At 62.1% G+C, this 57,671-nt stretch carries 39 protein-coding genes and 1 tRNA gene (2 of these 40 only partly in view); 16 read left to right on the top strand and 24 right to left on the bottom strand.

Annotated features, from left to right (window positions below; translation table 11 throughout):
• The 4 genes from ACYVM5_RS06875 to ACYVM5_RS06890 all read left to right on the top strand — a co-directional run.
• A protein-coding gene (locus ACYVM5_RS06875; RefSeq protein ID WP_460617382.1) for an alpha/beta fold hydrolase crosses the window boundary here: on the top strand, positions 1-270 show its end. It extends 513 nt beyond the left edge of the window; the window shows 270 of its 783 coding nt (coding positions 514-783); its start codon lies beyond the left edge, outside the window; it ends in the stop codon at positions 268-270.
• Positions 271-1,791: 1,521 nt separating this feature from the next.
• Positions 1,792-4,494 (top strand): collagen-like domain-containing protein, encoded by a 2,703-nt coding sequence (locus tag ACYVM5_RS06880; protein ID WP_460617383.1) that lies wholly within the window; start codon positions 1,792-1,794, stop codon positions 4,492-4,494.
• A gap of 13 nt (positions 4,495-4,507) precedes the next feature.
• On the top strand, positions 4,508-6,028 hold the full coding sequence (locus ACYVM5_RS06885; RefSeq protein WP_460617384.1) for a T9SS type A sorting domain-containing protein: 1,521 nt from the start codon (positions 4,508-4,510) through the stop codon (positions 6,026-6,028).
• 181 nt (positions 6,029-6,209) lie between these two features.
• Positions 6,210-6,920, top strand: coding sequence for an SAM-dependent methyltransferase (locus ACYVM5_RS06890; protein ID WP_460617385.1), 711 nt, complete (start codon positions 6,210-6,212; stop codon positions 6,918-6,920).
• A 116-nt stretch (positions 6,921-7,036) separates the two neighbouring features.
• Here the strand turns inward: ACYVM5_RS06890 and ACYVM5_RS06895 are convergent, their stop codons facing one another.
• The 9 genes from ACYVM5_RS06895 to ACYVM5_RS06935 form a co-directional block, all read right to left on the bottom strand.
• Complete coding sequence (locus tag ACYVM5_RS06895; protein WP_460617386.1) at positions 7,037-8,404, bottom strand: ammonium transporter; 1,368 nt, start codon at positions 8,402-8,404, stop codon at positions 7,037-7,039.
• Positions 8,405-8,533: 129 nt separating this feature from the next.
• On the bottom strand, positions 8,534-9,832 hold the full coding sequence (locus tag ACYVM5_RS06900; RefSeq protein ID WP_460617387.1) for a sensor histidine kinase: 1,299 nt from the start codon (positions 9,830-9,832) through the stop codon (positions 8,534-8,536).
• Positions 9,833-9,972: 140 nt separating this feature from the next.
• Positions 9,973-11,367, bottom strand: a complete 1,395-nt coding sequence (locus ACYVM5_RS06905; RefSeq protein ID WP_460617388.1) for a sigma-54-dependent transcriptional regulator — start codon at positions 11,365-11,367, stop codon at positions 9,973-9,975.
• Between the two features lie 173 nt (positions 11,368-11,540).
• Positions 11,541-12,239 carry a head GIN domain-containing protein gene (locus ACYVM5_RS06910; protein ID WP_460617389.1) on the bottom strand — a complete coding sequence of 233 codons (699 nt, stop codon included), beginning with the start codon at positions 12,237-12,239 and terminating at the stop codon, positions 11,541-11,543.
• Positions 12,240-12,502: 263 nt separating this feature from the next.
• Complete coding sequence (locus ACYVM5_RS06915; RefSeq protein ID WP_460617390.1) at positions 12,503-13,705, bottom strand: ABC transporter permease; 1,203 nt, start codon at positions 13,703-13,705, stop codon at positions 12,503-12,505.
• Positions 13,706-13,854: 149 nt separating this feature from the next.
• Entirely contained in the window at positions 13,855-15,117 is a 1,263-nt protein-coding gene (locus ACYVM5_RS06920) for an ABC transporter permease (RefSeq protein WP_460617391.1), read from the bottom strand.
• Positions 15,118-15,193: 76 nt separating this feature from the next.
• Positions 15,194-15,922 carry an ABC transporter ATP-binding protein gene (locus tag ACYVM5_RS06925; RefSeq protein WP_460617392.1) on the bottom strand — a complete coding sequence of 243 codons (729 nt, stop codon included), beginning with the start codon at positions 15,920-15,922 and terminating at the stop codon, positions 15,194-15,196.
• Positions 15,919-17,367: a TolC family protein gene (locus ACYVM5_RS06930; protein WP_460617393.1), complete on the bottom strand. Its 1,449-nt coding sequence runs from the start codon at positions 17,365-17,367 to the stop codon at positions 15,919-15,921. The genes ACYVM5_RS06925 and ACYVM5_RS06930 overlap by 4 nt, the downstream gene beginning before the upstream one ends.
• A gap of 39 nt (positions 17,368-17,406) precedes the next feature.
• A complete protein-coding gene (locus tag ACYVM5_RS06935; RefSeq protein WP_460617394.1) occupies positions 17,407-18,657 on the bottom strand; it encodes an efflux RND transporter periplasmic adaptor subunit in 1,251 nt (416 codons plus the stop codon).
• Positions 18,658-18,946: 289 nt separating this feature from the next.
• Here ACYVM5_RS06935 and ACYVM5_RS06940 point away from each other — a divergent pair, with 289 nt between their 5' ends.
• Entirely contained in the window at positions 18,947-19,273 is a 327-nt protein-coding gene (locus tag ACYVM5_RS06940) for a YybH family protein (protein ID WP_460617395.1), read from the top strand.
• A 74-nt stretch (positions 19,274-19,347) separates the two neighbouring features.
• Here ACYVM5_RS06940 and feoB read toward each other — a convergent pair whose 3' ends face one another.
• Together feoB and ACYVM5_RS06950 are read right to left on the bottom strand one after the other, a co-directional pair.
• Positions 19,348-21,438 carry a ferrous iron transporter B gene (gene feoB / locus ACYVM5_RS06945; protein WP_460617396.1) on the bottom strand — a complete coding sequence of 697 codons (2,091 nt, stop codon included), beginning with the start codon at positions 21,436-21,438 and terminating at the stop codon, positions 19,348-19,350.
• Between the two features lie 88 nt (positions 21,439-21,526).
• Positions 21,527-21,805: a FeoA family protein gene (locus ACYVM5_RS06950; RefSeq protein ID WP_460617397.1), complete on the bottom strand. Its 279-nt coding sequence runs from the start codon at positions 21,803-21,805 to the stop codon at positions 21,527-21,529.
• Positions 21,806-22,028: 223 nt separating this feature from the next.
• Here ACYVM5_RS06950 and ACYVM5_RS06955 point away from each other — a divergent pair, with 223 nt between their 5' ends.
• Positions 22,029-22,928, top strand: a complete 900-nt coding sequence (locus tag ACYVM5_RS06955; protein ID WP_460617398.1) for a peptidase associated/transthyretin-like domain-containing protein — start codon at positions 22,029-22,031, stop codon at positions 22,926-22,928.
• 201 nt (positions 22,929-23,129) lie between these two features.
• Here ACYVM5_RS06955 and ACYVM5_RS06960 read toward each other — a convergent pair whose 3' ends face one another.
• Complete coding sequence (locus ACYVM5_RS06960) at positions 23,130-24,380, bottom strand: alpha/beta hydrolase family protein (protein ID WP_460617399.1); 1,251 nt, start codon at positions 24,378-24,380, stop codon at positions 23,130-23,132.
• Between the two features lie 477 nt (positions 24,381-24,857).
• Positions 24,858-25,475 carry an OmpA family protein gene (locus ACYVM5_RS06965; RefSeq protein ID WP_460617400.1) on the bottom strand — a complete coding sequence of 206 codons (618 nt, stop codon included), beginning with the start codon at positions 25,473-25,475 and terminating at the stop codon, positions 24,858-24,860.
• A gap of 302 nt (positions 25,476-25,777) precedes the next feature.
• On the opposite strand from ACYVM5_RS06965, the gene ACYVM5_RS06970 reads away from it, so the two are divergent.
• Positions 25,778-26,674, top strand: coding sequence for a carboxypeptidase-like regulatory domain-containing protein (locus ACYVM5_RS06970; protein ID WP_460617401.1), 897 nt, complete (start codon positions 25,778-25,780; stop codon positions 26,672-26,674).
• 177 nt (positions 26,675-26,851) lie between these two features.
• Here ACYVM5_RS06970 and ACYVM5_RS06975 read toward each other — a convergent pair whose 3' ends face one another.
• The 3 genes from ACYVM5_RS06975 to ACYVM5_RS06985 form a co-directional block, all read right to left on the bottom strand.
• On the bottom strand, positions 26,852-28,276 hold the full coding sequence (locus tag ACYVM5_RS06975; protein WP_460617402.1) for an alpha/beta hydrolase family protein: 1,425 nt from the start codon (positions 28,274-28,276) through the stop codon (positions 26,852-26,854).
• Between the two features lie 175 nt (positions 28,277-28,451).
• Positions 28,452-31,214: a TonB-dependent receptor gene (locus ACYVM5_RS06980; protein WP_460617403.1), complete on the bottom strand. Its 2,763-nt coding sequence runs from the start codon at positions 31,212-31,214 to the stop codon at positions 28,452-28,454.
• Between the two features lie 277 nt (positions 31,215-31,491).
• Positions 31,492-34,083 (bottom strand): type III PLP-dependent enzyme domain-containing protein, encoded by a 2,592-nt coding sequence (locus tag ACYVM5_RS06985; protein ID WP_460617404.1) that lies wholly within the window; start codon positions 34,081-34,083, stop codon positions 31,492-31,494.
• Positions 34,084-34,273: 190 nt separating this feature from the next.
• Here ACYVM5_RS06985 and ACYVM5_RS06990 point away from each other — a divergent pair, with 190 nt between their 5' ends.
• The 4 genes from ACYVM5_RS06990 (at position 34,274) to ACYVM5_RS07005 (ending at position 41,020) form a co-directional block, all read left to right on the top strand.
• Positions 34,274-35,722 carry a M16 family metallopeptidase gene (locus ACYVM5_RS06990; RefSeq protein ID WP_460617405.1) on the top strand — a complete coding sequence of 483 codons (1,449 nt, stop codon included), beginning with the start codon at positions 34,274-34,276 and terminating at the stop codon, positions 35,720-35,722.
• 17 nt (positions 35,723-35,739) lie between these two features.
• Positions 35,740-37,236 (top strand): M16 family metallopeptidase, encoded by a 1,497-nt coding sequence (locus ACYVM5_RS06995; protein ID WP_460617406.1) that lies wholly within the window; start codon positions 35,740-35,742, stop codon positions 37,234-37,236.
• A gap of 316 nt (positions 37,237-37,552) precedes the next feature.
• Positions 37,553-39,550 carry a tetratricopeptide repeat protein gene (locus ACYVM5_RS07000; RefSeq protein WP_460617407.1) on the top strand — a complete coding sequence of 666 codons (1,998 nt, stop codon included), beginning with the start codon at positions 37,553-37,555 and terminating at the stop codon, positions 39,548-39,550.
• Positions 39,551-39,580: 30 nt separating this feature from the next.
• A complete protein-coding gene (locus tag ACYVM5_RS07005; RefSeq protein ID WP_460617408.1) occupies positions 39,581-41,020 on the top strand; it encodes an amidohydrolase family protein in 1,440 nt (479 codons plus the stop codon).
• Here ACYVM5_RS07005 and ACYVM5_RS07010 read toward each other — a convergent pair.
• Positions 41,017-43,662, bottom strand: coding sequence for a DUF5686 and carboxypeptidase regulatory-like domain-containing protein (locus ACYVM5_RS07010; RefSeq protein WP_460617409.1), 2,646 nt, complete (start codon positions 43,660-43,662; stop codon positions 41,017-41,019). The genes ACYVM5_RS07005 and ACYVM5_RS07010 overlap by 4 nt on opposite strands.
• Before the next feature lie 189 nt (positions 43,663-43,851).
• Between ACYVM5_RS07010 and ACYVM5_RS07015 the strand changes: the two genes are divergently transcribed.
• Positions 43,852-44,358: a regulatory protein RecX gene (locus tag ACYVM5_RS07015; protein WP_460617410.1), complete on the top strand. Its 507-nt coding sequence runs from the start codon at positions 43,852-43,854 to the stop codon at positions 44,356-44,358.
• Positions 44,359-44,487: 129 nt separating this feature from the next.
• On the opposite strand, the gene ACYVM5_RS07020 is transcribed toward ACYVM5_RS07015, so the two are convergent.
• A complete protein-coding gene (locus ACYVM5_RS07020; RefSeq protein WP_460617411.1) occupies positions 44,488-45,123 on the bottom strand; it encodes a DUF4230 domain-containing protein in 636 nt (211 codons plus the stop codon).
• A gap of 89 nt (positions 45,124-45,212) precedes the next feature.
• Here ACYVM5_RS07020 and ACYVM5_RS07025 point away from each other — a divergent pair, with 89 nt between their 5' ends.
• Complete coding sequence (locus ACYVM5_RS07025; RefSeq protein WP_460617412.1) at positions 45,213-46,358, top strand: glycosyltransferase family protein; 1,146 nt, start codon at positions 45,213-45,215, stop codon at positions 46,356-46,358.
• Here ACYVM5_RS07025 and ACYVM5_RS07030 read toward each other — a convergent pair.
• The 4 genes from ACYVM5_RS07030 to ACYVM5_RS07045 all read right to left on the bottom strand — a co-directional run bounded on the left by ACYVM5_RS07030 (position 46,355) and on the right by ACYVM5_RS07045 (position 50,853).
• Complete coding sequence (locus ACYVM5_RS07030) at positions 46,355-47,275, bottom strand: 1-aminocyclopropane-1-carboxylate deaminase/D-cysteine desulfhydrase (protein WP_460617413.1); 921 nt, start codon at positions 47,273-47,275, stop codon at positions 46,355-46,357. The genes ACYVM5_RS07025 and ACYVM5_RS07030 overlap by 4 nt on opposite strands.
• An 83-nt stretch (positions 47,276-47,358) precedes the next feature.
• The gene (locus tag ACYVM5_RS07035) at positions 47,359-49,896 is read right to left on the bottom strand and encodes a YfhO family protein (RefSeq protein ID WP_460617414.1); all 2,538 of its coding nucleotides are present in this window, start codon (positions 49,894-49,896) and stop codon (positions 47,359-47,361) included.
• Positions 49,897-50,055: 159 nt separating this feature from the next.
• Positions 50,056-50,322 carry a DUF4834 family protein gene (locus tag ACYVM5_RS07040; protein ID WP_460617415.1) on the bottom strand — a complete coding sequence of 89 codons (267 nt, stop codon included), beginning with the start codon at positions 50,320-50,322 and terminating at the stop codon, positions 50,056-50,058.
• Between the two features lie 93 nt (positions 50,323-50,415).
• A complete protein-coding gene (locus ACYVM5_RS07045; protein ID WP_460617416.1) occupies positions 50,416-50,853 on the bottom strand; it encodes a hypothetical protein in 438 nt (145 codons plus the stop codon).
• A gap of 136 nt (positions 50,854-50,989) precedes the next feature.
• Between ACYVM5_RS07045 and ACYVM5_RS07050 the strand changes: the two genes are divergently transcribed.
• Together ACYVM5_RS07050 and ACYVM5_RS07055 are read left to right on the top strand one after the other, a co-directional pair.
• Positions 50,990-51,062: transfer RNA gene (locus ACYVM5_RS07050), tRNA-Thr, on the top strand.
• A gap of 150 nt (positions 51,063-51,212) precedes the next feature.
• Positions 51,213-52,523, top strand: a complete 1,311-nt coding sequence (locus ACYVM5_RS07055) for a site-specific integrase (RefSeq protein ID WP_460617417.1) — start codon at positions 51,213-51,215, stop codon at positions 52,521-52,523.
• A 293-nt stretch (positions 52,524-52,816) separates the two neighbouring features.
• On the opposite strand, the gene ACYVM5_RS07060 is transcribed toward ACYVM5_RS07055, so the two are convergent.
• Both ACYVM5_RS07060 and ACYVM5_RS07065 read right to left on the bottom strand, forming a co-directional pair.
• On the bottom strand, positions 52,817-55,387 hold the full coding sequence (locus tag ACYVM5_RS07060; RefSeq protein WP_460617418.1) for a T9SS type A sorting domain-containing protein: 2,571 nt from the start codon (positions 55,385-55,387) through the stop codon (positions 52,817-52,819).
• 180 nt (positions 55,388-55,567) lie between these two features.
• Positions 55,568-56,710, bottom strand: coding sequence for a DUF7151 family protein (locus ACYVM5_RS07065; RefSeq protein WP_460617419.1), 1,143 nt, complete (start codon positions 56,708-56,710; stop codon positions 55,568-55,570).
• 184 nt (positions 56,711-56,894) lie between these two features.
• Between ACYVM5_RS07065 and ACYVM5_RS07070 the strand changes: the two genes are divergently transcribed.
• Positions 56,895-57,671: the 5' portion of a sensor histidine kinase gene (locus ACYVM5_RS07070; RefSeq protein ID WP_460617420.1), read on the top strand. The gene runs 909 nt beyond the window's last position; only the first 777 of its 1,686 coding nucleotides appear in the window; it begins with the start codon at positions 56,895-56,897; its stop codon lies off the right edge, out of view.

The raw sequence follows: 57,671 nt of genomic DNA on the forward strand, positions 1-57,671 counted from the left end.
TCCTTTGCCTGGCGCATCAACCTCGATGTGCTGGCCGCGCAGTTGCCCGCCGTAGGCGAGGAAACCACTGGCCCGGCACCGTTCATGAAACCCACCCTGTTCATTCGCGGCGGCAAGTCGGATTACATCACCACCGAGGATAAGCTGCACGGTATTCCGGCGTTGTTTCCGCACTCGCAGGTGGCCACCGTGGTCGATGCCGGCCACTGGGTACACGCCGAGAAGCCAGAGGAAGTGTTTGGGCTGGTGAAGGCGTTTGCGCAGCAGTAAAGGCTGGGCAGCTAATTAGTGTGCTGACATTTCCAGATGAATTTCTATCGCGGTTTTGACAAGATACACCTCTTGTCTGGATATACATATTCATAATTTCAAGCATGAATATTTTATGAAAAATATTAACTATAATTAAATCGTTTTTATTCAGGGTTAATTAACGAGCACACTAGGACAACTGTACTATTTATAACAGCTTGAAATATATATCTAACTAAATTTTTAAACATCATCAGAAGTTGCTTCAATAATATTATTTAATAAATATATAATAAGTAATATTTTTATATGTAAAAATATTTTTAGCAGATTTAATTGAATAAAAGAAATAATATTGTGCACTGCATTTGGCAAGGCTTCTATTAAATCTTCTTTTAACCTTTTAAATTCTGCTTAGTGAAAACTCAATTACCTCTCGGAGTCGTACTGAGATTAGCGTCGTTAGGACTGCTTTTTTCGGTACCAATGCTGGGCAATGCCCAAACTGGAATCGGCACACGTACGCCTGACCCATCTGCTGCACTCGATATCTCGAGTAGTACCCGTGGCTTGCTTATCCCACGAGTAGCCCTTAAGTCGGCTACTGACAACACTACGGTTGTAAATCCAGCCAATGGCCTGCTGATTTTCAACACCAGCAGTGACCTGCTAGGTGGACCGGGCCTGTATTACAACGCTGGTGGCACGGGCACCAAAGGCAACAACCCCACCAACTGGGTGCGAATAGCCACCAGCGGTGCGCCAACAACCGAGGACTCCTGGCGGATTATTCCCAAAAACGGGCCCGTGAAACCAGGGGTGAATGGCACAAACGGTCTCGTGGCGGCTGCTTCGGGGTACATCGATAATCAAAATGCACTGGACCAGCTTGCTGACTTTCGCATTTCGGGAACTGGTAAAATCGGTAGTGACCTAACCATTGGTGGAAACGCAACAATTTCTTCGCTGGGCACTGGCGCTACTAGCAAAGTGGTTGCAGATGCCAATGGCATGCTTATAGCCCAACCCCTCGATGCGCTGGTATTGAATGGGCAGCAGCTAAGCTTAGGTGCCAGTTCTGTCACTTTGCCTTCAGGACCTGCCGGACCCACTGGGCCTACCGGCCCTACAGGACCACGAGGCCTCCAAGGCGCGCAGGGAGTGCAGGGCGTACCTGGCGTGCAGGGCAATGCAGGAGCCGAAGGAGCAACCGGCCCCACTGGCCCGCAGGGCATTGATGGCCCCCAAGGTCCACAGGGGCTAATGGGTGCTACAGGCGCCACAGGTGCTCCAGGTCCCATGGGCCCACAAGGAGCTACTGGGGCAACCGGTGCCACAGGCCCACAGGGGGTGGCAGGCCCGGCAGGTGCCCAAGGTGCCACTGGGGCTACTGGCTCGCAGGGTGAAACCGGCGCAACGGGTGCCACTGGCCCCCAAGGTAGCGCCGGGCCAGCCGGTGAAACCGGCGCAACGGGTGCTCAAGGACCACAAGGAGAAACCGGTGCTACTGGTGCCCAAGGTCCACAGGGCGCTACAGGCTTGCAGGGTCCGCAAGGAGAGATTGGTGCTACTGGCCCACAGGGAGAAACCGGTGCTGCTGGTGCCCAGGGACCACAGGGTGTCGCCGGGCCAACTGGTGCAACGGGCGCTCAAGGCCCGCAAGGGGAAATTGGAGCAACCGGAGCACAAGGTCCTCAGGGTATTGCTGGCCCTACTGGCGAGACTGGTGCTACCGGTTTACAGGGCCCCAAAGGCGACAAAGGTGATAATGGCTTTGATGGTGCAGCCGGGCCCAAAGGCGACCAAGGTGAGCAGGGCATTGCCGGCCCCATTGGCCCCAAAGGCGACCGCGGCTTTGACGGCGCGGCCGGGCCCAAGGGCGACCAGGGCGACCAGGGCATTGCCGGCCCCATTGGCCCCAAAGGTGACACCGGGGCCTCGGGCGCGGATGGGGCCAAAGGCGACCAGGGTATTCAAGGCGTGGCCGGCCCCGTCGGCCCGAAAGGCGACACCGGTTTCGACGGCGCGGCCGGCCCCAAGGGTGACACCGGTGCACAAGGCATTGCCGGTCCTACTGGCCCGAAAGGCGATACTGGCTTTGATGGTGCCAAAGGGGAAAAAGGCGACCAAGGTGAGCAGGGCATTGCTGGACCGGTAGGCCCGAAAGGCGACACCGGCTTCGACGGCGCGGCCGGCCCGAAGGGCGACCAAGGTGAGCAGGGCATTGCCGGTCCGGTAGGCCCGAAAGGCGACACCGGGACCTCGGGCGCGGATGGGGCCAAAGGCGACCAAGGTGAGCAGGGCATTGCCGGCCCCATTGGCCCCAAAGGCGACCGCGGCTTTGACGGCGCGGCCGGCCCGAAGGGCGACCAAGGTGAGCAGGGCATTGCCGGCCCCATTGGCCCCAAAGGCGACCGCGGCTTTGACGGCGCGGCCGGGCCCAAGGGCGACCAGGGCGACCAGGGCATTGCCGGCCCCATTGGCCCCAAAGGTGACACCGGGGCCTCGGGCGCGGATGGGGCCAAAGGCGACCAGGGTATTCAAGGCGTGGCCGGCCCCGTCGGCCCGAAAGGCGACACCGGCTTTGATGGTGCAGCCGGGCCCAAAGGCGACCAAGGTGAGCAGGGCATTGCCGGCCCCATTGGCCCCAAAGGCGACCGCGGCTTTGACGGCGCGGCCGGCCCGAAGGGCGACCAGGGCGACCAGGGCCCGGTTGGTCCACAAGGCCCAAAGGGCGATACTGGCCTGGCCGGAGCCAACGGTGCTAAAGGCGATACTGGCGAACAAGGCGTCGCCGGTCCGGTAGGCCCGAAAGGCGACACCGGCTTTGATGGTGCCAAAGGGGAAAAAGGTGATACTGGCGCAACTGGAGCCAACGGCGCCAAAGGCGACCAGGGCGACCAAGGCATTGCGGGCCCCGTTGGCCCCAAAGGCGACACAGGTATGGCAGGCACCAATGGTGCCAAAGGCGACCAGGGTGACCAAGGTCCGGTTGGTCCTCAAGGGCTGAAAGGTGATACTGGCCTACAAGGTGCCACTGGCCCCCAAGGCGTTGCCGGCCCTAAAGGCGATACCGGGGCAACGGGTGCTCAGGGTGTGGCCGGTGCTGTTGGGCCCCAAGGTGCTACCGGCGCGACGGGTGCTACTGGCGAAACTGGTGCCGTAGGCCCCCAAGGCGTTGCTGGCCCCATTGGTCCGCAAGGCTTGAAAGGTGATACGGGCGAGACGGGTGCCACCGGTGCCCAAGGCGCAACTGGTCCCCAAGGCGAAGTGGGACCGGCGGGTCCACAAGGTGCTACCGGCCCTGCCAGCACGGTAGCCGGTCCTCAAGGCTTGAAAGGTGACAAAGGCGATACCGGCGATACCGGCGCTCAAGGTGCTGCTGGCCCCCAAGGCGCTACCGGCGCTACCGGTGCCGCAGGTCCGCAGGGCGTTGCTGGCCCCATTGGCCCGCAGGGATTGAAAGGTGATACTGGAAATACCGGTGCTCAAGGTGCTACTGGTGCCACTGGCCCTCAGGGCGCAACGGGTCCTCAGGGCGCAACGGGTCCTCAAGGCGCAACGGGTGCCACAGGTGCTGCTGCTACTGTGACTTTAGGTGCCACCACGACCGGCGCGGCGGGTTCGAGCGCATCCGTTACTAATACCGGAACTACTTCGGCAGCCGTATTCCGGTTTACAATTCCAAGAGGCGACACTGGCGCTCAAGGTGCGACCGGTGCCACTGGTGCCACTGGCGCGCAAGGCCCCATTGGCCCCACCGGTCCGCAGGGCCCGGCTGGTCCTACCGGTGCCACCGGTGCCAATGGCGCTGCCACTGTAACGATAGGTACTACAACGACAGGTCCCGCTGGTTCGAGTGCCTCAGTAACCAATAGCGGAAGTAACACGGCGGCGGTGCTGAACTTCACGGTTCCGGCTGGGCCGGCAGCTACTGTTGGCGTTCTTGCTACAATGGCGGGGAATAATAGCGGTGGTAGCAATGCGGCTAGAATTACCCTCAATTTCGGCGGCAGCGCCAGCGCGAACTACATAAAAGTAACCACCAGCAGCACCACTGATAATGTTTCGTTATCGATTGGTGACGGTGCTTCGGTTGCCGGGCGCGTTGTGCATATAAAAGCCTCTGGCAACAGCGCTCTGACCGTCTACATTGTGAACGGCACTACTACCGTATCAAGTGTTACTATTCCGGCTAACACCATGGGCACTTTTGTTTCTGATGGAACAAACTGGAATTAATCCGCGCGCGACCATGAACCGATACCTCAAACGTTTCGAACCTCCCAAAGGCGTGCTTGCGCTGCTGCTGGTGTGTGGTGCTACGGCACTGCACACCAGCCAGGCGCAAGGCCTCTACAACGGTGCCGGTGGCCTCGTCGCCCTCACCGATTCGGTGCGCTATGTGCGCGGCGATGTAGAGAATGCCGGCGAGTTCGACCTGACCTCCGCAGCCGGTAGCTCCTCCAACCGGCTCTTCATTGATGAAGGAAACCTGCTGAACACCGCCGCTGGCACCTGGGTGGCCAGCAAAAGCACGGTGGTACTGATGGGCATGACGCCCCACGTGCTCAGCATGAACGGCGCCACGCTCTACAACCTGCGCCTCGACAACCCGGCCGGCACCACGCTCGGCTCCGATGCCACGGTGGCCAACGGCTTGCGGCTGGCCACCGGCAACCTGCTCACCACGGCGGCTTACAGCCTGCACCTGGCATCGGGCGGCACCCTGGTGGGCCCCGGCCCAGCCGGCACCGAAGACGACAGCCACTACGTGCAGGGCAGCCTGACGCAGCAGAAAGCCGTGCGCGGCCCCGAACCCGTCAACTTCGGCAACATGGGCTTTGTGCTGAACCCACAAGGCCAGGCCCTGACGCTGACCGTGGACCGCCGCACCGGCCTAAACCAGCCCAACTACTCCTACGCCCAAAGCCCGGCGTTTGCGGGCAAGCAGGGCATCGACCGCATCTGGCGGCTCAGCACCGCCGATGAGCGCAACCCGGCCAAAGCAGTTAAACTGTCGCTGAGCTGGCTGGCCGATAATGACCACGGCCTGGACTTTGGCGGGGCCCTGGCCCAGGTATGGTACTCCACCAACCAGGGCCAAACCTGGGTGAAAGCCGGCGAGGCACAGCCCGCCCTGGCGCGCACCGTGGCCGTGGCCACCACCGAGCTCAACGCCTGGTACACCGTGAGCCTGAACAGCGCCCCAGTTGTTGCGCCGCTGGCCCAAACGCTGTTTTCGGGCACGGCCCGCAGCACCGATGCCGTGCTGACCTGGTCGACGACCACGAAGCCGAGCAACGGCTGGTACGTCATCGAACGCTCCACGGACCAGCAAAAGTGGCAGGAAATCAGCCGGCAGGTGGTCGCCAGCCAGCGGTGGTCGCCAGCCGCCTCCACGGCTATCGACAAAGACGCGAGCCAGTTGGGCGCTACGCTGTTCTACCGCTTGCGGCAGCTCGACACCGACGGCAACAGCCAGCTGAGCAAGGTGCTGGCCGTGCGTTTTGCCAGCTCCATGGTCTTCAAGCTCGAAGCCTACCCGGTGCCGTTGCAGGAATACCTGACCCTGGACTTGATGAGTTCGGGCACGGGGCCGGTTCAGCTTGACCTCTACGACATGGCCGGGCGCGTGCTCATCCACCGCGAGGAAACGGCGGAGGCCGGCGCCAGTCGCTTCCAGCTCGATGTTCGGGCACTGGCCAGCGGCGTTTACACCCTGCAAGCCCGCCAGGGCGACCAGCGCGTTACCCGCCTGCTGAAGCGCGACTAGCGCCAACAGCTGCTGACCGTCAGCAAATCGCCCCGCTTTCCTTGTGGAAGCGGGGCGATTTTTGTTTCACTAGCCTGCTGGCAGCCGCTCGTTTAAGCAGCGCGAAAACCTTTATCAGGAAGCGGCATGGAGAATTGTCGGGCCGTGGTACCGTTCCTTTGCAGCTCATTAATTGTGCCCAATGTCCGGAACCCTATTCCTCATCCCCACGCCGCTGGCCGATGATACGGCCCCGCAGGTGCTGCCGCCGCAGGTGGTGGCCGCCGTGGCGTCCCTCCCCTATTTCCTGGTGGAGAATGCCCGCACCGCCCGCCGCTTCGTGAAGAGTGTGGCGCCGCACCGCGTGATTGAGGATATCCGCTTCGTGGTCATCGACAAGGACAGCACCGACGCGGAAGTAAAAGCCGCCCTTGCGCCGCTGGTGAAAGAAAGCATTAATGCCGGCATTCTGAGCGAAGCGGGCTGCCCCGGCATCGCGGACCCCGGCGCGGCGCTGGCCCGCGAGGCGCACCGGCAGGGCCTGCGGGTGCGGCCGCTGGTGGGGCCATCGTCGCTGCTGCTGGCACTCATGGCCTCGGGGTTGAACGGGCAGCAGTTTGCGTTCCACGGGTATTTGCCCATTGAGAAAGCGCCGCGCGTGGCCGCGATAAAACAACTGGAGAAGGAGGCGCAACAGCGGCAGCAGTCACAGCTATTTATCGAAACACCTTATCGCAATGGGGCATTGTTCAGCGATTTGCTGGCGCATCTGCAGCCCGGCACCCGCCTGTGCGTGGCGGCTGATGTGACGGGGGCAGGCGAGTTTATTAAGACGCTAACCGTCTCGGACTGGAAGCGGCTGCCGGCTCCGGAGCTGCACAAGATTCCGACGGTGTTCGTGATTGGGACATAACATAAAAGCGCCTGTCATCCTGAGCGCAGCGAAGGACCTAATCTCGTGTGAACAAGTCGTTCTTACATGATTAGGTCCTTCGCTGCGCTCAGGATGACAGGCATTTGTAGTAGCTGCTACGAAGCCCGTACCACGAAGCGCAACTCCTTGACAGCTTCCAGCTCTTGCGGCGCGGGCAATACCGTTTCGCCGTGCTGACTGAGGTCGAGGCCATCGGCTTCGTGCGTAGCATTTACCCGAATGGGGATGAGGACGTTGGTTACCTTATAGAGCAGATAGGAGCCGCCGAAGGTGTAGACCGAGATGAAGGCCAGCGCGCCGAGGTGGTGCAGGAGGAGGGTCCAGGAACCGGTGGGAACCAGGCCGCCGTCTTTGGCGAAAATAGCGGTCAGAATCATGCCCACGATGCCGCCCACGCCGTGGCAGGGAAATACGTCGAGCGTGTCATCAAGGGTAGTGCGGTTCTTCAAATCGACCGCGCCGGCGCTGATGGCGGCCGACACTACCCCAATGAACAAGGCCGGGCCGTAGCTCACGTAGCCCGCCGCCGGGGTGATGGCTACCAGGCCCACCACCGCGCCAATGGCCGCGCCCGCCGCCGAGGGCCGCTGCCCGCGCACGGCCTCAATCATCATCCAGGTGAGCATGGCAGCGGCCGAAGCCATGTGCGTGGTGAAGAAGGCCTGCACCGCCGTAGCATTGGCCGCCAGCGCCGAACCGGCATTAAAACCAAACCAGCCAAACCACAGCAAGCCCGTGCCGATGAGGATGAACGGCACATTGGGCGGCACGTGGGTGTGGCCTTCGAGGTGGCTGTGGCGGCGGCCCAAGGCCAGCGCACCCGCCAGCGCTGCGAAACCGGCCGAGATGTGCACCACCGTGCCGCCGGCAAAGTCGAGCACGCCCCATTTAAACAGGAAACCGTCGGGGTGCCAGGTCCAGTGGGCCAGCGGGCAGTAAATGAGCAGGCTAAACAGGCACATAAACAGCAGGTAGCCCCAGAACCGGATGCGCTCGGCAAAGGCCCCGCTGATGAGGGCGGGCGTGATGATGGCGAATTTCAGCTGGAAGGCGGCGTAGAGCACCAGCGGCAGGTTGGGGGCCAGGCGCGGGTGCGGGGCGGTGCCCACGTTATTGAACATGAAAAACGTGAGCGGATTGCCAATTACGCCGCCAATGCTGTCGCCAAAGGCCAGCGAAAAGCCCACCACGTACCACAGCACCGAAATCACGCCCAGTGCGATAAAGCTCTGCAGCATGGTGGAAATGACGTTGCGCTTGCTCACCATGCCCCCGTAGAAGAAGGCCAGGCCGGGCGTCATCAGCAGCACGAGGCCGGAGGCGGAAAGCATCCAGGCCAAATCGGCAGGGTTGAAGGCGTTGGGGAGGGCGTCGGGGTGATTTTGGGGTAAAAAGGCAGCCAACCCAGCTAATAATAAGATGGCCCCAAGGCAAGCGGTAGCTAAATATCTTTTCCGAGTCATAGTTGGGTAAATTTAGAGGCACCTGACCGAATATATCAAATAATTTTCACTTACCCCCTTTCATATTCACGCTCACAAACGTTAGTTATTACTTAATTCGTCCCAATACCCCATCAAAAACAATCCTCGTTAGAAATCAATGCTGAATGCCGTGCGGCCGGCTTCATTCGTTTCGAGGCGGAAGCGGAACCCGTGGGCCAGCAGCACGTCGCGCACCAGCGTGAGGCCGATGCCCTGGCCGTCGCGCTTGGTGCTGAAGAAGGGCGTGAAGAGCCGCTGCCGCACTTTGGGGGTGAGGCCGGGACCGTCGTTTTCGATGGTGAGGGCGGGCGGGCTGAGCGTGGTGCGCATCCACACGTTGCCGTCGCGGCCAATGGCTTCGAGGGCATTTTTGGCCACGTTTAGCAGAGCCTGCTCCAGCTGCTGGGCGTCGAGGGCAAGCATGAGCGGAGCAGCGGGCAATTCCAGGTGCCAGGCAATGTTGCGCTCCTCACTCAGGGGCTGAAGCAATCGGCAGATGCCGCGCAGCAGGGCGTGCACATCGGTGGGATGCGGCACGGGCGGGGGCAGGCGCACCAAGTGGGCGAAGTTGGCAATAAAGTTGGCGAGCTGGGTGTTGCGGGTAATACTTACATCAAGGGCCTGGGTGAAGTCGGGCTGGTCGGTGGGGTCGAGCTGGGGGGCGTAGTGCTGGAAGCTGTGCAGGATGGAGTTGATGGCCCCAATGGAGTTGTTGATTTCGTGCGACATCATGCGGATGAGCTGCCCGTAGGCCTGCTTTTCCTGCTTTATGAGCTCCTGGGTTAATTCTTCCAACACGATGAAGCGGCGCGTGAAGCCCCGGTCCAGGAAGTGGGCGGCGTGGGCGCGGTAGGTGGCCAGGCCCGATAGGCGCAGGGCCTGCGGCTGGTCTTCGGCGAGGGTGGCCAGGGCCGGTCCCCAGGGCCCGGGCAAATCAGCAATAGCTTGGCCGGCCAGCGCGGCGGCCGGCTGGCCGATGAAGCGGGCGGCGGCGGCGTTGGCGCTTTCAATCCGGCCTTCAAAATCGAGGATGAGGATGCCGGCGGGCGAGGCCTGGATGAGGCGTTCGAGGAGGAAGCTTTTTTCGTGCTGGCTCACGCGCTCGTGGCGCAGGGCGTCAATCATCTGGTTATAAACGAGGATGAGCTGGTCCATCTCGCGCTGGCCCACGGGCACGAACTTCATACTGAAATCCTGCGCCTGAATGGCCGCCGTGCCCGCCGCAATGAGCTGAAACGGCCGCACAAACCCCCGGTACAGCTGCGCGGTGACGGCAATGCTGATGAGCAACAGCACCTCGCTCCCGATGAATAGGTACACGTTGGTGGTGCGCAGCTGGGCCGCCAGCGCAATGAGCACGACGTGGATGAGGGTGGTAAAAAGAAGGAACTGGAGGCGGAGGGACATGAACTATAGCTGTAAGAAAAAGTCATGCAGAGCGCAGCGAAGCATCTTGCCCGCCACAACTAATCCTTTCGATGAGTTAGTAATGAGGTAAAGATGCTTCGCTGCGCTCTGCATGACGTTCTTTTTGTTCACCAAAGCCCCTACTCGTCGTACGGGATGCCGTGCTTTTCGAACCTTCTATACAATGCGCCCCTACTCAGCCCCAACGCCTTGGCTACGCGGCTGATGTTGCCCTCGTAGTGCGTCAGGCTTTGCCGAATCATCTGCGCCTCCAGCTCGTCCAAAGTCATGGTGCCGGGGGCGGGCAAGGGCGACTGCGTGACGGAGTGGCCGAGTGATTTCATGGCGTTGGCCTGGAAATCTTCGGGGCCAAGCTCTTCTTTGCCGCTGACGAGGACGGCGCGCTCCACCAGGTTTTTGAGCTCGCGGATATTGCCGGGCAGGGCTTGCTCGCGGAGCCAGTGCAGGGCGCGGGTGCTCACGCGCAGGGCCGGGCGCTGGTAAGTGGCGCGGAGCTGGTCGAGGAAGTGCTGGGCGAGCAGGGGAATGTCGGCCGCGCGCTCGCGCAGGGCGGGCAGGCGCACCGATATCAGGTTGATGCGGTAGAACAGGTCTTCGCGGAAGCGGCCCTGCTGCACCATTTCGGCCAGGTTGCGGTTGGTGGCGGCGATGACGCGGATATCGAGCCGGCGGGGCTTCGAGTCGCCGAGGACTTCGTAGGTGCGGTCTTGCAGCACCCGCAGCAACTTCACCTGCGATGCCAGCTCCAGCTCGCCGATTTCATCAAGGAAAATGGTACCCCCGTTGGCCAGCTCGAAGCGGCCCACACGGTCGGTTTTGGCATCGGTGAACGCGCCCCGGCGGTGGCCGAACATCTCGCTTTCAAACAAGCTGCTGGAAATGCCGCCCAGGTTCACCTTCACAAAAGACTGATTGCGGCGCGGGCTGTTGCGGTGAATGGCTTCGGCAATGAGCTCCTTGCCGGTGCCGCTTTCGCCCTCGATGAGCACGGCGGCATCGGTGGCGGCCACCTGGCCCACCTGGCGGAGGACGTGCAGGAGCTGGGCATCGTGCCCCACAATGTCGCGAAAGGCAAACTGCTGGTCGAGCTGGCGGCGCTGGCGGGCGGGGGCTTCGGTGGGCTCGGTTTCGGGCTCGGCGGGGTTTTCGCGCACGGCCAGCACCGTGCGGATGGTCTGGAGCAGGCCGTCGTTGTGCCAGGGCTTGGTCACGAATTCGGCCGCGCCGGCCTTCATGCCCTCCACGGCCAGCGCGATGCTGCCCCAGCCGGTGATGAGGATAACGGGCACCTGCGGGGCCACGGCCTTCACCTGGGCCAGCAGGGCCAGGCCGTCGTGGCCGCTGGTATCGAGGGAGAAATTCATGTCCATGAGCACCAGCCGGGGCGGGGCGTCGCGCACCACGGCCAGGGCCTCGGCGGGCGTGGCCACGGCCTGCGCGGGGTAGCCGGCCTGCTTCAGCAGCAGCTTCAGCGAGGTGCGGATGGCCAGGTCGTCGTCGACAATGAGAAACATGGTTGCAGAAAATAAAGGACCGCGCCCCAAGTTTGGGGCGAAGGATTTAAGACCCAAACCATCCACCCCAAACTTGGGGCGAGGTTTTTGAGGCCAAATGGAGCCACCCCCAAACTTGAGGAGGTGGTTTTGGGACCAAATGCGACCACCCCAGGTTTGGGGTGGCACCGTTTCTACCGCTGCTTCACGCTGCCGCCGCTGCTGGTGCGCTTGCTCACGCGGGGCGAGCCGGAGTAGCGCACGTCGCCGCCACTACTGGCATCGGCGGTGAGGGCTTCCTGCACGGTCACGCTCAGGTTGCCGCCGCTGCTGGCCGAGGCATCACAGACGCGGGCCACCAGGCCATCGCCTTTGAACACGCCGCCGCTGCTGGCCCCCACGTCGAGGCGCTGGGCGGTGCCGGCCAGGGTGGCCACGCCGCCGCTGCTCACGTGCGCGTTGACATCGGTGCTGATGAAGGTGGCCTTGACGGTGCCGCCCGACGACGCGGCCACGTCCAGGCCCTGGGTGGTGAAGGCGCCCACCACTTCGGCGTGCGCGCCGCTGCTGGCGTGCAGGGCCGTGAGGCTGGTGGCGGTGACGTCCACGCGCATGTGGCGCACATTTTTCAGGCCCAGCGTCTCGGCCCACTCGCGGTCGAAGCTGATTTTGAGCACACCGTCGCGCACTTCCGTCAGGATGCGGTCGAGCTGGTCGGCTTCTTCGGCGCTGGCTACCACGCGCTGGGTGGTGCCGGAAGTCAGGCGCAACTCGATGCCATTGCCCACCTCCACGGCGTGGAAGCTGGCCACGTTGCGCACCTGGGGCCCGGCCTGGGCAAAGGCGGCCGTGCTCAGGAGGCAGAAAAAGGCGGTGGCGGTGATGTTTTTCATAACTGATACAGAAAAAAGGTGAGGATGTGAAGCAGCGTTGCTGGAGCGACAGATGCGGCGGGCGGCCCGGGAGTTGCCCAGAGTGTCGGCCAAGTTAGGAATTTGGCCTCAGTCAGCTGAAAAAAAGTCTGTCATCCTGAGCGCAGCGAAGGACCTTCTCACCGCTGAACAGTTTGCAGTGATTGTAAGCGAAGCAGGCGTGAGAAGGTCCTTCGCTGCGCTCAGGATGACAGACGACTTCACACTCCCCCGCCTCGCCGCCCCTACTCCTCGCGCAGGGCTACCGCCGGGTGAATGCGCGCCGCCAGCCGGCTGGGCTGCCACGCACACAGCGCCGTGATGGCATACACCGCACCGGCCGCCGCCGCAATGGCCAGCAGGTAGGGCTGGGCCGGGAGGTCGAAGGCATTGAGCAGCGGGAACTGGGCCGCCAGCAGCGCCCCCAGCAGCACTCCAAAGGTGGTGACCACCATCATCTCGCCGAGGAATTGCCAGCCGATGCCCGCGCCCGTGGCCCCCATGGCCCGGCGCAGCCCAATCTCGGCCCGGCGCTGGCTGATGTTGTACCACAGCACCCCAAACAGCCCCAGCGCCACGTTGATGATGAGAAACAGGCCCATGATGCACAGGCCCACCACGGGCACCAGCGTGTAGCGGCGGCGGTGCAGGCGCTCGTCGTCCATCACGCGCACCTGGCTGGTCCACTGGCGCGTCACGCCGGCCACGGTGCGGGCTATTTTCTCCTGCAGCTCGCCGCCCGAGCCGGGGGCCACGCGCACCAGCACGTTGGCCGTTTCCCAGTGGGTGGTGTCGTAGGGAATAAGGCGCTTCCACACCGAGGGAATGGGGGCCGAAAAGTCGCTTTCCATGCGCACGGGGTCCACCACGCCCGTCACCAGGAACTCGTCTTCGGGCTTGGTGGCTTCCTTGCCGGGGTTTTCCCAGGTGAAGATTTTGCCCAGGGCCGGGCCCTTGCCAAACAGGCTTTCGCGCAGGTCCTGGCTGATGACCACGGGGCGGTGGTGGCTGCCATCGTCGGCGGGCGCAAACCAGCGGCCCTCGCGCAGGTGCAGCTGCATGGCCTCCCGGTAATGGTCGTCGGCGTCGTAAACGTTGGTTACCGGCGATTTCTTACCCTGGTACTCATACACCGAGTTGTTGGTGTTGAACGTGAACGGCACGTTGCCGCTGGTGAGGGCCACGGTCTGCACCCCCGGCAGGGCCTGCACCTGGCGCAACACGTCGTCGAGCTCGGCGCGGGGCATTTTCAGGTTCTGGCCGGCGCGCACTTCCAGCCGCCACATCTGCTCGTAGTTGAAGCCGTGCGGGGCCAGGTAGTTTTTGGCGGTGGTGATGAGCACCGCGCCCACCCCGAACAGCACCACGAAGGAGAAAAAGATTTCGGAAATCAGCAGCAGGTTGGCCCGCTTGCGGTTCCAAATGAGGGTGAAGAGATGGCGGAGCATGGGTTTTGGAGGAGGAAAGTCTTGAGGAGAATCGGCTGTCATCCTGAGCGCAGCGAAGGACCTTATCGCCGCTGAACAGTTGGCAGTAATATCAATTGGCGCAGGCGTGATAAGGTCCTTCGCTGCGCTTAAGATGACAGATGGCGCGTTTACTTCTGTTCGCCGCTGCCGCGCAGGGCGGCCACGGGGTTCAGGCGCGACATTTTCCAGGCCGGGTACACGCCGCTCATCAGCCCGAAAATCAGGGTGAGCAGCATCCCCCAGCCAAACACCGACCAGCTCAGGGCGAAGTGCGCGTAGGCCACGGGGTGCGCCTCGTTCACCAGGGCCAGGGCCCCGGCGGCCAGGGCCAGCCCCAGCAGCCCGCCCACCAGGGCCAGCACCACGTTCTCGACCAGAAACTGCCCCACCAGGTTGCTACCCGTGGCCCCGAAGGCCTTGCGCACCCCAATCTCGCCCGAGCGCTCCAAAATACGCGTCACGTTCAGGTTCACCAGGTTTAGGGCCGGCAGCAGCATAAACAGCAGCGCCAGCCCGCCCACTATCAGAAAGAAGGCGCCGATGTTGTCGTCGTCCACGGTCTGGTCGCGGTGGTTAAGCAAGACGCGCGTGAAGCCCGCCAGCATGGGGTCGGCATAAGAAAACAAGGCCTTCACCTCCTTCGGATTCGGGATTTCCACCCGCCGCATCATCTGGCGGTATTCTTCGCGCATGGCCGGCACCGCCGCCGCCGAAGGGGCCAGCAGCACCGGCACAAAGGGGCCGCCGAGGCGGTTGTCCTTGTAGTAGTCCGCGCTCAGGGTGTAGGGCATCCACACGTCGGCGTAAGTGTACACGCGCGCGGCCGATACGTTGCGCACCACGCCCGCCACGCGGTAGCGCTTCAGGTCGATTTCGATGGTGCGCCCCACCACGTTGGTGCTGCCGAAGTAGGCGCGGGCCGTGGCTTCGTTAATCACGCACACCGGCTGGGCCTGCTGCACTTCGGCATTGGTGAAGGCCCGCCCGCCCAGGAAGTCAAAGTCCATGATGCGCCAGAGATTGCCGTCGGTGTAGGCCACGTCCAGCGGCAGCAGCTTGCTCTTGGTGAAGGCCGTGGAGTTGGAAGTGCCCGTGCAAATGCCCACCAGCTCGGGGGTTTTCATCTTCCGCACGTAATCGTCCACGAAATGAATGCTGGCCGCCATGTTCATCCAGCCGTGGTTGTCCTGCATCTGCTGCCGGATAACGTTCACAAACAGCATGCGGTCCACTCGCTTCACCGGCGTGCCCGGCCCCACCAGGTGGTCGAACATGGCCATCACCACCAGCAATATCATCAGCGTGAAGCTCACGCCAAACAGGCTAATGAAGGTGAAGAACTTGCGGCGCATGAGCACCTTCCAGGCAATTTTTAAGTAAGAGAGAAACATGGCTTTTAAGGTTAGTAGCCCGTCATGCTTCGCTGCGTTCTGCATGACGGGCTGATAGAATTTCATATGCTGACCCTCAGCCCACCTGGCTGCCATCAAAAAACCGAATCACGCGCTGCGTTTTCAGGGCCTGCTGCAGGTCGTGGGTCACCATCACGATGGTCACGCCCTGCTCGCGGTTCAGCTCCAACAGCAGGTCGATAATCTCCTCCCCCATCACCGAATCGAGGTTGCCCGTCGGCTCATCGGCCAGGATGATTTCCGGCCCGCCGGCCAGCGCCCGCGCAATGGCCACCCGCTGCCGCTGCCCGCCACTCAACTGGGCCGGGAAGTGGCTGGTGCGGGCATTCAGCCCCACTTTGTCCAGCGCGGCGAGGGCGCGCTGGCGGCGCTCCTTGCCGCCCATGCCGGGCCGGTACAGCAGCGGCAGCTCCACGTTGTCCACCACCGAGAGGTCGTTTATCAAGTGGTAGCTCTGGAACACGAAGCCGATTTTCAGGTTGCGCAGCCCCGCCAGCTCCTTGTCGGAGTAGGAAGTCACGGCGCGGCCGTCTACCTCAATTGTACCGCTGGTGGGCTCATCCAGCAGGCCCATCAGGCTCAACAGCGTCGATTTACCGCAGCCGCTCGGCCCCATGATGGACACGAATTCGCCACGGTTCACGGTCAGATTCACGCTATTCAGGGCCACCGTTTCGATGGTCTTGGTCTGGTAAACTTTCTCAATATCGCGGAGGCGAAGGACGGGCGCGGCGCGGTCGGGCGCGGCGGCAACGGGTTGGCGGAGGTCGGTTTCCGGGCTCATTTGAGGAGGGGAGTTTGGGTTTCGAAATCGAATAAAGTGAGGGCCCGCAGGCGGTAGTAAGCCACCCAGCCGGCGCGCAGGGCGAAAATGTAGCCGCGCCGCGCGCCGTCCTTGGCCACCGAAGCAAGGGTCAAATCCGTCAGACTGATGCGGCCCAGCAGGTAGGTGGCGCGGGCAATGTCGTAGCGGCGCTGGGCCAGCGAATCGGCCCGGCCGGCCAGCGCAATCTGCTCGGCAAGCGCGGGCTGCTGCCCGGCCTGCGTCAGCACCGTTTGCTCGAAGCTGCGCTCTTCCTGGGCCACGTCGTGGCGTGTCTGGTCGCGGGTGAGCTCGGCCGTTTTCACGATGGCCTGGCGGCGGCCCCAGTCCACAAGCGGCAGCGAAAAGGCCAGCCGCACCTGCTGCTGGTTTTGCAGGTTCAGGTAGGTATCCATTAGGTTCGGGGCCTGGTTCACGTAGCCCAGGTTGGCCGTGAGGCTGGCCTGAAAGCCGGTGGTGCCCCGCGCCTGGGCCACGTCGCGCTCGGCCTGCAGCAGCCGGCGGCGCAGCGTCAGCGTGGTGCTGCGGTACTGCCGGGCCTCGGTTAGCGCCTGCGCGGGGGCCACGGCCGGCTGCGGAGCCGGCGCGGGCACGGCCAGCGCCAGCGTGCCCTCGGCCGCCGGCTGGCCGGTGTAGGCCTGCAGGGCCACAGCCGCAATCTCCGCATCAAGCCGGGCCTGGTTCTGGGCCTGGCGGGCATCGAGCAGGTTCAATTCCAATTGCAATAAGTCGCTCTGCGACAAGCGCCCCAGCGCAAACCGCTCGCGGCCAATGCGCAGCAGCTCGGCGGTGGCCTGGGCGTTCTGGCCGGCCACGGCGGCGTTCACCTGTTGCAGCAGCACGTCGAAATACAGCTCCGTGACACGCTGGGCCACGGTTTCGCGCTCCTCAACGTAGGCCCGCTGGCTTTCCTGGTAGCGCAGCGGCTCAATGGCTCGCGCCCATTTCAGGTTATTAAACTGGCCCAGCGGTTGCACAATGCCCAACGTGAACGGCTGGTTGTTATAACGCTTCAGCCCCCCGTTGAAATCATCGAACCGCTGTACCTCCGCCCCTACCAAAATCTGTGTCCCACTCCAGCCAATATTCTGGCTCAAAGTCAAAGCCAGGTTGGAGTTGTTGATGCGCACGGCGCGAAAGTCGGTCGTGCCGTCGGGCTGCACCACGGGCGTAATCACGCGGCTAAAATTGGGCAGCGTGCCCGCCAGGCCCAGCTGGGGCCGGTAATTGGCCTGGTAGCCGCGCCAGGCCCAGTAGCCGGTTTCGCGGTTGGTGAGGGTTTGCTGGCCGGCGGCCGAATGGTCGAGCGCCTGGGCAATCACCTCGCCCAACGTGAGAGCCGGTGCGGCAGTCGGCGCCATCCGGGCCGTCGGCTGTCCCAGCAACCCCAGCGGCGCGAGAAGCAAAAGAAATTGAATGATTGGGAGTTTCATCGTCGCGCCGCCTTAGTCGTGAAGGTTCAGCTCCGGCGTATCCAGATGCTCTTTCATGTCCGACACCACGATTTCCTCGCCCGCCCGCAGGCCGCTGGCAATCTGCACGAAGTCGAAATTGCTGTCGCCGAAGCGCACCGTGCGGCGCACCACGCGCCCGCCGTTGGTCAGCACGAACACCGGCTGCTCCTTGCCGCCTTGGTAGAACGGGCCGTTTTTCACGCGCAGCACGCCATGGTGGGCGCGGGTTATCACGAATACATCGGCGCGCAGGTTGGGCCGTAGCGCCGGATGGTGGGGGTTATCGAGCTGGGCATAGAACGTCACCACGCCCTTTTCCACGCTCGGGCTGATGCTGGCCACCGTGCCGCGCAGGTCGAGGTCGTTGATGCGCACCTTCACCGGGTCGCCCTGGTGCAGGGCATCGGCGTAGCTGTCCGAAATCGTGGCCCGCACCCGGAAGCTGCTCAAATCGGCCACTCGGGCCAGCGCGTCGCCGGCCTGCACAGTGGTGCCCAGGTTGTCGTTCACCCAGGTCAGCACGCCCGGCTGCTGGCTGCTGATATTGGCCTGCCGCAGCTTGGTGGCAAGCTCCGCAATGCTGCGCTGCTGCATCGACACCGTGTAGCCCAGTTCCCGCACATCGGCCGCGTTCGAGCGCTGCTGCGTCTGAATCTGGCGCGTCAGGCGGTCGGCTTCCAGCTGTGCCACGGTCAGGTTAAGCTCGGCCTGGCGCACGTTTTCGGCCGTGCCGCCACCAATTTTCAAGAGCTGCTGCTCGTCGCGCAGGGCCGATTGCAAGCTGCGCACTTTCACGGCCTGCACCTGGGCCTGGGCGCGCAAGTCGGTCAGGCTGCGTTCCAGCGTCAGCTGTAATTGGGAGTTTTTGTTCTGGTTGCGTAGCTGCTCATCGTCCAGCTTGGCCAGGCTCGAATTGGCCAGCTCCTTATCCAGCTCCAAGATGGTTTCGCCGGGCCGCACCCGTGCCCCCACCGCCACCGCCACCCGCCGGATGGTGCTCTGAATGGGGCTGGTGAGCACCGCCTCGCGGCCCGGAATTACGGTACCAGCGGCCGTAAGAGAGGCTTCCACCTCCCCCATTTCCACGGTGGCCGTCAGAATATCGCCGCGCCGCAGGCTGGGTTTCAGCACCGTGCGGAAGGCCAGCACCGCACCTAATACTAGCAGTACGCTTGCGACTACCGCGAGCCAGCGGCGGCGCTTGCGTTGGGTTTGAATAGAATCGGCAAGGGCTCTGTCCATTTTCGTGCAGAAAGAAGAGGGTTTCCTCTATCTGTTGCCAAGCCGTGTGCCAATTACACAATAATCTAATTATCAATCATTAAACCAGCGGTATTAATTCTATAAACCATTAAAAAGTGTCCATTTATGAACAACCGGCCCTAAACTGGACACCTGCTCGCAATTTCCTTTTCAAAAAAGACGCTGCGAGACAGTTCACTGGTACAGAGCTAAAAATTAGCCAAAGTCGACCAATTTTTACAAATAAATCTATATATTGTCTAAAAAATCACCTAAAATTTCCACTCCTATGATTGCCACCGCAACTCCCGTAGCCACCGAAATCAGGCACGCCAACGACCTTTTTGAAGCTAGCTTCGAGCGAAGCGATGCCGCTGCCATCGCCAACCTTTACACGCCCAACGGCGTGCTGCTACCCACGGGCATGGGCACCATTGAGGGCACGGCGGACATTCAGGCCTTCTGGGAGGGCGCTATGGCCATGGGCATTAAGCAAGTGCAGCTGCATACCCAGGAGCTGGAGGAAATGGCCGACACCGCCATTGAGCTAGGTCATTACACGCTGCTTGGCGCTGATACCCAGATGATAGACCAGGGCAAGTACCTTGTAGTATGAAAACAGCAGCAGGGCCAGTGGAAGCTGCATCAGGACATTTGGAACAGCAGCCTGCCCGCTCCTACTCCTGCTTCTTAGGCCAGCACCTGGTACACCACAAACGCCGCCACATAGGCCAGTCCGGTCATGTAAATAAGTTGCGCCAGCGGCCAGCGCCAGTTCTTGGTTTCACGGTACGTCACGGCCAGCGTGCTCATGCACTGCATGGCAAACACGTAGAATACCAGCAGTGAAAACGCCCGCGCCGGCGTGAAAAACGGCTGCCCGGCTGCGTCTTTTTCAGCGCTAAGCTTCTGTTGCAGCGTGCCCATATCGGCATCCTGCCCTACGCTATAGATGGTGGAAATAGTGCCCACAAACACCTCGCGCGCCGCAAACGAAGTAAGCAGTGCAATGCCGATTTTCCAGTCGTAGCCCAGCGGGCGAATGGCCGGCTCCAGCACGTGGCCAAACTTGCCGGCGTAGGATGTTTCCAGCCGCGCCGACGCTACTTGCCGGCTGGTTTCGGCCGCATCCCAGCCGCGCGTTGTAGCCTGCTGCCGCACCTGCGCCTCAGCGTTTGCCTGTTGCTGGCCGGGGCCGTAGCTGGCCAGCACCCACAGCAGCACCGAAATGGCCACAATTACCCGGCCGGCCTGCAACACAAACGCACTCACCTTCTGATAGATGGTGAGGCCTACGTTTTTCCAGCGCGGCCACTGGTACACGGGGAATTCCATGATGAAATAGCTCCGCTCCCGCGCATGCAGCACTTTTTTCAGTACCCAGGCCGAACCCAGTGCCGAGAATAGCCCGAGCAGATACAAGGACATCAGCGCCACGCCGCGCAGGTTGAAAATGCCCCACGCCGCCTGGTCCGGCACCACCAACGCCACCAGCACCGTGTACACCGGAATGCGGGCCGAGCACGACATGAGCGGCGTCACGAAAATCGTAATCATCCGGTCCTTCCAGCTCTCAATAACCCGCGCCCCCATGATGGCCGGCACCGCGCAGGCCAGCCCCGAAATCAGCGGTACCACGCTCTTACCGCTCAGCCCAAATGGCCGCATCAACTTGTCCATCAAGAAGGTAACCCGGGCCATATAACCCGTCTCCTCCAGCACGGCCAGGAAGCCGAACAGCAGCGCAATCTGCGGAATGAACACCAGCACGCCGCCCAACCCCGCCAGCACACCCTCTGTCAGCAGCCGCACCAGCGGCCCCGAAAAGTTGGCCTGAATGGCCGCGCTCAGCCCCGAAATCCCCTGGTCAATCCAGTCCATCGGGTACTGCGCCCAGGCAAAAATGGCCTGAAACAGCAGGAACAGAATGCTCAGGAAAATCAGGTAGCCGCCCACCCGGTGGGTGAGCACCTTATCAATCCGGTTGCTTATCGGCTCGCGCTTTTCCGTCCGCACCACCGTCACTGTTTCCAGCAGAATCTCGTTGATGCGCCCGTAGCGCCCGATGGTTTCGGCCGCCTGCGCGGCGGTGGCGTCAAACCCCGCCTGCTGCACCAGTTCCTGAATATGCGCCTTGTCTTCGGCGCTTAGAAAGCCAATCTGACGGTACTGCTGGGCGTAGTGCAGCGCCAGGTAATCGTTGTGCAGGTTGAAGTAGTAGCGAATCTGGCGCACCAGCGGCAGCAGCTTCTCATCGGGTTGCCAGAAGCGCACCGGCGGCGCATCCAGCCGCTGGGCCATCACAATTTTGAGGGCCGCCACACCGATGCCCTTGCGGGCGTTCATCGGAATAATGGGCACGCCCAGTTCCCGCTCCAGCGCCGGCAAGTCAATGTTCACGCCGTGGCGCTCGGCCACGTCCATCATATTGAGGGCCAGCACCGCCGGCAACCCGAGGTCGCCGAGTTGCGTGAACAGCAGCAGGCTGCGGCGCAGGTTGTTGGCATCCACCGTCACCACCACGAAATCGGGGTAATTACCGGCCGCTTTATCGTAGAGCAAGTCGGTTATTACCTTCTCGTCCAGGCTCTTGGGGTAGAGCGAGTAGGTACCCGGCAGGTCGATAATCTCAGCCCGCTGGGTAGCCGTGAGCTGGGCCACGCCGGTTTTGCGGTCCACCGTCACGCCGGGGAAGTTGCCCACCTTCTGGTTGAGGCCGGTGAGCTGATTGAACAGCGAGGTTTTGCCGCTATTCGGGTTGCCGATTAGGGCAATGCGCAACGGTCGGGCACCGGCCTCGGAGCCGACTTGCGGCGCTGCAATTGTCGCTGTTGTTGAACTACTTACTGTTACGGCCATCGCGCATCTGCTACTCCTTCAGCAAAATGTTCGCCGCCTCGCTGGCCCGTACCGACAGCGTGTATTCCTGGTCGCCCAGCACCAGCATCAGCGGGTCGCCGAGGGGAGCGCGGCCGCTCAGGCGCACCTGCACGCCGGGCACACAGCCCATTTCCAGCAATTTCAACGCCATTTCGGGGTCTTCCAGGCAGCAGATGGTGCCGGTTTCGCCCACTCGCAAGTCTTTGGCAGTGCGCTGGGTAGCGGTACTAATGACAGCCTTTTGCGGGGAACGACGAAATAATGACACGGGCGTTGAACGGACTTAACCTTATTTAGAAAGAATACAAACAAAGGTACGCCACTAAAAGCTTTTTGGCTCCCTGGCTTTTTTTTGACGACCAACAATCCCTTTGCGTCTGCCTCACGCCCCTTCCTGCCAGCGTTTTGGATTATTCGGTTGCATCTGCTAATAATTTCTGATAACTTTCGGCGCAGGATTTTGTAATTTTGTTCGGATTATACCGCCTACTATGTCTACACGCCTACCGCTTATAGCACTATTTCTAGCCTTTGCTGCAACCTCCGGGTGGGCGCAGCAAATTCAGATAAAGGGGGTAATTGTTGATAAAGACACAAAAGAGCCGCTGCCATTCACGTCCATTGGCCTGAAAAGCGAGCAAATCGGTGCCCTTAGCAACGAGCACGGCCAGTTCATTGTGCCCGCTCCCACCAAGAATCCCGACGACTCCCTCATCGTGGTGGCACTGGGCTATGCCCGGCGGGCCGTGCTCGTAAAGCGAGGCGCCGCCTTATCCAACCTCACCATCGAAGTGCCCAAGCGGGCCGTCGAGCTCAGCAACGTAGTGGTGAAGGCCGGCAAGGTGAAGAACCTCGGCCTTGGTGCCCGCTCCAACGACCCCGGCGAGGGCATGATTCAGGGCCTGCCGGGCTCGCAGTACGCGTTTTTCGTGAAAAACGACAAGCAGAAAAAGCTCGGCAACGTGCGCACGGTGTCCTTTTACATTGGCGAAAACGGTTTCCCCCGCGAGCCGTTCCGTGTGCGTCTCTACAAGGCCGACGGCAACTACAACGCCCCCAACACCGACCTGCTCACCGAAAACGTGGTGGTATCGGCCCCGCAAGGCGGTCAGTGGTACACCGTCGACCTCACGCCCTACAACATCATGGCCCCCGAAGAAGGCTTCTTCGTGGCCATGGAATGGGTAGTGAGCGGTGATAAGTTCTTCGCCACCAATTTCATGGACGACTACACGCCCTACGGTCAGATTATGCGTCCCACCTTCGAATTCAAGGAAAGCCGCACCTGGAACTACTCCATCGGCAAGGGCTGGAGCCTCATCACGGCCGCCAACAGCCAGGGCCTGCGTTACAACGCCATGATTAAGGCCGAGGTCGACATGATTAAGTAAGACCGCCGATTAGAACGGATTTGACGGATGACGCAGATTCGGACGGTTTTTTACATCTTCGAATCTAATTGTTCGTCAGTAACACAAAAGGTCCGGCTTGCAAGCCGGACCTTTTGTGTTGGTAATGACTTAGCCGGCTGAGGACATTGCTACGGGCCGTCATAATCTGCGTCATCCGTCAAATCCGTTCTAATCGGCGGTCTATTTCTTCGCATCCAGGCTCACCAGCCACTCTCGGATGGTTTCCTGAGCTACGGGCGAAAACAGCGGCTTCATCTCGCCGTTCATCAGCGTCCACTCGGTTTTGGCGGGCTGAAACAGGTGATTGACGCCCGGCAGGCGCTTCACGGTGACGTTGTGGTTCACGCTTTTCAGCTCTTTTTCCAGGGCTGTCAGGTGCAGGTCGGCGGGCGCTTCGGCATCGTCGGTGCCGGTGAGCAGCAGCACGGGACAATGCACCTGGTCGAGGTCGGCAATGGGGTCGAAGGACAGAAAATACCGCCGCCAGGGCGTGAGCAGTTGACTTGCCGCCGCCTGGGCCGCCTGAGGCTCCAGCGTGGGCTGGTCCTGCCGCAGCATGTTGCTCACAATGGCCTGCGCCTGCGGCGGACTGGTTTGCCGGATGATGTCGTACATCGTCCGCTTGCGCTCATAAGCCGCCTGAATTTCCAGCGGGGCCACTTTTTTGGCTTTCTGCTCGTCCACCAACTGTTGCAGCAAGGTTTGTTCGCCGGGCAGGCCGTAGCCCGCCAGCGCCACCACAAAGGCCGGCGGCAAGGGCTGGCCCGCCGCCAATAAAGCCACGTTGGCCCCTTCGCCGTGGCCCAGCACGCCAATGCGGTTGATATTGATTTCCAGACGCGCCCGTAGAAAATTCACGGCCGCCTGCACATCGCTCACCAGCATGGCGGTGGTGGCGGTGCTGGTGCTGCCGCCGCTCTGGCCCACACCCCGGTCGTCGTAGCGCAACACAGCAATGCCGCGCCGGGTAAGGTAGTCGGCCAGCGAGCCCATCAGGTGGTAGTTGCCCACGGTCCCGTCGCGGTCCTGCGCACCAATGTCACTCACCATCACCACGGCCGGGAAAGGCCCCGGGCCGGCGGGTACGGTCAGCATTCCGGCAAAATTGAGGCGGGCCGAAGGATTGTTGAACGCCACTTCTTCTTCGCGGTAAGGCGGGGCCAGGCGCGTGCCCTGGCCCGTGACCGCAGGCATGGGCGAATGCAGCAGCCGCACCGCCGACTTCACCCCCGCCTGCGTCCAGACCCCATTCAGCTCGCGCCGCACCGAATCGAAGCGGGCGGCGTAGCGGCTGCCAGCCGCCGGCATCCACAGTAGTACCGAGTCGCCGCGCACGGTCACTTCCGTCACCATGCGGCTCACCTTCTGAGCGGGCACATCGAGGGCCGCAAAATACTTGCCGCCCGCCAGCGGAATCACACTGATGGTCAAATCCAGATTCCCTCCCAGCACCGGGAGTTTACCCTTCCACAATCCCCCCAAGGGCAGGCGGCCCTGAGGGACCCGGCCCAAAACGGTACTCGTTATTCCAAACAGTAGAAGAACGCATAGTAAACTTCTCCTCATTCTATTTAATTAAAGACCAAACTTGACTTACGGCCCCGAAAGATAAGCAGCAGCATACCGTATATAGTAAATTCATTTACTCATTATTGAGCCATAATGTTGAAAGCAGCAATACAAAATAACAGATAAATATTTGCACTGTGATACCATTGCTCCAATCCAGAGCACAGGGAATGAAGTCGTAAAACGCCTTGCTACTGTTCCGCTTTGCTCCTTCTCCCTCTTACTCAGAGTCCTATTCTTTAAATCAAAAAAAAGCCCCTGCGGAATAACGCAGGGGCTTTTTGGCTTGCAACTGGTAGCCGTCAGGAACTACGGCTGGTGGCTGTGCTCAGGAGCGGATTATTTGGTGCGAACCGCAATTTCTACACGACGGTTTTCCTGGCGGCCAGCGGCCGTGGCGTTCGAGGCGGCGGGCATGGCTTCGCCCATCGGCTCCACGCTTACGCGGGTGGCGGCAATGTTGCCATTGGCCACCAGGTAGTTTTTCACAGCTTCGGCGCGCTTCTCGCTCAGGTCTTTGTTGTAGCTCTTGTCGCCGCGCGAGTCAGCAAAACCCATTACCCGTACCTGGCTGGCGTTGTAGCGCTGGCCAATGGAGCCGGTGATTTGTTTCAGGGCTTCGGCGGCGCTGGGCTTGATATCGGCTTTGTCGGTATCGAAGAGTACTTTTTCGTCGACACTATATACGTTGTAAGTACTATCGCCGCGCACCGACACGCCCGGCAGGGTGATTTCCTTGAATTTTACGTCGGCCAGCTTGGCTTTGCCCATGTCCCAGGCATTATCGACGGCGGCACCGGCATCGCTGGCCACATCGGCCACCGTTTTTCCATCGCGCGCCATCACAGCGGTGTCCTGGCCGGCTTCGGCAAGTTGGTCTTTGGTTTCAGAATGCTTGGTTTCACAGCTGGCCAGCAGCGCAGCAGCGGCCAGCAGGGAGAAGAAGGACTTTTTCATGAAATGAAGTGGGTAAGTTCTGGAAAAAGATTCCGGTCCCAGTACGGGAAAGGATTCAGTAATGTTAATTTTTTTATTTTCCCATTGCTCAATCGTATTATTACCAACCGGCTTCAAACCAAGTAGGCGCAGCCCGATAGGCTTGTACAGCAATAAAATCAGGCTCCCGTTGTTACGCAGCAAAAAAAAATCTGCATATAGCGCGCCAATACGTGCTTCATGGAATAAAGGATGCTAGCAGAGTGGCTCAAAATTTGTAAATTTGCCAGACTACAACCCATTATAAATTATTTTTGGCGATGATGAAACGCATACCTTTTCTCGCTCTGGCCTTTCTGTTGCTGTTGCCGGCGCTGAGCTGGGCGCAGGAAAACCGCATTACGGGCCGCGTCGTGGATGCCAAAACCAAAGACCCGGTTCCGTTCGCCTCCATCGGTTTGCGCGAGGAAGGCACCGGCGCGCTCACGAACGAATACGGTTATTTCCAGTTGGCCGGCCTCGAAAAAACCAGCCAGGACTCCCTTATTGTGATGACGCTCGGCTACGAGCGCAGCGCCGTGTTTATCAAGCGCGGCAGCACCGAAGACCTCATCATCGAGCTGAAAAAGCGCGTGGTTGAGCTGTCGAACATAACCGTGAAGGGCGGCAAGCTCAAAAACCTGGAGTTGGGCTCGAAGTCGAATAACCCCGGCGAGGGCATGATTCAGGGCCTGCCGGGCTCGCAGTACGCGTTTTTCGTGAAAAATGACAAGCAGAAAAAGCTTGGCAACGTGCGCACGGTGTCGTTCTACATCGGCGAAAACGGTTTCCCGCGTGAGCCGTTCCGCGTCCGCATCTACAAGGCCGACGGCAACTACAACGCCCCCAATACCGACCTGCTCACCGAAAACGTAGTGGTATCGGCCGCGCGCGGCGGTGAGTGGTACACTATCGACCTGAGCACCTACAACATCCCGGCTCCCGAGGAAGGCTTCTTCGTGGCCATGGAGTGGATTGTGGGCGGTGATAAGTTCTACACCACCAACTTCATGGACAACTACACGCCGTATGGCCAGATTATGCGTCCCACCTTCGAATACAAGGAAAGCCGCACCTGGAGCTACACCATCGGCAAGGGCTGGAACCTGCTGACGCTGGCCAACGGCCAGGGCCGCCGCTACAACGCCATGATTAAGGCCGAGGTTGACATGATTAAGTAAGACCGCCGATTAGAACGGATTTGACGGATGACGCAGATTCGGACGGCAGTTGTTTGCAGCTCTAAATCCGATTGTTCGTCACCAACAAAAAAGGTCCGGCTTGTGAGCCGGACCTTTTTTGTTGGTAAGTGATAAACCGGCATGGGACATTACCAAAGGCCGTCCGAATCTGCGGTCCTACTTTTTGGACTGAGCCACAATCCATTCCCGGATGGTATCCTCCGCTTCGGGCGAGAAGTTGGGCTGGGGCTGGCCATTGATAACCGGCCACTTAGACGGGTCGGGCTGGAAGAGGTGATTTACGCCGACCAGCTTCTTGGCCGTCACGTTCTTGTTGTTTTTCAAGCCCTTGGTAAGGGCCGTCATGTTCGCGTCGGCGTTGATGGTGAGGTCGGAAGTACCGTTGAGCAACAGCACGGGGCAATTGACGGCCGGCAGCTTTTCCACCGGGTTGAACGCCAGAAAGTAACGGTAGCGAGCCGAAGTCATTTCGGCGGCGCTGGCCTGGGCCGTCGCGTTGTCGATGGCCGCATTGTTCTGCTTCAGCATGTTTGCCACAATGGCTTGGGCCTGAGCATTATCGGTGGTTTGGCGGATAATTTCGAGCATGGCCTGCTGGCGCTTGGTCGCGGCCTCAATCTGGGCCGTCTCGGTGCCCAGGGTACGCAGGGTGGTAGCCTGCTGCTGCACCACAATGTCGCGGCCGGGCAGGCCGTAAGCAGCCAGCGTTACCACGAAGGCGGGGGGCAGGGGCTGAGCTGCGGCCAGCAGGGCCACGTTGCCACCCTCGCCGTGGCCCACCAAGCCGAGGTGCGAAAGGTCGATTTCGGGGCGGGTGCGCAGGAAGTTGAGGCCGGCCTGGGCGTCGGTCACCAGGTCTTCGGTGGTGACGGCGGGGGTGCCGCCGGACTTGCCCACGCCGCGGTCGTCGAAGCGGAGCACGGCCACGCCGCGGCGGGTGAGGTAATCGGCCAGCTGACCCAGTGGGGCAAAGTCGCCCACGGTGCCGTCGCGGTCGTGCGGGCCGCTGTCGCTGAGCAGCACCACGGCCGGAAACGGCCCCGGGCCGGCCGGGATGGTGAGCATGCCACTGAGGCGGGCATTCACGGCGAGGTTGCTAAACGTGGCTTCCTCTTCGCGGTAGGGCGGGGTGAGGCGCACGTTTTTGGCGTTCATGGCGGGCAGGGCGCTGAAGGTGAGCGTCATCGGCACTTTGAAGCCAGGCGACTGCCAGGTACCGGCCATCTGCTTGCCATCGGCCGAGACACGGCCCACGAAGCGAGTGGCAGCTTCTTCAGCGTACAGGCGCACGGTGTCGCCTTTGATTTCGGTTTTCACGTTCATGCGGCTCACCTTCTGGAGCGGCACGTCGAGGGTGCAGAAATATTCGCCGCCGGTGAGTTTCACGAAGCGGAAGATGACTTCGAGCTGACCACCGGGCACTTTCAGCGGGCCTTTCCAAAGACCATCAAGGGGCGGCACCTCGGCTACCGCCACCGGAGCCGTCTGGGCCTGAGAAGTGGCGTGCGCAGAAATCGCCAGCACCACGCAGAAAAAGACACCGCTGACGAGACGAAGCGGACAGAACGTATTGGTTTTCATATTACTAAAAGACATCACAAAGCCCTGGGCCACCTCAAAGATATTCCGGGCGCATTACACCAGATGTAAAGTAGCAAAATAAATACCTTGCCAACATTACGCGCACGGGCCCGGACACAAAAAAAGCCTTCGTTTCGGCGTCGAAACGAAGGCTTTGCAAGGTGAAACCGGCTGGCTACAAGCCGAAGCTATAAGAGGCTTTGAGGTAGAAGAAGGCACCATTGGCCCCCATCTGCACCATCTGGTAGGGCAGGATGTCGTGGTCGTAGGGCAGGCTCACGTTTTGTTGGTGCTTGGCGGTGAGGTAGGCGTTGGCCGAGGCCCGGTCGTGGTTGTAGGGCGCGGGCACGCCGTCGGGCACGTGGCCATTGTCGGCAGCCGTTTCGATGTTATCGGGGCGCACGCTGAATATGTTGCGCGCGCCGGCCGCCAGCAGCAGGCCTTTCGAGGCGTGGTAGGTGAGCAGCAGGTCGGTGCTCGTTTTGGGCTTGAACACAAGGAAGAAAGCGCCTTCCTCAAAGCCGTCGAAGTTGAAATCATAAAACGACACCTGCCCGAAGCGGGTAACGCGCACCTGGCCGCCGAGTTTGTTGCCATCGTAGCCCAGTGTGCCGATAAGCTTGCTTTGGGGGCTACCCGTGGTGAGAAGCGACAACTCGCGCTGGCCAATGAAGTTGTTACCGGCAATGTTGTCATTCTGAATGCCCTGAAATGATTCGGGCACCTGGAGGCTGCGCAGGCTAGTGGCGTTGAAGTTGGCAGCGAGCGAAGCGTACAGGGTACCGCGGCTTACCGCCGCATGGTAGCGGGCCACCACGTCGAGGCCCTGGGTGCGGGTGTTGACGGCATTGGCAAAAAACTGCACGCTTTCGGTGTTGGCCGCTTTCAGGGCTTTGCCCAATGAGCTGGCCGTGGTGTCGCTGAACACATTGGTGAGGCTAATGCGGTTGTCGATGTCGATATTGTACAAATCGACGGAAAGCGACAGGTTCTTGGCAGGCTTCAGCACCAGGCCGGCGCTGAGGTTGCGCGAGGTTTCGGGGGCCAGGCGGCTAATGCCCGCCACCTGGGCAATGGCGCTCTGGTTGTTGAAAATGCCGGAATACGTGGTGCCAGTGGCTGTGGGCAGCAGCGTGAGCTGGCTATACACCTGCTGGGCCTGCGACGGCGCCCGGAAACCGGTGTTGTAGCCTGCCCGTAGGGCCAGCCAGTTGGTGAGCTGCACGCGGGTGTTGGCTTTGTAAATCAGTTTCGAGCCAAAGTCCGAATAGTTTTCGAAGCGCACGGCCCCGCCCAGGGTCCAGCGCTTCACCACGTCGGCCTCCACGTCAAGGAAACCGGCCACGTTCTGACGGCTGCCTTTGCCCGAGGCGGCCGAAGTGGGGTCGAAGCCGATGAAGCCCTGCGAGCCACCCGAGGCGCCGGCCGCGCCCTGGCCGTAGTCTTTCCAGGAATTTTCGTCGCCCGCGATGATTTTGTAAGCATCGGTCCGGAATTCGGTACCGAAGGCGACGTTGGTGCCTGCCAGCACGTTGCCAAACAAACGGCTCATGGTGGCGTTGGTCACGTACTGGTTGAGCTGCAGGCCGCCGGCCTCGAAGGTGGTGGGCGAAGCTGCGCCCAGCGAGGGGTTGAGCGTATTGCTCAGGTCGTACAGCATACGGTTGGCGGCGGCGCTCTGGCTCAGGTCAAGCGCCCAGCGGCCGAGCTGCAGGTCGAGGCCCAGTACGGCGGCCCCGTCGTTGATGCGGGTATTGATATCGGGCTGGTAACCCAGGCGGAAACCGTCGCGGTCCACCAGGTCGAGCGGGTTGGCGCTGGGCAGTACCCACGGGGCCACGGCCTGGCCGCGCCGGTAGTTATACGTGCCAAAGGAATAGAGCCGGGCGCTTTCGGAGAGGCGAATACCGGCGTTGTACACGGCGCGGTAGTTCATCATGCGGGCATCGCCGTTGCGCTGGCGGTAGTCGCGGCTGGTCTTGCCGTTGGCCAGCAGGAAGGAGTCTTCGCGGGCGGCCACGGACGAAAAGATGGGCCACGAATTCAGGTCGCGGCTGTAGCCGGGGCTGGTGGTGTAGTTGCGGTAGTCGGCTTCGCCGGTCACGTTCAGGAAACCTTGCCGGCCTAGTTTCAGCCCTTTGTTTACGCTGAGCGTCGTGTTGTAGCCAAAACCCGAGCTATTAATCCCGTTGTTGACCAGGACATTACCGCCGTGGTTGTCGCTTTTCAGGGTCAGGTTCATTACCCCGGCAATGGCATCGGACCCGTACTGGGCCGCGGCACCGTCGCGCAGGATTTCGACCCGGTCGAGGGCATTGGACGAGATGGTGTTGAGGTCGGTGGGCGAGCTGCCCAGGCCGCGGCTTCCCAGCAGGTTAATCAGGGCCGATGAGTGGCGGCGGTGGCCGTTCACCAGCACCAGCACCTGGTCGACCCCGAGGCCGCGCAGGTTGAAGCCGTCGACGTGGTCGGCCCCATCGGCCGAAGTTTCACGGTTGGAATTGAACGAGGGCACCACGTAATTCAGCAGCCGGGTGTTGTCGACGTAGGCGCCAGTGGTGGCCAGGTCGCGCATGTCAATCACATCCACGGGTGCCACGGCGTCCTGCTCGCTGCGGTCGGCGCGGCGCGTACCCACACCCACCAGGTCGGGCACGAGGTTGAATTGAAAGTCGGCGGGCTGCCCGCTCTTCAGAAATACATTATTGATAACCTGCGAGCGGAAACCCGGCTGGGTAATCTGCAAGGCGTAGGGGCCGCCCGACAGTAGGGTGTTCAGGTCGAAATGCCCTTGTAAATCGGTGGATGTGAACCGGCGAATTCCCGTGGGCAGGTGCAGGGCCGAGAGAGTAGCCCCCGTAAGCAGAGTGCCCTTGTCGGTGCGGATGGTGCCGACAATTTCGGCGGTCGCATCGGACTGGGCCCAAGCCTGTGGCAAGGTCGTGCAGCAAAGAAGAAAAGCAAGAGAAACTGTGAGTCGAGTTGATTTCATTAGAACGGAAAAGGGTGAAGGATATAACGATACCGGAAGGCATCAGCTACAAAACTCATCTCCGCACTGCTTATTCTTCAATTTTTTTCGCCGAATAGCCACTTTCACCCCGCGTAAAACATTTCTGGCCCGCTTAAACCTGCAGGATGTTACCCATCAGCAAATGCTGTTACTTCCCCCGGCAGCCAACCAGACCTTTGAAAATTCACACCCGTAGTATTGTCTATTCGCTCACAAATACCCGTTTCACGCGCTCACTCACGTTGGTGAGCAGTTCGTAGGCAATAGTGCCGATGCGACCGGCCAACTCCGGCAGCGGCAGCCCTTCGCCAAAAATCAGGGCGACATCGCCGGCCCGGGCGGCCGGAATGTTGGTCACGTCGACCATGCACATATCCATGCACACCGAACCTACCAATGGGGCCGGCTGGCCGTGGATGAGCACCGTGCCTGTGCCATTGCCGAAGCGGCGGTCATACCCATCGGCGTAGCCGATGGCCAGCGTGGCAATGCGGCGCTCGGCCGGGGCAGCGGTGCCCCGGCGGCCGTAGCCCACGGTGAAACCAGCGGGCAGGGTTTTGATTTGGGAAATGGTGGTGCGCAACTGGCTCGCGGGGCGTAGGGCGGCGGGGTCGGCGGTGTTGCTGGCGTCCACGCCGTAGAGGCCGATGCCGAGACGCACCATGTCGAACTGTGCCTCCGGGAAGCGCAGTATGCCAGCCGAATTCAGCGCGTGCTTGAGCACGGAATGGCCCAGGGCGGCTTCGAGCGTGGCCGTCATGCGGCGGAAAGCGGCCAACTGCTCGTGGGTGAAGTTGTCGTGGCCGGGCTCGTCGGCGGCGGCGAGGTGGGTCATCATGCTGGCCACGGGCAGGCGGGCGGCGTGCTGGCGCAGGCGGACGGCCAGGGCCGGCAGGTCGGCTTCGTCGAAGCCGAGGCGGCGCATCCCCGTATCAAGCTTGAGGTGAATTTTGGGAATGGGGAGACTGCTGTCGGCTGGTCCCGAGAAGGTGGCGAGGTACTCATCCAGCATCTCAAAGGAATAGATTTCGGGCTCCAGGCGGTAGCGGCGCAGGGCTTCGAAGGCATCGGGCGCGGCATTCATCACCATGATGGGCAGGCTGATGCCGGCTTCGCGCAGGGCCACGCCTTCGTCGGCGTAGGCCACGGCGAGGTAGTCGGCGCGCTGGAATTCGAGCAGGCTGGCCACTTCGTAGGAGCCCGCGCCGTAGGCGAAAGCCTTCACCATTACCATAAGTTTGGTGCCCGGCTGGAGCTGGCGGCGGTAGTGCTGCAGGTTGTGGCTGAGGGCGTCGAGGTTGACTTCGAGCACGGTGCCGTGCTGCTGGGCCTGCAAGGCGGCCACAATGCGCTCGAAGCCAAAGCGCCGCGCCCCTTTGATGAGGATGGTTTCGTGGGCGAAATCGGTGGGATTGAGCTGGGCCAGGAAGGCTTCGGTGGTGGGATAGAATTGAGTTAGGAGTTGAGAGCTAGGAGTCAGGAGTTGGTTGGACGGGTCATTAGAATCTAATTCCGCTGCACCAATTCCTAACTCTTCACTCTTCACTCTTAACTGGGAAATCTCTTCCCCGATGCCTACCAGCCGGCTCACGCCGGCCGCCGGCAGCAGGGCGGCCACGCGGGCATACAGCTCCGGGCTGCTCAGGCCGGATTCCAGCACATCGCTGAGAATGAGGGTGCGGCGGCCGGGGCGGCTCTGTCGGGCCAGGGCATTGAGGGCCAGGGCCAGGCCGGCGAGGTCGTTGTTGTACGTATCGTCGAGCAGGTAGGAATCGTGGCGGCCCAGTTTCATTTCCAGGCGCATGGCCACGGGGTGCAGGCGCAGCAGGCGGCGCTGAATCTCGGCCGGCTCTACCGGCCGGTGCAGCAGCACCGCCAGGCAGTGCAGCGCGTTTTCGAGGGAAGGCTCGTCGGCGAAGGGCAGTGTGAAGGCAGCGCTGAGGCCGGTGGCCGGATAATCAACGTGCAGGCGGGTGGCGTGGGCCGGGCTGGCTTCGGTAGTGAAGCGCAGGTCGGCGGGCTGCGCTGGCAAGCGCGTCCAGCAGAAGCCGGGCAGGTGCAGGGCAGCCACGGCGGTGCGCACCTGGGGCTGGTCGGCACAGTAAAAAAGCCGCTGAAACCCCGGGCCTTGAAACAATTGCAGCTTCTCGTGCAGCTTCTGTTCCTCGGAGACAAAACCGGCATCGTGGGCCGTGCCGAGGTTGGTGAAAATGCCCTCCGTGGGCCGGATGATTTTCGCCAGCTGCGCCATCTCCCCTACTTCCGAAATGCCGGCTTCAAAAATCCCCAGTGTATGACGCTCGGGGTTCAACTCCCACACACTCAGCGGCACACCTACCTGCGAGTTGTAGGAGCGCGGCGAGCGGCAGATGTCCTCGTCGGGGCTCAGCAGCTGGGCCAGCCATTCCTTCACAATGGTCTTGCCGTTGGAACCCGTGATGCCGATGACCGGGCCGGCAAACCCGGCCCGGTGCGCCGCGGCCAGCGCCTGCAGGGCCGCCAGCGGGCTGGCCACGGCCAGAATACCGGCCCCGGCATACGCGGCCAGGCCGCCGGGCAGCGCCGCGCTTTCTTCCACCACAAACAGGCGCACGCCCTGGGCGTAGAGGTCGGGCAGGTAGCGGTGGCCGTTGTGACTGGGGCCGCGCAGGGCGAAGAACACGGCCCCGGCGGGCAAGCCCACGCGGCGGCTATCGAGCAGCAGGTGACGCACTTCGGCCGTGGCATCGGCGGGGGCTTGCAGCAGGCGGCCGGGGACGAGGGCGGGCAGGTCGAGGAAACGGGGGAAGAGCATGATGGCGCAAAGGTCCGGCAAAAAACGGCGTTGCGTTTCAACGCCTGGGAGTTTCGGCCGGCCGTGGAGCAACCCCGCAAGTGGGTGCCGCATCTGCTGCTTAAGCAACATTCCGCAGCCGGGATTGGCGAGGTTTCGGCAATAATGTGTAAATCGAACACACTTTCTTCACATTCACACCTTTTTACCTATGAGACAGTTAAATATCCTTCGCTTTGGCTGGCAATGGGCCCCGGCCGTTGCGATGGTCCTGAGCGCGTGCAGCCACCAAGCCACGTCGGTGGTCACGGCCCCGGCGACCGGCCCCGCTACCAGCGTGGCTACCCCACCGCCCGCGGCAGCCAGCCCGGCCTTCCAGATTCCGGTGGAGTACTACACCTTGCCGAACGGGCTGCGGGTGGTGCTCTCGCCCGACCACACCGCGCCCACGGCCACCGTGGCGGCCTACTACGCGGTAGGCTTCCGCACCGAGCCGCGCAACCGCACGGGCTTTGCGCATTTGTTTGAACACCTGATGTTTCAGGGTTCGCAAAATCTGGGCAAGGCCGAGTTTATTCAGCTCATTCAGAAGAACGGCGGGGCGCTGAACGGCTCGACGCGGTTCGATTTTACCAACTATTACGAGGTGGTGCCCAGCAACAAGCTCGAAACCATTTTGTGGGCCGAGGCCGACCGGATGCGCGGCCTGGCCATCAACCAAAGCAACCTCACCAACCAGCAGGGCGTGGTGAAAAGCGAGGTGCGCGTGAACGTGCTCAACCAGCCCTACGGCAGCTTCCCGTGGATTGACATGCCCATGAAGGCCAACAAAAACTGGAACAACGCCCACAATTTCTACGGGGATATGAAGGACCTGGACGCCGCTAACCTGGCCGATACCAAGACCTTCTTCAAGACCTACTACGCCCCCAACAACGCCGTACTGGCCGTGGTGGGCGACTTCGAGCCCGCCGAAGCCAAGGCCTGGGTGGCGAAATACTACGGCAACATCCCCAGCGCCCCGCAGCCGCCCAAGCCCGACCTCACGGAGCCGCGCCAGGAGCAGGAGCAGCGCTTTGCGCAAGACGACAAGCTGGCCACCAAGCCCGCTCTGGCCTTCGCCTACCACATGCCCGAGCGCAACACGCCCGAGTATTACGCCATGATAATGCTGGACCAGATTCTGCTGCAGGGCAACGACAGCCGCCTCTACCAGGCGCTGGTGCAGAAGCGCGGCTACTCCGACGCCGTGAGCGGCGGCATCAATTCCGACCTCGGCAACCAGTTCAACTACAACGGCCCGATGCTGTGGATGGGCAGCCTGATTTACGACCCCACCGTGCAGGCCGACTCGGTGGTGCGGGTGCTCGACCAGGAAGTCGGCAAGCTGGCGAAGAATGGCATCGACCAACCCACGTTGGACCTGGCAATGGTGAAAATCCGCTCCGCGTTCTATGACCAGATGAGCGGCTCGACCAACTTCGGGCGGGCCGATTTGCTGGCGGTGTTTGCACTGTTCGACAACGACCCGGCGCGCATCAACCGCCTCGAAGCCGAATTCCGCAAGGTGACGCCCGAGCTGATGCAGAAAACCATCCGCGAATACCTGCGCCCCGGCAACCGCACCATCCTCACCGTCAACCCACTGGCCAAGAGCTAGCCTTCCCTCCCATCGCCATGAACAAGCTATTTATCGGGCTGCTCGGTGCGGCCCTCGTTGCCAGCGGTGCGCCAGGGGCGCAGGCCCAGCAAGCTCCCGCCAAGCCCAAAGCCTCGGCTAAGCCCACCACTACACGCGCTGCCAGCGTGGCCAAGGCCGTGGCCGTGGCCAACACGCCGACCGCCCCCAAAGAAACCCCACCCGAAGGCAGCGCCCCCCGCGACTTTGCCCTGCCCGCCAAAGAAGACTTCACCCTGGATAACGGCCTGAAAGCCCGGCTGGTGCCCTACGGCCAGGTGCCCAAAGTGACCATGATGGTGGCCATTCAGGCGGGCAACGTGCACGAGGGAGCCAACGAAGTGGCCTTGGCCGACCTGCTGGCCAAGCTGCTGCAGGAAGGCACGCCCACCATGACGGCTACCCAGCTGGCCGAGAAAATGGCCCGCATGGGCGGCTCGCTCTACATCTCGGCGGGCGCCGACCAAACCACGCTGCAGGCTTCCTGCCTGAGCGAATATGCGCCGCAGCTAGCCACCTTGCTGGCGGAGGTGGTGATGCACCCCACGTTGCCGGCCTCGGAGCTGCCCCGCCTCAAAACCGACCTGAAGCGGCAGATGAACCTGGCCCGCGCCCAGCCTAGCACCCAGGCCCGCCAGAAGTTTTCGGCCGCCATCTACGGCAGCCACCCCTACGGCCGGCCCCTGCCCACCGATGCTCAGCTCGATGCCCTGACCCTGGAACAGGTGCAGAATTTTTACCAAAAGCAGTACGGTGCCCAGCGCACCAGTGTGTACGCGGCCGGGCTGTTTGATGCGCCGGCGCTGCGCCAGGCCATCAGCAGCGCCTGGAAGGATTTTACGAAGGGGCCGGCTCCACTTATCGAAGTGGCCAAGCCGCTGACCAGAGGCGACATTCTTACCCAGGACCGGCCCAGCGCACCGCAGTCGACCATTGTGGTGGGCCTGCCCGCCGCCGACCCCACCAGCCCCGACTACATCCGTCTGCGGGTGACGAACTCGCTGCTCGGCGGCTCGTTTGGCTCGCGCATCACGCGCAACATCCGGGAGGACAAGGGCTACACTTACTCGCCCTACAGCTACCTCGAAACCCACTACCACACCGGCAACTGGAGCGAAAACGCTGACGTGACCACCGCCGACACTTACAATTCGCTGCGTGAAATCATGAACGAAGTGGAGCGCCTGCAAAAAACGCCGCCCACCGAAGCCGAGCTCAAAGGCATTCAGAATTACGAGAGCGGCATGTTCGTGCTCCGCAATTCCAGTCCCGGCGGCATCATCAGCCAGCTCAACAACCTCGACCTGCAGGGCCTGCCCGACAGCTTCCTCACCGAGCAGGTGCAGAACATCAACGCCGTGACGCCCCAGCAGGTGAGCGCCACCGCCCGCAAATACATCCGCCCCGAAGCCATGACCGTGGTGGTAGTGGGCGATAAAAAGCAGGTTGACCCGCAGCTAAAGAAGTTTCAGGCCGAGCGTAAAAAGCCGCTGTAGATTATTGATTGCTAAATCAATAACACCTCACGACCAGGCTGTTATCCGTGCGTAGTGCTAAACATTAGAAAGGCCGCTTCGATTGCTCGAAGCGGCCTTTCTAATGTTTAGGGATAGAATGCTGCTGGTGGCGACTTGATTATCAATACGTTTTTTCAACTATTGCGGAAAATTGTTCGTTGTCAATTTAGTCGGCAAGCCGAACAACTCCGTTTTACGTAACTACTTATAATTCGCAAGCCCGTAGTGACGTTCCTCTCCTAGCCCGGTTTTTGCGAGCCGGCCTTCCTTTCCGTTCCTTTCCGCCAATTCTATAATGCCTGCCTCAGCCGCACGCCTGCTGCTGCTATTCCTGTGGCTGTTCCTCACTGGCTGGGGGCCGTGTGCACATGCCCAAACCCCGGCTACCGATAGCCTGCGGCGCATCCTGGCGCATGCTCCGCCTGACTCGACCCGGGTGCTGTTGCTGTTGGAGCTGGGCCGCACCTACCGGGCTTCGCGGCCCGATTCGACAATGTTCCTGGCCCAGGAGGCCTGGCAGCTGGCGCGACAGCTAAATTTCGACAAAGGCCGCGGCCGTGCCCAGGGCATGATTGGCATGGTGCTGCGCGAGCGCGGCGAACTGCCCAAGGCCTACGCCAATCAATTGATTGCCATTCAGCTCAGCCGCCAAAGCCACGACCCCGAGGGCGAAGCCTACAACCTGAACGGCTTGGGCAATATCAGCCTCGACCTGCGCCAGTACCCGCAAGCCATTGGCTACTACCGCGCTTCGGAGGAGCTGTACCGCCGCCTGCACCGGCTGCCGTGGGTGGCGGGTACCCTCACCAACCTGGGCAGCTGCTACGAGAAGCTCAACCAGCTCGATTCGGCGCTGGCCCTGCAGCAGCGGGCCGAAACGCTTATTACCCAAAACCGGCGGCCCCAGCTGGCCGTGGCGTTGGCACTCCGCAACATGGGCGTGGTGCAGGCCCGCCTGGGCCACTATCCGGAAGCATTCGCCTACTACCGCCGGGCTTTGCACGAAACGCAGGCCACCAACGACCTGCGCAACCGAGCCATGGCGCACTACCACATGGCCCTGCTGTTTGAGCAGCTGCACCAGCCCGATTCGAGCCTCCAGCACGCCCGCGACGCCTTGCGCCAGGCCCAGGCCGTGTCGTACCGCCTCACGGTGATGGACGCTGGAGCGCTGCTGGCGCGGCTGTACCAGGCCCGCCACCGCCCCGACAGCGCTTTTTATTACCAGAGCCTGGCCGGGGTGGCGCGCGACAGCCTTTTTGGCCCCGAGAAATTCCGGCAGCTGGAATTACTGGCCTTTACCGAGCAGCAGCAGCAGCTCCGGCAGCGGGCGGCGCAGGAGCAGCAAACGGCCAACTACCAGCGAGCCGGCCTGTTGGCCCTGTTGGGCGTTCTGCTCACGGTGGCGCTGCTATTGGGCTGGGCCAACCGCCGCCAGCGCCGCGCCAACCGCCTCCTAAACGAGCGCAACGCCCAGATTGAAGCCCAGCGCAATGCCCTGGACGAGGCCCTGACCGAAGTGCGCGCCATTCAGGCGCAGCTGGTGGCGGCCGAGAAATGGGCTTTCGTGGGGGAGCTTTCGGCTGGCATTGCCAATGAATTGCAGAATCCGTTGGCCTTCATGCGCAAGTTTGCCGACGTGAGCGTGGGCCTGCTCGACCAAGACGGCGCCACTCCGCCGGATGGCCTGGAGCAGCAAATACTGGACGGTCTAAAACAGAACCTGCACGAAATCAGCGCGCACGGGCAGCGTGCCTCGGCCATCATCGCCGATATGCTGGCGCACGCCCGCCCCGGCCCCCGGCAGCCCGTGCCCACCGACCTCAACGCCCTGGTGGCCGAAAACCTGCGCCTGGCTTACCAGAGCGCGCCAGACCAGCACCTCACGCCCGCCGTGGAGTTGGAAACGCACTTCGATGCGGCCGTGGGCACCGTGGCTACTGTGCCGCAGGAACTGGGCCGGGCGCTGCTGAACCTGTTCACGAATGCCTTTTATGCGGTGCGGCAGCACCAGCAGGCCAGCGGCCCCGGGTTTCAGCCGCAGGTGAGCGTGCGAACGCACCGCGCAAGCGAATGGATTGAAATTGAGGTGCATGACAACGGCTTCGGCATCCCAGCCAACGTGGCGGAACGGGTGTTCCAGCCGTTCTTCACCACCAAACCGGCCGGCGACGGCACGGGCCTGGGGCTGTCGCTGGCTTATGATATTGTTACAAAAGGCCACGCGGGCACGCTGACCGTCGAAACGCAGGAGGGAAAATTCACCCGGTTCACGGTGCGCCTGCCGGCCTAACTTTGCCGGCTCTGCTTGTCACCGCCCGCAATGAAATTGTCCCGAGTTGTTTTTGGTTTGCTGACGGCCGCGCTGCTCACCGCCTGCGCCCGCCGCCCCACCAAGCTGGAAATTTATGACGTCGTCATCAACCACGTAACCGTCGTGGACGTGCGCACGGGCCAGCTCACGCCTAACCAGGTGGTGGCCATTGCGAAGGGTAAAATCGTGAGCGTGCAGCTGGCCGACAAAGACAGCTACGCCGCCCGGCAATACGTAAACGGCAACGGCCGCTACCTGATACCCGGCCTGTGGGACATGCACGTGCATTTCCGGGGCGGCGACAGCCTGGCCGCGGCTAATAAAAAGAGCCTGACCCTGTTCCTGGCCCACGGCATCACCACGGTGCGCGACGCGGGCGGCGACCTCACGCCCAGTATTTTCCAGTGGCGGCGCGACATGGACGCGGGCCGGCTGGCCGGGCCGCGCATTTTTACCTCCGGCCCCAAGATTGACGGCCCCGGCGCCTACTGGCCGGGCTCATTGGAAGTCGAAACCAAAGCCCAAATCAGCAAGGCGCTCGACTCGTTGCAGCGGCTGAAGGTGGACTACGTGAAGATTTACGACAGCAAGATTTCGGGCGCGGCCTACCTCGAAACCATCCGGCAGGCCCAGCGGCACGGCCTGAAAACCACCGGCCACATGCCCTACTCCGTGAAGCTGAGCGACGCCGTGAAGTGCGGCCTTGATGCGACTGAGCACCTCTATTACGTGTTCAAGGCCTGCTCCAGTAAGGAGGACAGCCTCACCGCACTGGTGCGCAACAGCGTGGGCACCAGCAAACCGCTGGGTCTGTTTGCCACGCTACCGGCCGTATACGACACCTACAGCCCGGCCGCCGCCGCTCGCATATTCGCCCTCATGGCCAAGCGTCACACCGCCGCCGTGCCCACGCTCTACATTGGCAAAACGCTCACCGAGCTGCCCGAAAATGACCATGCCCGCGACACTTTATTGGCATATATCGACCCCAAAATTCAGGCCACCTACCAGCGCCGCCTCACCAATGCCCGCGTGCAGTCGCTGGCCAGCCAGAATTTCAGCAAGAACCTGGAAGCCAAATTCATGAGCATGGTTCCGGCCATGCAGGCGGCCGGCGTCACGCTACTAGCCGGCTCCGATAGCGGCCCGTTCAACTCCTTCATCTACCCCGGGGCCTCGCTTCAGGAAGAGGTGATTTTGCTGGTGAAAGCCGGCCTCACGCCCCTCCAGGCGCTGCAGTGCACCACCCTCAACGGGGCCCGTTTCATGGGCGTGGCCGAGCAAACCGTGGCCATTGCCCCCGGCAAAGACGCCGACCTGGTGCTCCTGACCGCCAACCCGCTGGAAGATATTGCCAACATCAAAAAAATAGACGCCGTGATTTCGCGCGGCAAAGCCTACCCGGCTGCCGCCTTAGCGAACATGATGCGCGCCATCCGCAACCACTAGAAACCCACGCCTATCCGCACGCCCGTGCCCAGCCGCTCGCCACTTTGCAGGGCGGTGTAGAAATCCACCCGCAGCACTTTGAGGATGTGCTCCACGCCCGCGCCCAGCTCCACGTAGTGGCCGGCCTGGGCGGTGGTGAGGTAGTTGAGCGACACGACCTCCTGCCATTTCAGCTTGCGAAAGAGCGGGACTTTGTTGAAAATAAAGCCGTTGAAGTGGTGGTCGTAGTGGGCTTCGAGGTAGGTGTTGTTGGTGCTGAAGCGGTAGTAGTCGAGCAGCTGGTAGTTGCTGAAGTTGCCGCTCAGGATGGTTTGGTTGCCGGAAAAGTGGCGGTAGTCGATAAAGGTCATCCCCTCCTGCTTGCCCACGAAGCCGCCTACGTTCACGCGGAAGTTACTGGTACCCAATAGCCCCAGCGGCACGGCATCGCGCACGCCGGCTTGCAGCAGCAGGTAGCGCACATCGGCCCCCAGCGCGTGCGGGATGGCCAGCCGGCCCTGCACATTGAAGGTGGGCCATTTTGAGCCGAGGTTGAACCGGCCATCGGGTCGGCTGATGTAGCGCTGGCCGGGCTTGAAATCGGCCGACAGGGCCACGGTGAGGATGCGGCTGCGGCCGAAGCCGGTATTGGGCAGCTCGTCGCTCACGGGTTTGTTGGGAGTGAAGGCGCGGCCGGGTACGTCGTGCAGCAGGCGGTCGGTGGTGTTGTACAGCTCGTGGCGGTCGAAGTAGGCGGCGGTGGTAAGTAGCGTGAGGCCCGTCAGCGGCTCGGTGAGGTAGCTCAACTCGGCCCCGTCGCGGCGGTAGAGCTTGGCGTAGTTGCGGTTATCCAACAGCGTGTAGAGTGTGTTGATAAGCGGCGTCACCTGCGAGTTCTTATCGAAATTCTCGATGGTTCGGCCGGCTTTCAGGCCAATTTGCTGGCGGCGGGCCGGGTGCAGCTGCCAGCTGGCCTCCAGGCTGGGGTTCAGCTCGGTGCTGCTGAAACCGTAGCGCAGCACCGGCGTGATGCTGAGATTCCGTCGGTCGTCGGTGCGCTTCCTGAAGGTGGCCTGGGCATTGAGCACGGCCCCTTCCACGGTGTTGTACTGGAAAATCTGCGACACCGGCAGCACGTAGAACGACGTTTTCTTGAAGCTATTGACGTGCGTGTAGCCGCCCAGCAGCAGGCTGATGGGTTCGAACTCATTACGCTTGCGGTCCATCGAATCCTGGTAGGGGCGCGAGCGGCGGATAACCTCGGTGCTGTCTTTGACGCGGTAATCCTTCTGTTCCTCGGCCGTGAGGGGCACCGGGCGCACGGCGTCCCAGTAGGCCGAGTCGCGCTCGTTCACGCCTTTTTCCACCAGTTGCACCTCGCCGCGCGGCATCTGGGCGAAGACGTCGTTTTTGAGCGAGTCGCGCTGGGCCTGCTTCACTTTTTTGCGCACCTGGGCGTTGAGGCCGCGCAGGTCAGGCTTGCGCTTGCGGATTTGGGCGGCGGTTTCCTGACCCACGGGCGCGTTTTTGCCCTCGGCCACCACGGGCGGCGCGGCCTTGGGTTCGGGCGGCGTGGGGTAGGTGGGCACCACGTTGGCGTAGTTGGAAAGCACGGCCGTGATGTAGCCGGAGCCTTTGAAACCCAGACCCGACAGATTAGCCGTAACCTGCTGCGACTGAATGAGCCAGACGTTGGGATTGCCGGGCGCGGGCGCGTACTGCTGGGCCAGGTGCAGCTCGTCCACGTAGTCAAGCTGGGCATCTTTATCGAGGTGTAAATCGACGGAATGAATGCGCCACGAGCCGTCCACGATGTAGATATAGCCCGCGAAAACGGGGTCTGTCCGGCGGCGCGGCAGCACCCGAATTTTGTGCACCAGCACGCCACCCTGCGGCGTGCTGCCCACCAGCTCGTACTTGTAGAACAGCATGGCATTGCCGGCGATGGGCGACACAAACCCACGCTCCGAAAACCCCGGATTTATCAGGTTCTCATAGAAGCTCAGGTTGCGTCCCGCGCTGGCTCGGTTGAAGCTGATGCCCCGCGAGTCGCCGCTGATGCGACTCGACAACATCTTTTCCTTCACGATATTGGGCTGCGTGAAGCTGAAATCGGACACGGTTTCGGAGAGGTAGAAAATACCTTTCTTGATGTCCGGCCCCAGCTTGAACAGGCCCATGATTTTGGCCGGCGTGTCGGTGATGCGGCCCAGGGCTTTGATGTAGATGCGGGCGCGGTAGGCGGCCACTTCACGCTTGTGGTAGGCCCGCCACTGCTGCGCCTCCTGGATGATGGCGTAGGCCGGGTCGCGGTCGGAGGATTTCACCAGCACCTCGCCCAGGTTGTAGGCCTCGGGCTGCAGCGTGACGTTGACGGTAAGCGTGGAGTCGCCGCCCGGCACACGCACGGGCTCGATGTGCTGCTTGTAGCCCACGTACTGGAACACCAGTTCGTACTGCCCGGCCGGCAGCCGCAGCTGGAACTGGCCCTGCTCGTTGGCGCCGGTGCTGGTGGCCGCGCCGCGCACGGCCACGTTGGCGAAGGCCAGGCCGGCCTTATCCGCCCCGCTCACCGTACCCCGGATAACGCCGGCGCGGCTCAGAACCGGCCAGCAGCCCAGCAAGAAGGCGAATATAACCCAACGAAACAGTGTGCGTGACATACAGCGGGCAAAAGGCAGAAAAAGGCCCGCACAAGTTACGGCCCTGCCTCAACTGATTCTCAGGCGCGCCAATGAGTTGCCCGGCTGGGAACAAATATTCTGTCCGGCCGCCGAATATTCGCCCGCGAACTGGTAACGAAGCCCCCGCTGCGTTGTTGAGTGTTACTTGCCTTTCAAAAGCCCCTCCGCATGTTTAAATCCCCCGACAAAGCCCCCAAGCAATACACGCCCGGCGAGGCCCTGCAAAAAATCGCCGCCTTCTGCGCCTACCAGGAGCGCACTCAAAAGGAGGTGGAGCAAAAGCTAAAATCCTACGGCCTCGACGAGGACGAAGCTGGCGAAATCATCATCCGCCTGAGCCGCGAAAAGCTGCTGGACGAGGAGCGGTTTGCGCAGGCTTTCGTGCGCGGCCATTACCGGAACAAGAAGTGGGGCCGCCGCCGCATCATGCAGGAATTAAAACAGAAAGGCATCAGCGAATACTGCATCAAATCGGGCATGAAGGAAATTGACGGCGAAGAGTACTACCAAAACCTGGTGGAGGTAATGGAGAAAAAGGACCGCCAGGAAAAGGAGAAAAACCCGCGCGTGCGCCGCATGAAAATCTCGCAGTACCTGACGGGAAAAGGCTATGAGCAGGATTTGATAAAAATGGCGCTCGATGAGCTGGGCAAGGTACCGGAGGATGATGAGTAACCTACACGTAGCGTGGGCTCTGCGAGTCCGCGTCTCGCCGCCACGCGGCGAATAATCGTTGAGATGCGTCGTGTGGCAACCCATTCGCCGCTGCGCGGCGAGACGCGGACTCGCAGAGTCCGCGCTACATTACTGTTTCGGCCCCACCGCCGGCATCACCAATTGCTGGCCCACTATCACGCGGCGGCCGGTGAGGGTGCGTAGCATGGGGACGAGAATTTGCTCGGCGTTGCGCTGCGTCTGGGCCAGAATGCCGGATTGCAGGGCGGCGTTGCGTACTTGCTTTTCGGCGTACTTGTAGCCCTGGTCCACGAGGTCGGCATCCTGAAAAAAGCCATTTTCGGTGCTGAACACGCGGCTTTGGTCGTGGTTCACTTGGAAAGAGCACAGCTCCGGCGCGGGCAGCACCACGCGCACGATGGAGTCGCCCTCGAACACAACGTCCTGCGGGCGGATTTTGCGCAGGTCGAGGCAGCCCACGGCTTCGCCGCCCACCACGAGGGCTACTTTGGCATCGGGCAGCAGCGGGTAGCGGCTGGCCCGGCGGTACTCCACAATGTCTTTGAACTTGTAGCGCACCAGTTCCAGCTTGCCCAGCGCTTCGACCTGGGTGAGCACGGTGTTGTGCGTGACGGTGACTTTGGGCTCCGTATTCAGCGGATTGAGGTCGGCGAGTGTGGGGCCAATTTTCTTCCAGAGAAACCACCCCAGCCCCACGAGAAACAACAATGGCAACAGACGGCGAACGAGGCGGACTAGATTCATACAGCGTAAAGTACGCAGGGCGCGGCGCGGTGTTGGGCCGGACACGGGCCTAGCTTTGCAGACCGATGCGCGCTCCGACTTCTTTTCGCTTGCTGGCCCAACGCTTGTGGCGGCACCACCCGGCGCTGCTGGCGGGGCTGTGGGTGCTGGTGCAGCTGGTGCAGCTGCGCAAGTTCCACGGGCCATATTTCGCCAACGACAGCGCCCGTTACCTGGCCTACGCCGCCAACATTGCCGAGCGCGGCTATTTCGAGCCCGGCCACAACCTGCGCTACGTGCTCTACCCGCTGTTCCAGAGCCTGTGGCTGCGGCTGGGCCTGGGCTGGTGGGGAATAGTGGCCGGCCAGATGGCCGTTTCGGCGCTGGCCACGCGGGCCATCTACCAAGGCACGCGCCGGCTGAGCCACGGCCAACGCGGCGCGGCGGCGCTTGCTACGCTGCTTTTCATCGCCTGGCCTGATATTCAGCCCTTCAACGTTTTCCTCCTTACAGAGTCGTTGTTTATCAGTCTGGTGGCACTGTCGTTCGGGGCCTTCACTAAGCTGCAAAGCGGCCGACGAAAAGACTGGCTGGGGCTGATTATTGTACTGATATTAACCGCCTTGGCCCGTCCCAACGGCTTTCTGGTGGCACTGGCCGCCGTCCTGGCCGGCCTCGATGCCTTGCGCCGGGCCCCCGACCACCGGCCGTGGCGGGCGGCATTGGTTGGCCTGGTGCTACTCTCGCCCCTGCTGTGGGTGGCCCTCAACCATCAGCTTGCCACCTACTACCTGATGGATACCTACCAGCGCGGCGAGCTTATTTTCCGTTACCAGCTGTGGGCTGTGCACCAGGCCGCGCCGCTCAACATGCCGCCACCCGACACCGGCCCGGTGGCGCGGGTGGTGTATTTTGGGGCGCATAATCCGTTGTATCTGGGCCGTTTGATGCTGGGCAAGCTGTTCGTATTCGTCAGCTACCTCAAGCCGCACTACTCGCTGGCGCACCGGATTATCGGCGTGGTGGTGCTGTGGCCGGCTTACTGGCTGGCGGCGCGCGGCGCACGGCGGATGGAAGTTTGGCGGCCGGCACGGGTGTTTCTGGCGGCCATTTTCCTGCTGCAAACGGCCATCATCATGCTCACCGTCGATGATTGGGACGTGCGGTTTCTGGCCCCGGTGCTGACGGTGGTATTCGTGCTGGCCTCGCTGGAAATAGCCGGCTGGTGGGCTGGCCGGAAGCCGGCTGCGGTTTAGCGCTTGCTCCCGAACCGCTCCTGCCACCCGGCCCACGCCTGTTGCCCGCCAGTATGGATGGCTACCACCGTGCTGCCCCGCCGGAAATAGCCCTTCGCAATCAAATCCAGCACGCCAAACAGCAGCTTGCCGGTATAAATTGGGTCGAGCAACACGCCATGCCGAACCTGAAACTGCTGAATAAACGCTAGCAGTTCGGCCGAGTATTTGGCATAACCACCGAAGTGATAATCGGTCTGGAGCGAATAATTATCGAAAGCCTGCCCAGCTGCCGCCTGGGTCAGCGCATCGATTTCAGCGCGCAAAAAGCCACCGTTTTTCAATGCGGCCACGCCCACAGCGTGCTGCTGCCCAGCCAGGCCGGTGAGCAAACCGGCCAACGTGCCGCCGGTCCCTACCGCCACGGCCAATGCATCGAACGCAACCTTCTGCTGAATTTCGGCCACCAGCTCGGCGCAGCCGGACAGGGCCAGCTCATTCGTACCGCCCTCGGGCAGCACGTAGGCCGGGCCGAAGCCAGCCAGCTGTTCTGCTATAAACTCCGGCTCGGCCCGGCGGCGGTAGGCCGTGCGGTCGAGGTAATGCAGGGACATGCCATCGGCGACGGCCTGGGCCAGCGTGGGATTTAGCGCAGCTCCAACCGCTGGCTCATCGCCCCGAATCAGGCCAATGGTGCGAAAACCCAAGAGCCGGCCGGCTGCCGCCACCGCCGCAATGTGATTGGAGTACGCCCCGCCAAACGTGAGCAGCGTGTGGTGGCCCTGCTCCCGCGCCGCCATCAGGTTATACTTGAGCTTGCGGGCCTTGTTGCCGGGCAGGTCCGGGTTCACTAGGTCGTCGCGCCACAGCAGCAGGCGCACGCCGTGCGCAGCGGCCACAGGCTCATCAAGCAGCTGGAGCAAGGATAAAGCAGGCATCGGAGCGGCGGTAAAAGGAGAAAGGGGACCGAAGAAACCGCGTTTCTCCCATCCCCTTTTCCTGATTTCTTACAACGCGGAAACTATGCCAGCACCGGCGTATCAGCCAGCTCGTCGCCGCTGCGCTCGCGGCGACGGGCCACGTACACGCCCGTGCCCACCAGCAGCAGCAGCAGCGCGATGCTGGCCGCCAACGACACGCCATTGCCCACGGCGTAAGCCTTCGGCTCAAACTTGAACTCGATGGTGTGCGCGCCAGCCGGCACTTGCAGCGCCCGCAGCACGTAATCGGCGCGGATGTGCGGCACCGGCTTGCCATCAATGAAGGCCTGCCAGCCGTCGGCGTAATAGATTTCCGAGAACACCACCAGGCCATCGTGGGTGGCATTGCAGCGGTATTTCAGCTCGTCGGGACTGTAATTGGTGAGGGCAATGTTGGAGCCGGCAATATCGTAGGTCGCGGCTTTTTGCTGCGGGAACTTGCTGGCATCTACCACGGCCTCGGTGGCCGGGCTCAGGGTGCTGAGGGCGGCCATTTCTTGGTCGGGGGTGTTCACGGTCTTCACTTGGCTCACAAACCAGGCATTGCCCAACGCGCCGGGGTTGCGCTGCACCGGCTGCTTGGCGTCACCGGTGATGAGGTAGCGCATGTTCAGCATGTTGAGCACCTGCTGGTTGTTGTTCGCAATCTGGCGCTCAATCAGGTCCTGGTAGCGGCGCAGCTTGGCCCCGTGGTAGCCCCCGATGCTCTTGTGGAAGTACGAGGTTTGGGCTTCGTTGAAGGGATTTTGCACGTTGAGCACGCGGTAGCTCAGGTCTTTATCCTGCAAAATCATTTGGTCGGCCGCGGTAGGCTGGAATTCCTCGGCAATGGTTTCGCGCTGGAATTTATTGTCGCCGAGGTAACGCTTGTCCACGCCCCACAAGTCCACCAGCACCAGCACCACCATAATGGCCGCCGCCGGCACCAGTTTCAGCTGGCCTTTCAAATGGAAATACAGCACGCCCAACGCCGCGCCGATGAACAGCAACCCACGCCACACGTCGTTGCGGAGCAAGTCGGCCCGGTCGGCGCGCAACGCGCCCAGCAGCTGCGGCGTGAAGCCCTGCTTGGTCAGCTCGCCATCCACGGGGGCCGCAAAATCGAAGCTGAAACTGGCCAGATACGCCAGCACACACAGCCCGGCCGCGATAGCACCGGCATACAGAACCTTGGGCAGCAAAGCCGCCGCATCAGCCGAAATCGGGGCCTTGGTACCCGGCAACGCAGGGGCCGTAGCCGGACGGGGCCGCAGGATACGGCTCAGCGCCAGCGCGCCCAGAATGGGCATGGCCAACTGCGCAATCACCAGCGCCATGCTCACGGCGCGGAATTTATTGTAACCCGGCAGCAGGTCGAAAATCAGGTAATTGAACGTCTCGAAATTCTTGCCCCAAGCCAGCAGAATGGAAAGAATAGTGCCCGCCAGCAGCCAGTAGCGCGTGCGCTTCTCCACCACAAACAGCCCCAGAATAAACAAAAAGCACACCACCGCGCCCATATACACCGGCCCGGCCGTGTAGCTCTGCTGGCCCCAGTAGGTGGGCATCGAGCCCAAATATTCCTGCGGCAGGCCGGCTTTGGCCAGGTTAGAATCAGTGCTGAGCGGCATGGAACTGGCCCCGCCGTAGAAGTTGGGAATCAGCAGCGTGATGGTTTCGCCCACGCCGTAGCTGTACTGGAAAGCGTAGTCGCGGTCCACGCCCGAACCTTCGTCCTCCGTTTTGGGAGCCGGAGCCTCGCCGGGCGGGGTTGGGGCCGGCGTTTTCAGTTCGCTCGGGCCGCGGTTGCTGTACTTGCTGTATTCGGCAGTGGTATAAAGGCGGCCAAAGCTCACGCCCACGGCCAAAGCCGCGCCCAGTGCCAGCAGCGCCGTGCGCTTGGCAAACTCGGGCAGGCGGCCCGCCCGTGCGGCCGACACCAGTTCGATAATTCCAAAAATGGCTACCAGCAGCAGCAGGTAATAGGTAATCTGCAAGTGGTTGACGTGCACATTCAGCGTAAGGCCCACGGCAAACAGGGCCGCGCCCAGCCACTTATCGCGGCGGTACGTCACCAGCAAGCCGCCCAGCACCAGCGGCGCGTAGGCCAGGGCCAGGCTCTTGGTGTTGTGGCCGGCGGCCAGAATGGCCAGGTTGTAGCTCGAAAAACCCAGTGCCACCGCGCCTGCCACCGCAATGAGCGGCCGCACGCCCAGCGCCACCAGCAGAATGTAGCCACAGAGCAGCGCCAGAAACAAGTTGGCCACCACAGCGGGCAGGCCCAGCGTCATGGCTTTCTGCAAATACCCCGACCAGTCGCCCGGAAAGTGCAGGCTGATGAGATAGGTCGGCATGCCCGAGAACATAGAATTCGTCCACAGCGCTTCCTTGCCCATGGCTTTGGCATATTCCTGCGCTTCGTGCGCCCCGCCTTGGAACTGGGTTATGTCGTGCTGGGCCAGCGTCTTGCCATCAAACATGATGGGCGCGAAATACGCGCAGGCCAGCACCACGAAAAACAGTACCGCCAGCACGTGCGGCAAAGCCCGCTGCCACCACGGCGCGGACGAAACAGAAGGAGCAGAAACAACAGCAGCCATCAGGGCAATTTTGGGGAAAATGAAAACGTGCCCGAAGGTACAGTAGAACTATGCTATAGCTTCCACGGCACGGTTTTACAACGCAAAAAGAGGTTCCGCCAAGTGACACGAATGTCAGCCCGACGAAACCTCTTTATTACCTCAAAAAGCTCAACCCCTCTATTTTACCTCCTCAAAATCAACGTACTCCCCACCTTTGAAATCGTGGGACTGGTTACCATAGCTGGCCGTAGGCGGCACGTAGTCCACCCGCACTTCGCCGGGTCGGGAAGTGGGTCCGCTCTCGGGCCGCGTCTGGGGCGGCACCACAAAGCCCCCGTTGCGCATCTGCTTGCGCACAAAGCCGCTCAGCGCCAGCCGCAGCACAATGGGCAGCAGGTAACGAACCGCGAAAAAAATCAGAATGAAAATGAGCCAGAATTTCATGTAGTCAAAAACGTAAACGCCACCGCAAAGTACGGTCAGCGCCTGCTGACGTGCGAACGGCGCTTTTGCTTTGTGCCAACGCCCGGCTTGTTCTTATCGGTTCCGCAAGGCCCGCGCCACCGCCCCGGCCACCAAGCCACCTACGGTGTACCACGCCACCGTCATGGCCTGGGTTTGAGGCGTGCGGTTGGTGGGAGCCGTGCCCAGGCCCATTGGCCCGGGCAGCAGCACGCCGCCCACCCCAGCCAGCGCCCCCAGGGCCAGGCCACGCGCCAGCGCGTGCCGGCCACTGCCCACCATGCTGTAATACAAGCCGTTGCTCAGCACATCGCCGGCCATTGTCATATTAAATAAGGTGTGGGTATCGGGCTGCGGAGCGTCCGCTTTGCCGAGCAGCTTGCGCAGGCCGCGCATGCCCAGCACATCCATGCGGGGCGCATCTTCGGGGCGAAGCCGGCGGGCCGTTTCGTGCAACAGCGTCAGGGCCACAGCACCGGCCAGGCCAGCAGTCAGAGAGGGAAGTAATTTCATGGGTCGACAGTTTTGTTCCGATTGCAAACGCACGGCGCGGGGTTCGGTTGCTAAATTTTTCTCTGCCAGTGGTTGCGTGGCTTCCGGCGTATTGCCTATCTTTGCAGCCCCTTCCAAAACCGTTGGTCGGGCACAAGCCGATTTAGCTCAGTTGGTAGAGCAGCTCATTCGTAATGAGCAGGTCGTTGGTTCGAGTCCAATAATCGGCTCACACATTCACACCCAGAGCACCCGGAAAATACCTTCTCACGTCGTGGAAGGGGTTTTCCGGGTTTTTTGCGTCTGGGGGTCTCGGTCCTCCACGACGCGAAATCGGGGGTTCCCTACGCGAGGGACGCCCCCCTTAACGCCCCCCGTGTATGGTTACCCAATTTGTGTTGCGAACCGACAAGAAAGACAAGGCCGGAAAGTGTCCGGTGCATCTGGTAGTGTACTTCGACGGTGCCCGTCTGAAATGCGCTACCGGTGAGAAATGCAAGGCCAGCGACTGGAACGCTGACCGGCAAAAGTTCCGCGCTTCTTACCCACTAGCGGAAGAAGCAAACCAGTTGCTGGTGCGGCTGGCGGCTGATACCCTGGCGTGGTGGCGTAAGCTACGGGCAGCTGGCGAAGCCCCTACCCTGGCAGGCCTGCGCGAAGTGCTGCGGCCCAAACCCGAGCCGGAAGCGGCGGTAGTCGAGCAGGAGTCCGTGACGGTTTGGTATGACGAATACCGCCGGTCAATGAAGGCACGGGGGTATGCGTTCGAAACGCTGCGCCATAATCTGGTTACCCGCAACTGGATGGCCTGCTTTGAGAAGTGGTCAGGCGCAATGCTGGACCCGACGACCTATAACATGGCCCTGCATGACCGGCTGATGGTGTACCTGCGGGAAGAAAGAAAGCTGGCTCCTAACTCGGTGGCAACGGCCATCAAGGACCTGAAAACGTTTCTGCGGTGGCTGCGGGACGAGCGGAGCGTGGCCGTGAGCGTGGACATTAGCAAGCTGGTGATAAAGTCGTTTGACACGCCGAAGCTGTACCTGACTGCTGCGGAGCTGGAGCGCATTGCCACGGCGATGCTGCCAGCCAACCTGGTGCCCACGCGGGACATTTTTCTGTTCTGCTGCTACACCGGGTTGCGGTACTCGGACGTGTCGGGCCTGCACCGGGGGCACCTGCACGAATGGGACGGGGGCCGGCTGCTGCGGCTGATGATGAGCAAGACGCGGGCCGGGGTGAGCATCTACCTTACGGCGGCGGCTTCGGCCATCCTGGACAAGTATAACGACCCGGAACGGCTCAAACTGCTGCCGGTGCACCCGAACCAAGTGATGAACAAGTACCTGAAACGGGTGGCCAAGCTGGCGGGCCTGACGGGCGCGGCCGACCTGGTGAGCACGGAGAGCGGCGGCATCGTGCGGGCGGCGGTGCCCAAGTGTGAGCTCGTGACGATGCACACGGCCCGCCACACGTTTGCCACACAAAGCCTGTTGCGCGGGATGCCGGTGGAGGTGCTGCAGAAAGTGCTTGGGCATAAGAAGGTGCAAACCACTCTTATCTACGCCAAGATTATTGAGGACTTCCAGCACCAGACCATGCGCCGGATTTGGGACGGTCAATCGGGCGAGACGGACATGGCAAGCTCCCAGTCTAACCAGATTTGCGACGTTGCGCCGGCCGTGGCCTGAACATAGAGCTTTTGGAAAATGGCGCGTTGCCAGCCGGCCAGTGAAGCTGGTAACGCGCCATTCTGAATGCCGCAACTTGTACGGCTGTTTGGGTATGCTACTGCAAATAGCGAAGCAACATCACACTACCTACGCGAGGGTGTGCACCTATGCCAGCGCAGCACCTGCTGCTGCTAGAGCCATTAGGCCAGCCCCTATGGCTAGCCAAAGCCAATGACGAGGAGGAGATGCGAAAGGTGGTAGCATAGCAAAGGCAGTTGGTGAAGGCAGGAAGTGGGAACCGGGTGCCCGCGCTACTTCCGCAGCAGCCGCACCATTTGCTGGCTGGCTCCCTGCCGCACGCGCAGCAGGTAGACCCCGGCGGCGCGGCCATCGGCCTCGGGCAGGGCCATGGGGCCGGACGCGGCGGACACCGTGCGCCGGGCCAGCACACGACCGGCCGCGTCGGTGAGCGTCAGCTCAACGGGCTGCCCGGCGTCGGGGCCGCTCACCTGCAGCTGGGTGGTTACGCCGGGTTGGGCGGGGTTGGGCCAGGCCGCGGCCCGGAACGTGACCGGGGCACCGCTGACGGCCAGCGTCCGTACGGTGGAGTAGCTGGCGGTGCCGTCCTGGTCCACCTGCCGCAGGCGGTAGTACACCAGCGGGGCTGCGTAGTGGGTCAGGTTGGCGTCGGTGAGCGAATAGTTGTGGTGCTGGGTGCTGTTGCCCTGGGCCGCCACGCGGCCCACGGGGCGAAACGCGGTGCCGTCGGGGCTGGCTTCGGCTTCGAAATAGGCGCTGTTCTTTTCCGAAGCCGTGGCCCAGGTCAGGTAGGCGGCTTCGCCTTGGCGCTGGGCCGCGAAGGACACCAGTTCCACGGGCAGGGGCTGGGTGGTGTTGCTGACGGTGAGCACGCCCAACTGCGAAGCGTTGGCCGTGAAGCTGCGGGCGCTGGCATTGGCGGCGCTGCCCTGCGGGCTCCAGGGGCCACTGGGCTGGTCGGCGCGCCAGAGCTTCGCCGGGGTGGTGGCCACAAAGCCGTTGTCGTCGTCGGCGACCCAGCTCAGGGTGACCGACACCGGAGCGGTCGGGGCCAGCGCCGCGGACACGCGCCACACCCGGTCGATGCCTTTGGCGGTACCGGCCAGGTTCTGGCCGTAGCTCACGCCCACCGTTTGCAAGCCGGCGGTACGGGTCACCGTGACGGGGCCCATGTTTTGGCCGCCCGAATTGAGCACGAACCCAAGGCCAAAATCGACCGAACCGGGGCCGGCCACGGTGCGGCTCACGCGCAAATTGCCCTGCACGTAGTGGCCCGGTCCTTCGCCTGCCACGGTGGCCCCGGCGGGCAGGCTGAGCGTGGCCGTCGCGGCCGTGCGAATGCTGCCGGCCGTGAGCGTGAGGCCGGTAAGCGCGGTGAGGTCGGTGGGCAGGTCCACCCGGGTGCCGCCCGCGGTGGACTTGCTGACCACGAGTTGGCCCACGGTACCGCCGGCCAGGTCCACGGTCTGGTTGGTGGTTCCGTTCAGCAGCAGGGTGCCGGTGGTGGCCGTGGTGGGGCCGGTGTTGCTCAGGTTGCTGGTTACCGCTAAGGTGCCGGTGCTCAGGTCGAGCGCGGCGGGAGTGGTGCTGGTCAGGTCGCCGCGCACGGTGGCCGCGCCGGTGGTGCGCAGCAGGGCCGCGCCGGTCTGGCGCAGGTGACCATTCACGACGAGGGTGCCCCCGGCATTGACGAACAGGGTACCGCCGGCGCTGGTGAGCACCTGCACGGGGATAACCGGGGCGGTGATGGCAACCGCTACGGCGAAGCGACTGGTGCTTTCGCAGCCGCCGGCGGTTTGGGTGGCGTAATAGGTGGTGCCGTTTACCAGCGCGGTGCTGCCAGCCAACGGGCTGCCGCCCGCACTGGCCGCGTACCACTGAAGGGCCGTGCCAGTGGCCGCCAGGTTCGCCACCGTGGCGCCGCTGCTGAAGCTCTGGCTGGCCGCGCCCGTGGGAGCGGCCGTGTTGGTGATGGTCAGGTCACTCGTGTTGGGGATGGGCGAAAAGCCCGCCGTGGAGGCCACCACCTGTATGCGGTAGCCCGTACCCGAAGCCGTGCCGGCAGGCACCGTGGCACTGATGGTGCCGGTGGCGGCTGTGCTGCTCAGGGTACCGATGGTGACGGGCGCTGCGAACGAGCCGCTGGCGTTGGAAAGCTGTGCCGTGTAGGTGTTGCCGCTACCAATGGTGCCATAGGCCGTGAAGGGTATCGCTACCGCTGAGCCCGCGCACAGTGGCGAGCTAATAGTGCCCGCTTGCACGGCGAGGCCGATATTCACTGTCCAACCCCGCCAGTCGCGATTGGCCGCGGGTGCGGCGCTGCCTCCGTTTGTGGCCGTGCCGTATGCCTGCCCTCCTGGATAGGGGTCGGTCAGATAGGACTGTAGCAGATAGACCGGGTAGTTGGATAGCCCAGTGCTGGTTTCTATTTCCAGCAGTTCCCAGCGGTACTGCGTGCCGCTGGTTAGTAAGGCATTGGCAGCGCTGAAATCGAAGGTGGTGGTACCACCGGGGAATACTTGGTCCGTGCGAGGGGCCGTGGCCAGCGTGGTGGTGCCGGCCGCGTCTTTGAGGCTGGCTTGGACGACGTACTGCCCATTACTGCGAAAGTCGTCGGCCGTGCTGGGAAAGGTAAATACCATCGTCGTCAGCTTGCCGCTACAGGTGGCCGTGAACGACTGCTGATAAGCGGTGTGGAGACCCAATAGCGGGCTGGTGCCGCCCGTGGTATAGGCCAGGGCGCAAGGGGCTTGGGCCAGGGCCAGTGCGGGCAGCAGTGCCAGTACCACCAAGCAGCTAAGCCGGGTAAGCAGCCGCTTGGCGGCAAGAAAACTAGGTGCCATAAAGCAGGATTTCATATTCAAAAAGGGCCGCGAACTAGGGTGTGCGGCTAGGATAGAAGGCCATTCATTTTGCTGGGAAGCCACCGTTGCAAGCGACCTGCTCGTAGCTGGGCCGGTTTACAGTCAGAAAGAATGCACAGGCAACACACGCAGGCAGTCACACGGAAACGACAAGGCTGGTTATTTCAGCCGCACAATTTGCAGATTGCTGCTGCCGTCGGTGCTGGTGTAGCTGGTGACAGTAGAGGACCAAGACTGGCCGCGAAGCGTAATCTGGTCGCCGGCTGCCAGGTAGATGATAGTATTGACTGCCCCCCGATTGCGGTAGTAGTTGGCGTTATTGACGCTATTGTAGTCGAAAGTGCTGAGCGCGTAGGGGCTTGAGCTACTGGGTGTCAGCGCATTGCCGATAGCGTTGTTCTTATCTAGGAAGAACTGTATCCCTACCGGAGTGAATCCCCCACCGCTGGTTACGGCGATTATCTGGGCCGATACCTGATACCAGCCCGCGCCGGTGCTGCCGACCGTAAACACGGTGCCGTTCCAGGTATTACCGCCCGTGAGGGCGGCATTGGGGCTGTTGTTGCTCGAAAAAACGAGTGGTACAAAGGTGTTGGTGCCGTTTAACGCCGAAACCGTTTGTGACGACGTGACGGAAGTGCTCAATTCAATGCTAGGGTAGGCGGCCGAAGCGCTGGGCGTTGTCCACTGCGTATTGTAGTTATTGCCGTCTACTTTGCTGAGCACCTGCCCGGCCGTGCCGCCGGTGGGCACGCCCTGGCCGGCGGGGCCTGTGGCGCCGGTGCTGCCGGTCGTGCCCTGCGCGCCATTGCACACGTAGCGGGTCAGGGCGGCATTTACCTCGGCCGCGTCGAGCGTGCCGTTGGCGTTGGCGTCGAGGCCGTATTCGGTTTTAAAGCCGCCGGTGGCGCAGTTGGCGCCGGCCGCTTCGGCCGTGGTGCGCACGAGGCTGTTCTTGCCGTCGGCGCCGGCCGGGCCGGTGCTGCCCGCGCCGCTCAGGGCCGCCCAGGCCGTGCCGTTGTAAACATAAAAGCCGGCCGGGGCATCGGTCTGGTACACGAGCAGGCCGGTGGCGGGCTTGTTGGTGGCGGGGTCTTTCACGGCCGCGCGCTGGGCGGCGGTCATGCGCGGCACCAGCAGGCCCTGGGTGGTGGAGTTGGCATCGAGCACGGCCGAGGCATCGGGGGTGGTGGTGCCCACGCCCACGTTGTTTTGGGCACGGGCAACGGTGGCGGCGCCCAGCAGCACGGCGGGCAACAGCCAACGGCGAAAGGCAACGGGGACGCGTAAGAGTTTTTTCACGGTCGGGCGAAATAAGAAGGGGGTAAAAAGCAAACGCCCGGCGGGCGGCCGGGCGTGGGGAAACGGTGGCACAAAGGAGGGCCCCGGGGCGCCGTTTGTCAAGAATTTTGAGCACGAAGCCCTGGTTTTTGAGGTTGGCACGCCGGGGCACGGCCGAACCCGCCGGCTATCTTTGCCCGCTGTGATGAACCAAACCGCCCGCGGGAAGGGTCGCCCGCTGGCGCGGCGATGGGCCTTGCTCGCCTTACTGGTCCTGCTGGCCGGTCACGCTTCGGCGGTGCCCGGCCCGCCCACCCCGCTGCACCACCGCTTCTTTGCCCTGTTGCAGCAGGGCGACTCGGTGTACGCCCGCAAGCAGGGCTACGGCAGTTTCGCGCAGGCCCTGCTCTACTACGACCGCGCCGAACGCCTGGCCGAACAGGCCCAGGACTCCCTGTTGCTGGCCGAGGCCGTGTTTGCCCGGGCCCGGGTGTACGACGCGTGGAACCACGAACCCCAAAAAACGGTGCGCTACTTTCAGCAGGCCGCCCGGGGCTTTGCGCACCTGCCGGGGCAGTGGCGGCGCTATTTCTACGCCCGCTTCCTGGTGGCCCACGCCTACGACAAGTTGCCCGACAGCCTGCGCGCCGTACAGGCCCTGCGGCAGCTGAACCGCGAGTTGGCGGCGCGCCCCGACTCGGTGCGGCGGCAGGTGCCCAGCACCGTCGAAATGGCGCTCAGCGCCACCCAAATTGGCAACTACGGCCTGGCCGATACCCTGCTCCGAAAGCTGGTGCGGCGGGCCTGGGTGCGCAACGACCCCAACACGTACAACTACCTCGACGACTACTACCTGGTGCAAGCCCGCCTCGACGTGCTCTACCGCCGCCCCGGCCGGTACTCGCCCTACCTGGATTCGCTGCGGGCGGCCTTTGCCCGCATTCCCAGTCCGCCCGAGCGGGAATACCACGGCCGCTTGCTG

This window comes from Hymenobacter ruber (genome assembly GCF_054783255.1).

Bases quoted from the DNA above. Each gene is read 5' to 3' on its own strand.
- ACYVM5_RS06885 (WP_460617384.1), top strand. From the start codon at position 4,508: ATGAACCGATACCTCAAACGTTTCGAACCTCCCAAAGGCGTGCTTGCG.
- ACYVM5_RS06890 (WP_460617385.1), top strand. From the start codon at position 6,210: ATGTCCGGAACCCTATTCCTCATCCCCACGCCGCTGGCCGATGATACG.
- ACYVM5_RS06895 (WP_460617386.1), bottom strand. From the start codon at position 8,404: ATGACTCGGAAAAGATATTTAGCTACCGCTTGCCTTGGGGCCATCTTA.
- ACYVM5_RS06900 (WP_460617387.1), bottom strand. From the start codon at position 9,832: ATGTCCCTCCGCCTCCAGTTCCTTCTTTTTACCACCCTCATCCACGTC.
- ACYVM5_RS06905 (WP_460617388.1), bottom strand. From the start codon at position 11,367: ATGTTTCTCATTGTCGACGACGACCTGGCCATCCGCACCTCGCTGAAG.
- ACYVM5_RS06910 (WP_460617389.1), bottom strand. From the start codon at position 12,239: ATGAAAAACATCACCGCCACCGCCTTTTTCTGCCTCCTGAGCACGGCC.
- ACYVM5_RS06915 (WP_460617390.1), bottom strand. From the start codon at position 13,705: ATGCTCCGCCATCTCTTCACCCTCATTTGGAACCGCAAGCGGGCCAAC.
- ACYVM5_RS06920 (WP_460617391.1), bottom strand. From the start codon at position 15,117: ATGTTTCTCTCTTACTTAAAAATTGCCTGGAAGGTGCTCATGCGCCGC.
- ACYVM5_RS06925 (WP_460617392.1), bottom strand. From the start codon at position 15,922: ATGAGCCCGGAAACCGACCTCCGCCAACCCGTTGCCGCCGCGCCCGAC.
- ACYVM5_RS06935 (WP_460617394.1), bottom strand. From the start codon at position 18,657: ATGGACAGAGCCCTTGCCGATTCTATTCAAACCCAACGCAAGCGCCGC.
- ACYVM5_RS06940 (WP_460617395.1), top strand. From the start codon at position 18,947: ATGATTGCCACCGCAACTCCCGTAGCCACCGAAATCAGGCACGCCAAC.
- ACYVM5_RS06955 (WP_460617398.1), top strand. From the start codon at position 22,029: ATGTCTACACGCCTACCGCTTATAGCACTATTTCTAGCCTTTGCTGCA.
- ACYVM5_RS06965 (WP_460617400.1), bottom strand. From the start codon at position 25,475: ATGAAAAAGTCCTTCTTCTCCCTGCTGGCCGCTGCTGCGCTGCTGGCC.
- ACYVM5_RS06970 (WP_460617401.1), top strand. From the start codon at position 25,778: ATGAAACGCATACCTTTTCTCGCTCTGGCCTTTCTGTTGCTGTTGCCG.
- ACYVM5_RS06975 (WP_460617402.1), bottom strand. From the start codon at position 28,276: ATGAAAACCAATACGTTCTGTCCGCTTCGTCTCGTCAGCGGTGTCTTT.
- ACYVM5_RS06985 (WP_460617404.1), bottom strand. From the start codon at position 34,083: ATGCTCTTCCCCCGTTTCCTCGACCTGCCCGCCCTCGTCCCCGGCCGC.
- ACYVM5_RS06990 (WP_460617405.1), top strand. From the start codon at position 34,274: ATGAGACAGTTAAATATCCTTCGCTTTGGCTGGCAATGGGCCCCGGCC.
- ACYVM5_RS06995 (WP_460617406.1), top strand. From the start codon at position 35,740: ATGAACAAGCTATTTATCGGGCTGCTCGGTGCGGCCCTCGTTGCCAGC.
- ACYVM5_RS07000 (WP_460617407.1), top strand. From the start codon at position 37,553: ATGCCTGCCTCAGCCGCACGCCTGCTGCTGCTATTCCTGTGGCTGTTC.
- ACYVM5_RS07005 (WP_460617408.1), top strand. From the start codon at position 39,581: ATGAAATTGTCCCGAGTTGTTTTTGGTTTGCTGACGGCCGCGCTGCTC.
- ACYVM5_RS07010 (WP_460617409.1), bottom strand. From the start codon at position 43,662: ATGTCACGCACACTGTTTCGTTGGGTTATATTCGCCTTCTTGCTGGGC.
- ACYVM5_RS07015 (WP_460617410.1), top strand. From the start codon at position 43,852: ATGTTTAAATCCCCCGACAAAGCCCCCAAGCAATACACGCCCGGCGAG.
- ACYVM5_RS07020 (WP_460617411.1), bottom strand. From the start codon at position 45,123: ATGAATCTAGTCCGCCTCGTTCGCCGTCTGTTGCCATTGTTGTTTCTC.
- ACYVM5_RS07030 (WP_460617413.1), bottom strand. From the start codon at position 47,275: ATGCCTGCTTTATCCTTGCTCCAGCTGCTTGATGAGCCTGTGGCCGCT.
- ACYVM5_RS07035 (WP_460617414.1), bottom strand. From the start codon at position 49,896: ATGGCTGCTGTTGTTTCTGCTCCTTCTGTTTCGTCCGCGCCGTGGTGG.
- ACYVM5_RS07040 (WP_460617415.1), bottom strand. From the start codon at position 50,322: ATGAAATTCTGGCTCATTTTCATTCTGATTTTTTTCGCGGTTCGTTAC.
- ACYVM5_RS07045 (WP_460617416.1), bottom strand. From the start codon at position 50,853: ATGAAATTACTTCCCTCTCTGACTGCTGGCCTGGCCGGTGCTGTGGCC.
- ACYVM5_RS07055 (WP_460617417.1), top strand. From the start codon at position 51,213: ATGGTTACCCAATTTGTGTTGCGAACCGACAAGAAAGACAAGGCCGGA.
- ACYVM5_RS07060 (WP_460617418.1), bottom strand. From the start codon at position 55,387: ATGGCACCTAGTTTTCTTGCCGCCAAGCGGCTGCTTACCCGGCTTAGC.